Here is a 44,761-nt window from a genome sequence, read left to right on the forward strand (position 1 = left end):
GCCTTTTTCATTACAGCAAAATCCAGCGAATCATCGGCGCGGCAAAAACATTGACCAGCCCGACCAGCACCATCACCAATCCGGCAATAGTACCCTCTTCCTGACCGATCTGCTGGGCTTTGGCCACGCCTGCGCCATGGGCACCCATGCCAAACAAGGCACCACGTGCAAGACCGGACTTCAATGGCAGAAAGCGCCATAAAGTATCGCCGAGCGCTGCACCGATAACACCGGTGACCACCACAAACAGAGCTGTCAGGTTGGGAATACCGCCAATATCTTCCGACAAAGCCATCGCAAAAGGTGATGTCACCGAGCGCGGCAGCAGGCTGAGACGTAGGCTGCCATCAAGACTGAGCAGACTTGCCAAGCCCCATGCCGAGAAAATGGCAACGGAACTACCGACCAGAACACCAAACATCAGGACCGGCCAATATTGCCGGATTGTCGCTCTCTGTTCATAAATCGGCACCGCAAAAGCTACAGTTGCCGGTCCCAGCAGCATCACCAGCCAATGGGTCGCGCTGTTATATTCGGCATAAGATGTGCGGAACAGCAGAACAGCAGCGATCAGCAAAATCGGCGCAGCAATGAGTGGTGAGAACCAGAAACGCGGCCAGCGGCGATAGAGCTTCTTCGCCAGCAGATAGAACAGGATTGTGGCTGTAGACCAAAGCAACATCATCCAAAGTGCAGGTGTTAAATAATCCTCTAATCCGCTCATGATGAATGCCTCATTTTCTGCAAATGACGGCTCAGACGCAAACCTGCTTCAACGGCTAATGCGGTAGAAATCATCACGATTACAGTACCAAACAAAATAACGGCCAGAATTTTCAAACCCAACAGGCCGAAAAACTCATGATGATCAAGCACCGCAAGAACTGCGGGAATAAAGAACAGCAGCATTTCTGCCAGATACCACTGCGCACCGCGGCGTACAGTCAGCAGGTTCATGCCGCCGGTTATCAGCAATATAAATAACAAGAACAGACCAACTACACTGCCGGGCACCGGCATATGAGTTACTCTGACAATACCCTCACCCAAAGCCCAGAAACCGGCGATCAATGCGATCTGGCCGATCCGGCTGCTTTGCACCCAATGACGGACTCCTCCCGACAGTTGAGCTGGAGACATTTTATGGGACTCTTTTCATGCAAAATTAATTTCCTCTCTTATACGCCATGATCAATCATGATAAAAATGAATTGATTGAATAGAAATAAGTCCAAAAGGGAATGGCAATGGAGCTACGCACATTACGGATCTTCACTGAGGTTGTCCGGCAAGGCGGGTTCACGCAGGCCGCCAAAACGGTTTTTCTGACCCAGTCTGCCGTGAGTAAGGCCGTGCGTCAGCTTGAGGACGAACTCGGCCTGACATTGCTCGACCGCAACGGCCATAAATCTGTGATGACTGATGCGGGGCAAGTCGTTTATCAGCGTGCTTTACGCATACTGGCTGAGCAGGATGATCTCAAAACCGAACTTGCGGAACTGCAAGGTCTGACCAAAGGCGCATTGCGCCTCGGCCTGCCGCCAATCGGCAGTGATGCACTGTTTGCACCAATGTTTGCGATTTACCGTCGTCTTTATCCCGGCATTGATATTCATCTGGTCGAGCATGGCAGTAAAAAACTCGAAGATATGGTGCTGAGCGGCGAGGTTGATCTTGGCGCATCCCTGCTGCCAGCACCCGATGAATTCGACTGGCAGAATGTACGCAAAGAACCGATTGACGTGCTGATACCGGCATCCCATGAACTTGCCGGTCAACCGCAGATCGCGATCAAACAATTACAGGATATGCCGTTCATCTTGTTTGACAGTGCCTTTGCGCTCAATCCGATTATTATCAATGCCTGTCAAAGTCAGGGCTTTATGCCGTCAGTGACCGCGCGTTCCAGCCAGATCAATTTTATCATTGAACTGGTTCATGCGGGGCTGGGAATCGGTTTTCTCCCGCGCCTCATTGCCGAGCAGCGGGTACGCGACGGTGTCCGGCATATTACGCTGACAGAACCCGATCTGTCATGGGACATGGCATGGGTCTGGCGGCGGGGTGCTTATCTGTCTCATGCCGCGCGCGCATGGCTTGAACTCGCAGCCCGTTTTCAGCACTAAGGTTGCGAACCAAGGATTATTGTCAGGAAATTCAGGCTCATTCTCAGCATATATTGCTCAAAACAGTCCGCATATCAAAGAGCCTGAAACCAAGTTCATGCATAAAATTCATGACTAAAGTGCAAATAAGGGTTTGCAGTCTTTGGTCAATGGGCTGAGTATATGGCAACTTTATCGGGAGATACTAAATGAGTGATATGACAAAATTTTCATGGAGCGATCCGTTCCTGCTCGATGATCAGCTGTCTGACGATGAACGTATGATCCGCGACTCTGCCGCGGCTTTCGCCAAGAGCGAATTGCTGCCACGCATTGAAGAAGCCTATCTGGAAGAAGCCGTTCAGCCTGAATTGTTCCGCATGATGGGACAGGCCGGCCTTCTCGGCGTTACCCTGCCGGAAAAATACGGCGCAGCAGAAGCCAACTACGTTTCCTACGGTCTGGTCGCGCGCGAAGTCGAGCGCATCGACTCCGGCTATCGTTCGATGATGAGCGTGCAGTCCTCCCTCGTAATCTATCCGATTTTTGCCTATGGTTCGGAAGAGCAGAAAGACAAATATCTGCCGGGTCTGGTTTCCGGCGAGCTGATCGGTTGCTTTGGTCTGACCGAACCGGATGCCGGTTCTGATCCTGCGGGCATGAAAACCCGTGCGGAAAAAACCGCAACCGGTTACAAGCTGCACGGTTCGAAAATGTGGATTTCCAACTCCCCGATCGCCGATGTATTCGTGGTCTGGGCGAAATCCGTTGCTCATGACAATCAGATCCGTGGCTTCGTGCTGGAAAAAGGCATGAAAGGTCTGAGCGCACCGAAAATCGGTGGCAAGCTTTCCCTGCGTGCATCTGTCACCGGTGAAATCGTTATGGATGGTGTGGAAGTCGGCGAAGATGCACTGCTGCCAAATGTGTCCGGTCTTAAAGGTCCGTTCGGCTGCCTTAACCGCGCCCGCTATGGTATTTCATGGGGTGTGCTGGGTGCGGCAGAAGATTGCTGGCACCGTGCGCTGCAATATGGTCTGGATCGCAAGCAGTTCAATCGTCCGCTGGCACAGACACAGCTTTTCCAGAAGAAGCTGGCTGACATGCAGACAGAAATCACGCTCGGTCTTCAGGGCTCGCTGCGTGTTGGCCGTCTGATGGACGATCATAAATTTGCGCCGGAAATGATTTCGCTGATGAAGCGTAACAACTGCGGTAAAGCGCTCGACATCGCCCGTCAGGCGCGCGACATGCACGGCGGTAATGGTATTCAGATCGAATATCACGTGATGCGTCATTCGCAGAATCTGGAAACAGTGAATACCTATGAAGGTACGCATGATGTTCACGCGCTGATCCTCGGCCGTGCGCAGACCGGTCTTCAGGCATTCTTTTAATATTCCATAATTGCCCGTTTTCACAGCCTGTACCGGTACGGATTACTCGTCCGGTACAGGCGCGATGAAAGCGGGTTTTTCATATCCGGAGCAAATCTGATGCAGGCGCCGCTGGAAGGCATTAAAGTTGTTGAACTGGCACGTATTCTTGCAGGGCCGTGGATCGGCCAGACATTGGCGGATCTCGGTGCCGATGTCATTAAGGTAGAAAGCCCTGAGGGCGATGATACCCGCCAATGGGGACCGCCTTATATTGATGACGGCGCAGAACAATCTGCTGCCTATTATCATGCCTGCAATCGTGGCAAGCGCTCGATCACCTGCGATTTTCGTGAAGATGCAGGGCGTGAAACCGTTATCAAACTCATCAAAGACGCCGATATCGTTATTGAGAATTTCAAACTCGGCGGTTTGAAGAAATACGGCCTTGATTATGAAACTCTCAAAGCGATCAATCCGCGACTGATCTATTGTTCCGTCACCGGCTTCGGCCATGACGGGCCTTATGCAGCCCGCGCCGGTTATGATTTCATGATTCAGGGTATGAGCGGCATCATGGATATTACCGGTGACCCAAAGGGCGAGCCGCAGAAAATCGGTGTAGCACTGGTTGATATTATCACGGGCCTTTACGGTGTTATCGGTATCCAGTCCGCGCTGTTACATCGCCAAGCCACCGGCCTCGGTCAGCATATTGATATGTCGCTGTTCGATTGCATGACTGGCGTTCTCGCCAATCAGGCCATGAATTTCCTTGCCTCCGGCGTTGCACCAAAACGCCTCGGTAATGCCCATCCGAATATCGCACCCTATCAGACATTACCGGTGAAAGACGGCTATTTCATTATCGCTTGCGGGAATGACGGGCAGTTTGCCAAGCTCGCTGGCGTCCTTGGCCTGTCTGAACTGGCAGAGGATGAGAAATTCCGCACCAATGCCGCGCGTGTTCGCAACCGCGATGAACTGACAGCACTGCTGGAAGCAAAGACCAGTCTCTGGCTGCGGGATGATCTGTTAGCGACATTGGAAAAAATTGCGGTTCCAGCAGGGCCGATCAATACGATTGCTGATGTTTTCAGCGATCCGCAATTTATCGCTCGTCAGATGCGCGTGGATAATCAGGGGGTTCCGGGGTTACGCACACCGCTGAAATTCTCCAATGCAGAGCTTAAAACAGGTCTGCGCTCCCCGCGTTTAGGTGAGCATACAGAGGAAATTCTGGCGGAATTAAACGCAAAATAATCCCCTCGAATGCCGCATTCAGAAGGCCGCTTTCAGCGGCCTTTTTTATTGCCCCGTAAAACTGACTCGCAATCCGGCAATTTTCACTGTTTAATCCTGATATCAACCGTCAAAATAACGGAATTATCAGACACATTCTTGATATTTTTTTGCAGGACAATTCCATCATGATAAGCTTAAATACTCAAAGAGGAATAATCAATCTATCCCATTGAATAGTAATAATTTTCATAATTTGTTTTATTTTTGTTCTGCGCAACATTATTTTAAAAAAACTCATATATTGTTGCAATTTATAACAGTGTTTCTTTTTGGCATTCTTATTTTCAGACAGACCGCTCAAAGTGAAAAATAAGATGTTTGACTTTAACGTAAAAATTCATACTAGAATCCAGACTGTACTTTAACAGGGAGGGTTATATGTATCGTAAAATTTTGCTCGCAGGTGTCTGCGCATTGACACTAACCGGCGCACTTGCAAGCGTCGCTTCTGCCGAAGTGGTTCTGAACCGCGGCAATGACACAGATCCGGCAACATTGGATCACCACCGCACATCCACCATTTCTGAACGTAACGTACTGCAAGATCTCTATGAGGGTCTGGTCACACAGGACGCCGATGGTGAAGTTATTCCGGGTGCCGCCAAATCATGGGATATTTCCGAAGACGGTCTGGTCTATACATTCCATCTGCGCGATGACGGAAAATGGTCCAACGGCGATAAAGTGACCGCTGGCGATTTCCTGTTTACGTTCCGCCGCATTATGGATCCAAAGACTGCAGCCGGCTATGCCAGCATTTTGTTCCCGATCAAAAATTCCGAAGATGTTGTCGGTGGCAAGAAACCGCTTGAAGAACTCGGCGTAGAAGCCGTTGACGACGCAACACTGAAAATTACCCTCAACACGCCGACACCATATTTCCTTGAATTGCTGACCCATCAGACCGGTCTGCCAATGAATAAGAAGAGCGTTGAGGAAAACGGTGATAAATTCACAACACCGGGTAAAATGGTCACCAACGGCGCCTATGAACTGGTAAGCTTTACGCCGAACGACAAAATCGTCATGAAGAAAAACCCGCATTATTATGATGCTGGCAATGTCAAAATTGACGTCATTAACTGGATTCCGTTTGAAGACCGCGCCAGCTGTATGCGCCGCTTTGAAGCGAAAGAAGTGCAGATTTGCTCCGACGTACCGGCTGAGCAGCTCGGTTATGTTAAAAAGAACCTTGCCAGTGAATTCCGTCTCGCACCTTATCTCGGCTCCTACTATCTGCCGGTTAAAGGCAAGACCGCTGACAGCAAGCTGAAAGACCCGCGCGTTCGTGAAGCCATTTCCATGGCGATTGACCGTGAATTCATGGCTGAGCAGGTCTGGCAGGGCACTATGCTGCCTGGTTATTCCGTTGTTCCTCCGGGCATTGCCAATTATGTTGAAGGCGGTGTGAAAGCTGAATATGCCGGTGAAGATATGCTGGAGCGCGAAGACAAGGCTAAAGCCCTGTTGAAAGAAGCCGGTGTAGAGCCAAATACGCTGTCTATTGAGCTGCTTTATAACACCTCGGAAAACAACAAGAATACAATGGCAGCTATTGCTGACATGCTGAGCAATATCGGCATCAAAGCCACACTGAACGAAACCGAAGGTGCCACATATTTCAACTTCCTGCGTGAAGACGGGCCGTTTGATATCGCCCGCGCAGGCTGGATCGGTGATTATAACGATCCGCAGAACTTCCTGTTCCTGTCAGAAAGCAATGTCAGCTTTAACTATTCCAAGTGGAAGAACAAAGATTACGACGCTCTGATGGCTAAAGCGGCTGTCACCACCGACCTGAAGGAACGCGCAAATATTCTGGCCGATGCGGAACGTCTGTTGCTTAAAGAAACAGCCGTTATTCCGTTGCTTTACTACTCCTCACGCGCTCTGGTTTCAGAGAAGGTTGAGGGCTGGAATGACAACCTGCTGGATACTCATAAAACCCGCTGGCTGTCACTGAAACAGTAAGTATTTTTACTGGCAGGCTGCATATTCACCTATGCAGCCTGTTGCATATCAAGCGATTTTAACTTTGCCGCAGCCATTGTTTTTATGAAGGCTGCAGTCAGGAAAATTATATGTTGAGCTATACGCTACGGCGGCTGGCCAGCGCGATCCCGACGATATTTATTATCATCACGCTGACCTTCTTCATGATCCGGCTTGTTCCGGGCGGCCCGTTTGATCTTGAGCGCCCGATTGATCCGTTGATCCTCGAAAACCTGAAAAAAGCCTATAATATGGATGCGCCTTTATGGCAGCAATATCTGATCTATTTAGGCAATCTGCTCAAAGGCGATCTGGGGCCAAGCTTTGCCCGCCGTGACTTTACGGTCAATGATCTGTTTGCATCAGGTTTACCGGTTTCCATTCTGCTCGGCAGTCTTGCCCTCACACTCGCTGCGGTACTCGGCACTCTGCTCGGTGCGCTTGCAGCGCTGCGTCAGAATTCATGGCTCGATTATACGATTGTTGCTGTCGCAACATTCGGCATTACCACACCGAATTTTGTTGTAGCTCCGCTGCTCAGCCTGTTCTTCGGTGTTATTCTCGGCTGGGTGCCTGCTGGTGGCTGGTCATCTGCCAATATGCTGTATTGGATATTACCGATCACTACACTGGCGCTACCGCAGGTCGCGGTGATTGCCCGTCTCGTCCGTGGCTCAACTATTGAGGCTTTGCGTGCCAACCATGTGCGCACAGCACGCGCCTATGGTCTGCCTGCCCGCATTGTTGTTGGTGTTCACGCATTACGTGCCGCTTTGCTTCCCGCTGTTTCCTATCTCGGGCCGACAGCGGCAGCTTTGCTCACCGGTTCCGTCGTCGTGGAAACCATTTTCGGTATTCCGGGCATCGGACGCTATTTCGTGCAAGGCGCGTTGGGGCGTGACTATACGCTGGTTATGGGCACTGTTGTGGTCATCTCGGTCTTTGTCGTGCTGTTCAACTTAATTGTTGATCTGATCTATGCTTATCTTGATCCGCGGGTGCGCTATGACTGATATTTCAACCAATCTGCCGTCTCACGGCGCACCGGAAGGCAATGCAGCCGTTGCCGGACGATCACTCTGGCAGGATGCATGGATCCGTCTGCGCCGCAACCGTGCAGCAGTAGCCAGTGCAATTGTGCTGATTACTCTGTCTCTCGTCGGGATTTTCGGACCAATGGTCAGCCCGCATCCTTATGAGAAAATCTATCCGCAATTTGTCCGTGTGGCACCAAGCCTTGAAGCCTATCCGCGTGCGGATACAATCATTCCGGGTTTAGAGCGGGAAATGGCACGCGCCCGTATACAAGGCGGGGAGCCGGAACTTGCCGGTTCAAAACTGACTGTTGATGTCACATCAAGCGCAGGCCGTGAACTGGATGAGCGCCTGCTACGTTATTTTGAACGCTCAGACCTGTTCAGCAATCCGAAAATTGAACTGGCAGCCGATAAATTGAGCGGCAAACTTTCGCTGGATGTATCTCGTAATTACTTCTTCTTCGGCACCGATAATCTCGGTCGCGATATGATGACCCGTACCTTTATCGGGGTGCGTATTTCACTCGCGATCGGTCTGCTGGCTTCTGTGATGGCACTGGTGCTCGGCGTCGGCTATGGCGCGATTTCCGGTTATCTCGGCGGTCGTGCTGACAATATCATGATGCGTATTGTCGATATTCTCTATTCCCTGCCCTTCATCTTCTTCGTCATTTTGATGCTGGTGTTTTTCGGGCGGTCGATCATCATCATCTTCATTGCCATCGGGGCAACGGAATGGCTGGATATGGCACGTATTGTGCGCGGTCAGACCCTCTCTCTTAAACGGCAGGAATTTGTGCAGGCGGCAGAAGCGCTTGGAGCTACGCGGCGGGGCATCATCACCCGTCATATCATTCCGAATGCTCTGGGGCCGGTGATTGTTTTCGTTACCCTGCTGGTACCAAAAGCCATTCTGCTTGAAAGTCTTTTGTCTTTCCTCGGTCTTGGTGTTCAGGATCCGATGACATCGCTCGGCTTGCTGATCTCTGAAGGGGCGCAGAATATGCGCGGTGCTTCATGGCAGCTGATTTTCCCTGCGGTCACCCTGACACTCATTCTTTTTGCGCTGAACTTCCTGGGCGACGGCCTGCGTGACAGCCTTGATCCGAAGGACCGTTAAGATGGCAGAAACAGTACTCTCTGTACGCGATCTGCGCGTGACATTTGAAACCAATGACGGACCAGTTCATGCGGTGCGCGGTATTAATCTGGATGTTAAATCCGGTGAAACTGTTGCCATCGTCGGGGAATCCGGCTCCGGCAAAAGCCAGACCACCATGGCAATCATGGGTTTGCTATCCTCAAATGGTAAAGCCACCGGTCAGGCGCTCTATCGCGGTCAGGATCTGGTCGGCATGTCCGACAAAGAGCTGAATAAAATCCGTGGTGCGAAAATCACCATGATTTTTCAGGAGCCCATGACTTCGCTCGATCCGCTCTATAAAATCGGTGATCAGCTGGCAGAGCCTTTGCGTTTTCACCGTGGTATGAGCAAAGCACAGGCACGTCCGCGTATTCTGGAATTGCTGAAACTGGTCGGGATTCCCGAACCGGAACGCCGGATCGATAGCTATCCTTATGAACTATCCGGCGGTCAGCGCCAGCGCGTCATGATTGCCATGGCACTGGCGAATGATCCGGATATTCTGATTGCGGATGAGCCGACAACCGCTCTGGACGTGACCATTCAGGCGCAAATTCTGGAGCTGCTGGCCGATTTGCAGAAACGCCTCGGCATGGCCATCGTTTTCATCACCCATGATCTGGGGATTGTGAAACGTTTTGCTGATCAGGTCTGCGTCATGCGTTCCGGTGAAGTGGTTGAAAGCGGTACAACGGAGAAGATTTTCTCTGCACCCGAACATGCCTATACCAAAATGCTGCTTGATGCAGAGCCGGAAGGCACCAAAGCCGCACCGCCGGAAACAGCTCCCTTGCTGATTGAGGCAGATGATGTCTCCGTTACGTTTAATCTGGCAAAAGGCTGGCTGAAACCGCAAACCGTTCTGCGGGCAGTCGATGGCATATCGCTCAACCTTAAACAGGGGCAGACGATTGGTATTGTGGGTGAATCCGGCTCCGGTAAATCCACACTAGGTCGTGCTATTCTGCGCCTGCTGAAATCTGAGGGGCGTATTGCTTATCTCGGCAAGGAGCTTCCTACCGATCCGCAGGAAATGCGCCCTAAGCGCCGTGAGTTGCAATTGGTGTTTCAGGACCCGTTCGGCTCGCTCAGCCCGCGTATGACGGTGGGGCGGATCATCACAGAAGGGCTGCTGATCCATGAGCCGGAACTTTCAGCCAAAGAGCGTGATCAGCGTGCAGGTGAAGCACTCAAAGAGGTTGGCCTTGAGCCTTCGATGCGCAACCGCTATCCGCACGAATTCTCCGGCGGTCAGCGTCAGCGTATTGCCATTGCCCGCACTATGATCCTGAAACCGAAGGTCATTGTGCTGGACGAGCCGACCAGTGCGCTAGACCGCTCGGTGCAAAAACAAGTCGTCACTTTGCTGCGTGATCTGCAGGAAAAATACGGCCTGTCCTATTTGTTCATCAGCCATGATCTGGCGGTTGTGCGCGCCCTTTCCGACTATATTCTGGTGATGAAAACCGGAAAAGTGGTTGAAGAAGGCCAGACCGAGCAGATTTTTGATGCACCGCGTGAAGAATACACCAAAGCGCTGATGCAGGCCTCGATGAGTGAAAAACGCTTCGGAGCGTAAAACATTAAAGGCCGGAGTTGAAGCTCCGGCCTTTTCCATTTCAGTCCAGAACTTTGCCCGGATTGAGAATATTATGCGGATCAAGTGCCGCTTTCAGTGTCTTCAAAACCTGTAATTCGGCTTCGCTGCGGCTATAATGCAGCCAGGGCTTTTTATGCAGACCAATGCCATGTTCTGCGGAAACCGAACCTTTGAATGAACGGATAATGTCATAAACAATATCCTCAATGATCCGCTCTTTCGGTTCAAAATCCGTATATTTCGTGACATCAATATGGAAATTACAGTCACCGACATGCCCGAAAAACAGGCTCTGAATACCGGGGTAACGCTCTTCTAAAGCTGCCTGAATAGCATCAACGGCTGCGCCAATCTGCGTTTGCGGTACAGATACGTCAAAGCCGATGCACGGACCCTCATGGGTCATAATTTCTGCAATGGCATCGCGCATTGTCCAGAACTCTTCGGCCTCGCGGTGGGATTGCGCAATGGCAGCATCGGCAATCCAGCCCTCTTCCAGTGCATGTTCCAGAACAGACTGGAAGAGTTCGGCTTCGGTATCAGGCTCAGCACCCTGCATATCCATCAGCACATAAAGCGGGTAGCCCTGCTCCAGCGGTGCGCGGGCATATTTTGCAGCGGTTTTATAATAATCACCCCACATCGCCTCAAATGCCGTGACGCGACCGGAAAGACGCTTCTGGGCATAATTCAACAAGTTGAGCGCATTATCAAAATTCTCAAGCGCAACAACCGCCGCATTGGCTCCGCCAACACCCGAACGCAAACGCAAAACCGCACGGGTCACAACACCCATTGTCCCTTCCGCACCGATAAATAAATGCTTCATGTCCAGCGCAGCATTGTTCTTCGGCATTTCATTCATCATGCTGAGAATTGTGCCGTCTGCCAATACTGCTTCAAGGCCCAGCACCAGATCACGGGTCATGCCATAGCGGATCACACGATTGCCACCCGCATTGGTTGAGATATTGCCACCGATCTGGCAGGAACCGCGCGCACCTAAATCCAAGGCAAAATTCATACCGGCATTACGCGCGGCATCCTGAATGGTTTGCAGAATAACACCGGCCTCAACAATCATGGTTCCGGCCTGCGCGTTAATTGCCTCAATGCGGTTCATATTGCGCAGTGACAGCAACACGCAGCCTTCTACCGGAACCGCACCACCAGCCAGACCGGTCAGCCCGCCCTGCGGGACAACGGCAATATGATGCTCATTACACAGTTTCAGAATTTCAGAAACCATCTGCGTATTACGTGGTAATACCAGAGCCAGCGGGGTGCCGCCTTGCTCATCGCTCCAGTCGCGCAGCTGTGAACTATCAATATTTTCAGCGGTTTGAATGTCTTTACCAAGCAGTTCAGACAGTTTTTCCAGCACTGCAAGCCGGTCAGAAGCATGTTGCATTTTATTCCCCTTAGAGCGCGTCCGGTCTGACTGAAACAGACCGAAATTTTCTCTAACCTTTTGTTTGTCACCAAGCTTGTCCGGAAACCGTTTCGCTGGTTTTAGGATCGGCTTTCGCTACTGAGATTATCTTTATTGGAATTGTCGCTAATTTGTTATAGGGATTTATTAAAATTATTACGTATCAGGTCGTTCTGTTTTTGAATAAGTTCGACAGCAATCATTCTGCGGTCAAAATCAATATTGTCCGTTCTTTTTATTGAGGTTTCTCATGCCATTGAATATGTCTCGTCCGGCTCTGATTAAAACTTTCGCACTGACCGCTGTTCTTGCACCGTTATGGGCTGGTACAGCACTAGCATGGACCGGTGATGATGTTGCAAAGCGCCTGCAAGCCTTGCTCAAAGAACAAATGGTCGAGCTGACATTCTCCAAAGCTGAAACCAATGGCTCAAATGTGATTTTGCATGATGCAAAAGCACAGATTGCTTTGCCGAAACCTGCGTCTGATGAAACAGAAGAAGCGAAGCAGGACGATAAGGATAATGCTCCGGTTAATCTCGGAACGATTACTCTGAGCAATATTTCAGATGCCGCAGATGATGTTTACCTCATCGAAAAGGCGTCTTTTGACGATGTCAAAATTGTTGAAGATAACAGTGTTTTCACAACTTCGGATATCCGCTTTAATAATGTCAGACTGACCAAAGATCCGAAAACTGATCTGATCGGCCGCCTGCAATATGCCGAAAGTTTCCAGATCGGTGCCATCAGTGTCACAGTCCAAAGCAAGCCGGTTTTTGAACTGAAAGGTGTGCATTTCGCGCAGGAGCCTTTCAGCAAAGAAAAAGCCAGCAATTACAGTTGGGGCATTGAAGCGCTCAACATTGATCTGGAGGAAGTAGACCGGATTGATCAGGAGAAGAAGAAAAAAGAAGCCGCTGAGTTCCAGAAATCTGTAGAAGAAGCCGCGAAAGCGGCAGAAGAAGCAGCTGAGGAAGCCGCTGCGGGTGCGGAAGCGACAACTGAAACGACTGAACCTGCAACCGCTGATGCAGCACCTGCAGATAAGGCCGGTGCCACAGCTGACGCCGATAGCAACACAGATATCGCAACAGATGATACAGATGATACAGATGAGATGGCTGAAGACAGCGATCTCGGTGATGATCTGGCTGAGACCTCCGGCGACATGGATATGGCAGCAATCCGTGCTCTCGGATTGGAAAAAATCAATCTGACTATGGATGCCAAAGGCAGCTGGTCACCTTACAGCGGCCAATATACTGTCGACCAGATGACCGTGAGCGGTAAAAATATCGGGACTTATAGTTACAAGCTCGCTATGGGCGGTTATAACCTGAAATTTATCAAAGCAGTGCAGGATTTGCTGACCAGTGTGATGGAAGATGGTGGTGACAACACTGCCATGCAGGTCGCTGCTGTTGGTATGTTGCAGAACCTTTCCATCAGCAATATGGAAATGCGCTATGATGATGCGAATTTCTTCGGCAAAGTACTGGATTATCAGGCAAAAGAACGCGGTGTCACCCGTGAAGAACTCGTGCAGGAGATGAAAGATCAACTGCAGATCAGTGTTGATTATTTCGAAAAAGAGCCGGTTGTTGTCGATGCTGCGAAAGCTGCAGGCGAATATCTGGATGCGCCGAAGTCAATCAGTATCAAAATCCAGCCGGAAAATCCGGTGACTTTTGGTATCCTGACTGCAGTTGGTATGGCCGAGCCGAAAAAACTCTGGTCAGTGCTTGGCGTTAAAGTCGAAGCCAATAAATAAAACAAAAAAGCCTGCATCTCACGATGCAGGCTTTTTCTTTATCTTTTTGCCGATCAAAGCTTACCGGATCAAAGCCGGTGCAAGCGCACATGCGGATAAATTTCCTGCGCGATCTCACACAAATGCTGATGATGAGTCAGATAAATCACCTGTCCTTTGTCAGCCATTTGCGTGAAAATCCGGAAAGTTTCACGCGCACGATCATCGTCGAAAGTCTCCATAATATCATCCGCGATAAATGGCATCGGCCGCTGCGCCACAAATTCATAATAACCGGCAATACGTAAAGCCAGATAAAGCTGAAACCGCGTGCCCTTGGACAATTCATCCGCAGTTTTTGAGCTGCCGTCGGCTGCCACAGCAATCAGAATTTCGCTGTCCTTGTCCGTTTGTGTGGTCAGCTGGCGGTAACTGCCCTGACTGATAGTCTTAAACGCTTCGGATGCCTGTGCCATCATCGATGAACGATGCTGATCACGATACAGTCGCAAAGCCTGCTCAGCCGCGCTGATGCCAAAACGCAGGCGCAGATATTGCTTCGACTTATCCTCAATCTCCAGCAAGAGTGTGCGGCGTTGTTCGTCCAGTTTTGCAGCACTGTCATCACCGGCCTGCGCTTCACGCAACAATTGTTCGGCCTGCATTTTCAGGCGATATTGCTCCTGCTTATGCTGATCCTGCGCATCATCTTCATCACGCAAGGCCAGCAATTGTGCTTTCAATTCAGTGCTGACAGCCTGTGCAAGCAATGTTTCCGCCTCTGCTAGTTGCGCCACTTTCAGCAAATGCGTAATGGACTGCTCTTCACCTGCAAGGGTCTGTTCAAGCTGGGTTCGCTTGTTCCCTGCCTGAATTTTAAAACCGGCATCTTCCAGTGTGTCCGCCTGCAATTGCGTGAGCATCGTCTGTTTTCTGGCATTGAGCAAATCCGCTTGCTGGTTCAGATGCTGCATCTGCTGTTCAGCCTCCGCCAGCTTGCCTTGCAACTCATGCCGTTTTTGCTGCTCTACCTCTGCTTTGCGAATATATTGCTCACTGCGCTGCGCAAGTTCTGAGACAGGGATCACCTCACCCGCCGCGTTATGAACAGGCAAATTAAGGCGTTTTGCTAAGGCTTCCGCTTCTTTACGATAAGCAGCCTGATCGTCGCGCATGGCATCAATACGCTGTGCCAGATTATGGCTGCGTTCCAGTGCCGGTGCCAGTTCTGCCATCAGATTGAGGCTTTCGCGCACCTGATCCAAATCCGCAACAGCATCGCCCTGACCAAGCCATGTTTGCTGGCAGGCTGCACGCCATGCCTCACACCACTGCGTATCCTGCATCTGAATATCGTCCGCCTCTTTGCGGCGGCGATGCAGTTCCTGCTCCTGAGTGCTCAGTTCTGCCTGTAAAGCGGCAAAATGCTGAAAACGCTCATTCAAACGGACAGCCTGCGCTTGCAAAACATTCAGATCGGTTTCATCAACGTCAAGACCCGCCTGTTGTAAGGCTTTGCGCAGTTCTGCCACTGCCAGCCTGACCTGTGCCTGTTTTTCATCGCGCATACGACAAGCACGCAGCCAAAGCTGCCGCTTTTGCAGCACAGCACCGCGCTTTTCCATCCAGCGCAACAGGCTGGCAGACGATAGCCGCTCTGCTGCTACCGGCACCAATTGTTTCTGCCAGTCAGCCAAACGGGTTTGCACTGCCTGCAACTCTGCTTCTGTTGCAGTCGCAGCATTTTGTGCGTGTAAATTTTGTGCTTCAAGCACGGCAAGACGTTCGCGCAACTGCATGGCACGGGCAAATTCCGTGGCCTGCGTCAGCCTGCTATGCACGGCCTGATCATCCTGTGTCAGATAGGCTTCAAAGGCATCTGCCGTTGCATCATTCAGGCTCTTGCGATGGTGTTGCCATGCCGTATTGCGCTTATTGCGCAGTTCTGCGGCCTGTTCCTGCGTCATCACCAGACCATGCTGCTGCAAAGCCTGAAGTTGCGCCTGCAACTGCACCATTTCATCCGTGTTTTTAGCCTGACTGTCCTGCGTCTGCTGCAACCGGTTTTGCAGTGTTTGTAGCTGTTGTCCTGCGGCTTCAACCTCAGATACGTCCGGCACTGCTATGGCTACGAGCATATCCAGATCAGTGTCAAAATTACCTTGACGATAAGGCAATGACTGCCAGAGTTCACGCAACTGCGCTTCTTCTTCGTGTGCATTTTGCTCTGCGTGTCGCAGAGCATTGCTCGAGTCCTCACCGCGCAACCGGCTCAGCAGATCATTGAGGCTGCGCATCTGACCGAGGTCACCCGCTGACTGCCCCATGCCGCTTTGTGCCAGCTTTTCCTGCGCCAGTTTCAGCCTGTCCTCAGCCGCGGCAAGTTCTTTACGTGTCAATTGCAATGCCGCCGCGATCCCTGACCGGCGCTCAATCAAACTGCGCAATGCAGTCTCGGTCTGAATATTCATCAGCAATGTGCGCGGGTCGGTTTTGACATCCTTTCCGAGACGGATCAGCAGCGCTTCAATCTTATGCTGTTCCGTACGCAAAGCTGTTTCGCGCTCCGGCAAATCTTTTTCAGCTGTGAGATAGCGGGCGCGTGAAATTTGCAGCTGTCCGGCGACACCCACAAGCTGCAATGCATTTTCGTCCGGATGAATGGCGCCAGCGTCCTGTTCCAGAACGGCCAGTATTGTCATTTGGCTCTCAAGCCGGACACGTAGTTCTGCATTATCTATCATCAGGCGCGGCAGTTCTTCCGCAAAACCGGCTGGTACCGCAGGAATATCCGCAAAACCATCCAGTTCTTCGCGCAAGCGAAGCAAACGATGATAATGTGGCAGTGCATTGAGCAATGCATCAATCTCAGCAATACGGTTGCGCGTTTGCACGTGGGTACTGCGTGCCTGCAGATACTCTGCCTCTGCTGCACGAAAACTATCGCTCAATTTGCCATAGCTTTGTGCTGAACTTTTTGCGTCCAGCTCGGCTTTGAGAGCTTCTATTTCCTGTAGTTTCGCTTTAAGATCGGCCAGTTCGCCACTGCGGGCACCGGAACGATAAAACTGGTCCGCACGGCTGCGCAAAATCCCTAAATTCTGGCTCAAACCGGCAAGACCGGCACTGGCAGAAAACAGCAACTCCCCTAAATTGCCTTTGCTGGCGAGAATAGCCTCACCGCCCTGCTCGAGCGTGTCATCATCAAGCGAAAACATCATGCGATAGGCATCGCGGTCGATATCGCCGAGTTCCGCAGAGATCAGCGTATCCGGCAAAGCGCGGCCTGCATCATCCTGCAGGCTATTGACACGGGCTTTGGTGCGTACCAGTTCCTGCACGGCGCCCTGCATTCGCAAGGATGCACCTATTTTCATTGCCGGATAGGGGTGCAGGAAATTATAGCGGCTTTTATGCTCAATACCGAACAGCAAATCGAGCAGCGCCGAAAACGTGGTTGATTTTCCCGCCTCATTCGGCCCGTAAATAATATGCAAATCGGGTTTGCCCTGATCTGCCGCACCAAAATCCAGCACATGATCGGTAAAGCGGCCATAGCGTGTGAGATCCAGACGATTGATCCGCATTATGCCTGTTCCTCTGCCTGTGCAGCTGCACTCAACTCGGCCAGTACATCCTCGCTGCCCTTTTGCAACAAGTCGGTGATCAGTGCCTGCGCCTGTGTTTCATCCCCACCGAACATATTGCGGATTTCCGCAGGCAGTTTTTTCATTAAAGCATCCATTTGCTCCGCGAGGTTGCTCTGAAACTGAACATTGACAGCCAGTTCATCGCTGATCAGCCTGCCCAGTTCCTGTAACGGATCAGCTGCCAGAACCGTATTTTGCTGGTGAGCTTTACGCGGCGGCGTACATTCAATTTCCAGCTTTTCAATCCAGCAATCGCCGGTTTGTGCTGCTCTGTCTTCTGCTTCCGTCAGCAGCAGATCATGGTCACGGCGCATTTGCCACGCCAGCGCTGTCGAACCGGTCAGATGCAGACGGGCAACCAGATGTTCACTGGCTGTTGCTTCACGCTTAGCTTCCAGCGCCTCATGCACTGCCTGAACAAGTGCACGCCAGTCCTCACAGGCTGAGACATCGACATGCACACGCTCAAATTGTGCAATGGATGTCAGGCGCTCTTCCGTATGGACGGTGCCGCTATCATCAATGGTCACAAGTGTTACGGATTTCGCGCCGGCCTCGTTAATATCCCGCCCCTGCGGATTACCGGCCATCACCACGGTACTATTATACGCATTCGTCGGCGCATAAACCGCCCGCTTGTGGATGTGCCCCAAAGCCCAATAATGGAAACCATGAGATTGCAAGTCAGCAACGCTGACCGGCGCATATAGATCATGCCCTTCGGCACCATTCAGACTGGTATGCATCAGCCCGATATTCACCGCACCACTGACAGGCAGACTGTAACTTGGCAGCAGGCTTTCGGGTGCATGCGGCTTGGCAAAACTCAGACCATGAAACACTACAGGCTGCTCATGATCCGGTGTATTCACCGTGATAGCACGCGCTTTACGGTCAAAGATTTGCACCCGATCCGGCAGAATGAGCTCTTTGGTGATTTTTGACAGCGCATCATGATTGCCGCGGATGATAAAGACATCAATACCCGCCTGATCCAGACGACGCAGCTGCTCCGCCAGAAACCGCGCGGTTTTCATCGAGGTCTGATCGCCGTCATAAAGATCACCGGCAATCAGCAAAGCATGCACGCGCTCGTTTAAAGCCAGATCAATAATACGCTCAAAAGCACGCCGCGTTGCATTGCCGATCAGCGTGGCAAGCTCATTATTACGTAAAGCGAGTGAGCGCAGCGGTGAATCCAGATGAATATCTGCCGCATGAATAAAGCGATAGGTCAAAACGGCTCCTGAAAGTCCGGATCAAAATCTTTGAACAGACTATGCGACGGCACCGTTATAAAAATCAATGCAAGGCCGGTTTTATAGCGCTGATATCCGTTCACAACTCTGCATCACCGGTACAACTCCTGTTAAATTACCTGAAATACAGTATTTTTTAAACCAGGCACTTACAATTGAAATTTTGTCTTCCTATATGCGTCCAAAGCACTTTTTCAGGAGACACATATGTTGCGTGCCACCTCTCGTTTAGGCCAGTTCACAATCGCATTGGGACTGGCGCTCGTTGTATCGCTTTCGGCGATGGATATTGCCGATGCCAGACGGGCGGGCGGTGGCGGCTTTGGCAGCCGTGGCAGCAAGACCTATCAGGCACCTGCGCCAACCCGCACAGCTCCAAACACAGCTGCGCCGATTGAGCGTTCGATGACACCGAATACCGGTGCGCAGACACGTCCGGCACAGGGCGCTGCGGCAGCAAATGCGGCAAAGCCTGGCTTCTTCAATAATTTTGGTCGTTCCATGCTCGGCGGTCTGCTGGTCGGCGGTTTGATCGGTATGCTGCTCGGTAATGGTCTCGGCGGCATGGCCGGTTTCCTCGGCCTGATCCTGCAGGTTGCTCTCTTCGCCGGTCTGGCAATGCTGGCCATGCGCTTCTTTGCCAACCGCAATAAGCCAGCAACGGCTGCTGCCGGTGCCGGTTCTGCAAGAACAGCGCAGAACTTTGGTCAGAATTTCGGTGGCCAGTTTGACAAGCGTGATGCACAGGCACAGAACACCAATGCCCGCTCGTCCACTTCTGTCCCGTCAGCCGGCTTCGGTGCCGGTGCGGGCGCAAGTGCAAGTGCTGCTGCCGCAAACATGATGCAGCCTGCCGTGGAAGAAAAGCCACTGACTGTTTCGCAGGAAGATCTTGAACATTTCGAAAAAATGCTGACCGAAGTTCAGACAGCCTATGGTCAGGAAAATTACGGCACGCTGCGTCAGCTCGCAACACCAGAAGCCATGTCTTACCTCGCCGAAGAACTCGGTGAAAATGCTACCAACGGCCTGCGCAACCATGTCAGCGAAGTGAAATTGCTGCAGGGTGACGTATCAGAAGGCTGGAGCGAAGAAGGTAAAGATTACGCCACCGTTGCCATGCGCTATGAAAGCGTTGACTACATGGCTGACCGCGACTCTGGCGAATTGGCCGAAGGCGAAAGCACTGAGATTTCGGAAAGCGTTGAAGTCTGGACATTCGTACGCCCTGCCAATGGCCGTATCGAAGATTGGAAACTTTCGGCAATTCAGGCTGCATAAGCATCTGACATTACACCATATTATGCATAATCAAGCCGCTCTGATCTTCAGGGCGGCTTTTTTCATAGAGAACATCTTGTTCTGCAAAACGTTACGGGTTTAGAAAATAATACTATAAATAGATTTTTATGATTGCATTTTTTTGCAATCAATTATATTTAATTGAAAATATAGAAAGCAGGTATGAGATGCAAAAGCCAGACATTGCCGCATTTTACGATCAGCGCACCGGCTCCGTGCAGTATGTTGTCGCTGACCCTGAAACACTGGATTGTGTGATTATTGATCCGGTGTTGGAATATGATGAAAAATCCGGTCAGACGGCCACTCATCATGCCGATGAAATGCTGGATTATATCGCACGTCGCAACTACCGACTGGTGCGTATTCTTGACACCCATCCACATGCAGATCACTTATCAGCGGCGCATTATCTGCATACCCGCACCGGCGCGCCGACGGCAATTGGTGCGGAAGTGAAAAAAGTCCAGAAAATCTGGTCTGAGCTGTATAACTGGCCTGACCTTGCCTGTGACGGCTCGCAATGGGATCACTTGTTTGAAGATGGTGAGACATTCAAAGTCGGCAATCTCAACGCGCGGGTCATTCACTCACCGGGGCATACGCTGGCTTCGATCACCTATGTCATCGGCGATGCAGCCTTCATCCACGACACCCTATTCATGCCGGACGGCGGCACTGCACGCGCCGACTTCCCGGGTGGCGATGCAACCGCGCTGTGGAACAGTATTCAAACCATTCTGCAATTGCCGGAAGATACCCGCCTTTTCACCGGTCACGACTACCGTCCGAACGGCCGTGAAGTGCGCTGGGAATCCCGTATTGATGAGCAATTACAGGATAATATCCATCTCAACCGCTATCGTGATGAGGATAGTTTTGTCACGGCACGTCAGTCGCGGGATGCAACTTTGCCAATTCCGAAACTGATGCTCCATGCATTGCAGGTCAATATTCGCGGCGGGCGTTTGCCGGAGCCTGAAAGCAACGGACAGCGTTATATCAAAATTCCTCTCGGCCGTTTTGACGGCGCACCTTGGGAATAAGCCATGAGCACTCTTATCGAAGACACCGACCTGATAATGGCCACGGCGCCCGATGCCGCAGAACTGCGAGAGCGGGTCAACGAAGCCTCAGCTTTCCTGAAAAAACTGTCCAATCCGGACCGCTTGCAGGTGGCTTGTGCATTGGTTGAAGGTGAAAAATCCGTGCGCGAACTGGAGGATATGCTGGGTATTCGTCAACCCGGTCTTTCCCAACAACTCGCAGAGCTGAGAACAGCCGGTTTTGTCAGCGCCCGCAAGGAAGGCAAAGCCGTGTTTTATTCTCTCGCAGATGAACGGGTGAAAATCTTCATCCGTACAATGCACCAGCTGTTTTGCACTCCATCCGGTCATTCATAAGGTTTTAAATCATGGAAAATTTTACCCCGTGGTCAGCACTTTCGGGCGGGCTTCTGATCGGCCTGTCGGCAGTATTGCTGATGTTTTTCGAAGGACGCATTGCCGGTATCAGCGGCATTGTCAGCAGGCTTTTCCCGCCTTATAGCGACAATCGCTTTTTATCCCGCGCAGGCTTTGTGCTGGGGCTGCTGATTGCTCCGTTTCTATATATGCTCTTCAGCGGTCACACACCGGTTCTCAGTGTTTCTTCCGATCCGGTATTGATGATTATTGCCGGTTTGCTGGTTGGTTTTGGTGCGGTTTTAGGCAGCGGTTGCACATCCGGTCATGGTGTCTGCGGTATTTCGCGGCTGTCGCCGCGCTCCCTGCTCGCAACCACATTATTCATGGCAGCCGGTTTTATCACCGTCTACATCATGCGCCATCTGATCGGATAAAGGAGATAACCGATGTCATTTCTGATCAATCTTGTTATCGGCCTGATTTTCGGGATCGGACTGGTGATCTCAGGTCTTGCCAATCCTGAGAAAGTTCAAAATTTTCTGGATATTACCGGCAATTGGGATCCGTCACTTGCCTTAGTCATGGGTACAGCAGTCGTCACAACATTCATTGGTTTTCGTGTAGTTTTTGCCCGTAAAAAACCGGTCTGCGCCGTGAATTTTGATGTGCCTGCCAATCGCAAACCGGACAGATCACTGGTTATTGGTGCTATTCTGTTCGGTATCGGCTGGGGCCTTGGCGGCATTTGTCCGGGACCTGCGATCACCACTGTGGGCTTAGCTGCAACCGGCACATTGATCTTTGTTCCGGCTATGATAGCCGGCATGTTGATTGCCCGCAAAGTAAAGGCTTCCTGATTTTTCAGGAAGCCTTCGATACTCAGCACTTTTAAAGTGTCATAGCGCCGTGAGCCCAATATGGCTCACGGCGCTATGGTTTGATCAATCGCATGAAACACGGGGCCATGGCCGAGTGAGCGACCGCTCTCATCTTTCATGCCCACTTCAAGCCGGTGTGCAGCACTGATTGCCCGCAGCAAATAGGCTTTTGCCTCGCGCACGGCATCCGGCAAGGCATTGCCTTTCGCCAGTTCGGCAGCCAAAGCACTGGAAAGCGTGCAACCTGTCCCATGCGTATCAGGCGTTTCAACACGTGGCGCTTCAAACCACAGATTATATTCCGCGCTCAGGAGCAAATCAGGGCATTGCTCTCCTGCCATATGCCCGCCCTTCATCAGCACGGCTTTACAACCTTTAGCCAGCAAAGCCTGACCTTGACGTTCCATATCCTCACGGTTTTCAGCTACTGGCATGCCAAGAATAGCGGCTGCTTCCGGCAAGTTGGGTGTCAGTAAGGTTGCCAGCGGCAACAGTTTTTGCGTGAGGCTTTCCACCGCCAGCGGATCAAGCAAAGCCGCCCCGCCTTTGGCAATCATCACAGGATCGAGCACAATCTGCAAATCAGGCTGTTTAATCAGCTGCTCCTGCAAAATCTGCGCCACACGATCAGAAATCTGCGCATTCACAATCATGCCGATTTTAACCGCATCAACCCGCACATCGCTGAAAATCATTATGAGCTGCTGCGCCACAAAATCTGCAGGCACAGCAAAAACACCGGATACGCCTTGCGTGTTCTGTGCTGTCAGTGCGGTCAGCGCAGCCATGCCATAAGTGCCACGGGCAGCAAAAGTTTTCAGATCAGCCTGAATTCCGGCTCCGCCCGACGGATCGGAGCCGGCAAGGGAAAGAACGTTTTTCATTGCCTATCCCTTTGCAGCACGAAAACCGGCGATAGCCGCATGGAATGCACGGGCTTTCTGTTCAGGATGATCCTGACCACAAATCGCTGAAACCACGGCCAGACCATTAACACCGGTTGCCAGCACGTCATCCACATGCGGCAGTTTAATGCCACCGATGGCGACCGCAGGCAGACCATTATGGGAGTAAACCCGTTTCAACCCGTCAATACCGATAGAAGGCGCGCAATTCTTCTTGGTTGCTGTCGGGAAGACAGGGCCGATACCCAGATAATCCACCACAACACTATCGGCTTTCGCTGCCAGTTCAGCCGTCTGCACGGAAAGGCCGAGGATCATATCCGGTCCGATTTTAGCGCGCACCTGTTCCGGTGAACCGTCATGCTGGCCGATATGCAAACCATCCGCGCCAATAGCAATCGCAATGTCTACATTATCATTGATGATCAGCTTGGCATTGGTTCCTTCAAGCGCTGTTTTTAGCGCTTTGGCCGTTTCAAGCATCTCTTGCTGGCTGGCATCTTTGTCACGCAACTGCACCATTGTGGCGCCACCACGCACCGCTGCAATTGCGGTTTCCACCATGCCAAAACTGCCGCAAAGCTCACGGTCGAGAACGAGATAGAGCGACAGATCAAACTGTTTCATAGAATTGTACCTTTGCCTGAGACTGGAATTGTGCGGGTGTGAGCGCATAAAGCGCATCGATAAAGTGAATTTGGAAACTGGCAGGCCCCTGCGCCTGCAATGCCGCTTGTTCTCCGGCGACCGCATACATAGCCAGAGCGGCTGCCGTCGCTTCCAAAGCGGAAACTTTACGAGAGGCAACGAATGCACCGGTCAGGCAGGTCAGTGCACAGCCAAGTGCTGTCACTTGCGGCATCAGCGGTGAGCCGCCGTCAATACGCAAAGTTCTGTGACCATCTGTGACAAGATCATAAGCGCCGGTCACTGCAACAATGCATTGATGTTGCTGTGCCAGTTGTTGTGCCGCGTGATGGGCGCTACCGGCATCATCGCCGCTGTCTGCGCCTTTGCCCCGTGCGGAAAAGCCTGCAAGGGTCAGAATTTCGGACGCATTACCGCGAATAATTGTTGGTTTTAACGCCAATAGTGTCTGCGCCGCTTCTCTGCGGAAAGTGGAGGCAAAATGCGCAACAGGATCAAAAACCCACGGAATATTATGTGCATTGGCGGATGTAACCGCCGCAATCATCCCCTGCACCCAAAGCGGCGAGAGCGTGCCGATATTAATCGTGACCGCGCCGCAGAGTTTGGCAAATTCTCCGGCTTCTTCTTGCGCATGCAGCATGGCAGGAGAAGCACCCGCCGCCAGAACCACATTGGCGGCCGTATTCATCGCCACGAAATTTGTGATGCATTGTATGAGAGGTTTTTGGCGTCGCATGGTTTCCAGCACAATGCCGAAATCCGGTAGATCTTTCATATCAGCCCTCCGCCACGGTGAGGGTCCGATATAGGGTGCCACTATTTCGCCTTGCGATAAGCGCCCTTTAATCTGACTCCCTCCGCCGGCATTATCCGGTTCAGGTTCAAAGGGTACTTCTCAGCCGGTATTGTCCGGGCGCCCCTGTCTTTGATCGCTATTATGGCAGAGCAGGCAGTGCCTGTCCACCGTTTGTCAGATCACTTGATTAATATGGCCCGGAAATCATTGACATTTGTGCCGGTCGGCCCTGTCACGAACAGATCGCTACTTACGTTGAAAGCACTCCAGCTGTCATGCCCTGCAAGATATTGCTTCGCATCCAACCCGAGCTCTGTCATACGATGAATTGTGCTTCCATCTGCGAAAGCACCGGCATTGTTCTCCGAGCCGTCAATGCCATCCGTATCCGCAGCCAAAGCGTGAATATTCTCAGAGCCAGCAATATTCAGTGCCAATGCCAGCATGAATTCACTGTTGCGACCACCCTTACCGGCTTTAGAACCGGAGCCGAGCGTTACCGTTGTTTCTCCGCCGGACAACAACAGCAATGGCTGTTCTGCCTGACGATTACGCGCCTGATATTGTGCCATTGCCCCATGCATCAGCGCGATGTCTTTTGCTTCACCTTCAATCGCATCGGAGAGAATATACGCTTCAACACCCTGCTCTTCGGCCAATTTTGCCGCCGCCGCCAATGACTGTGCTGCACTGGCAATAATATGGTGGCTGTGACGGGAAAATATTACATCATCCGGTTGCGGCGCATCGGCCTTTTCACTCTGCAAATGTGCCATGACCACTTCCGGCAATTGCATTTTGTAATGTTCAATAAATTTCAGCGCATCATGACGGGTCGCACGATCGGCAATTGTCGGCCCTGAAGCGATCAGCGCCGGATCATCCCCCGGAATATCAGAGACAATCAGGCTGATCATACGGGCAGGTCCTGCGAGGGCAGCAAGCCTGCCACCTTTGATCGTAGAGACATGCTTACGGATAGCATTCATCACGCTGATCGGCGCACCACTGGCAAGCAAAGCGGCATTGACTGCCTGCTCATCCGCCAGTGTCAGCCCCTCTGGTGGCGCAGGCAACAGAGCCGAGCCGCCGCCACAGATCAACGCCACCACCAGATCGTCTTCATGCAAGTCTTTCAACGCAGCTTTCAACTGTTTTGCGGCTTCCAGTCCTGCTTTATCCGGCACCGGATGCGCCGCTTCCAGCACTTTAATGAAACGGCATTCCGCTCCATAGCCATAACGGGTGACAACCACACCTTGCGGCGCAGGATATCCGGCCTCAGCCCATAAGGTCTCAAAGGCTTGCGCCATTTGTGCAGCGCCCTTACCGGCGCCGATTACAATCGTTCTGCCCTTTGGCGCTTGTGGCAAATATGGTTTGAGACAATGCAGCGGATCAGCCGCCTTAACTGCTGTTTCAAACAGGGATTGCAGGAATTGTCTTTCCTGTCCCGGTTTCAGTTTAACCTGTACCCGTCCGATCCCCTGCGGCAACTGGCTAGCACCATCACTATAACCGGCAGGAATTGTCCCGACTACATTGATGACACGACGCTCGGTAATCGCCGCAAATATCTGATCAACTGCCTGCTTCGCCCCTGCAAGTCGTGACGGGTGGTCGGTATCTGCCGCCGCATGTGGCAACAACAACATGGCTTCCGGATATTTTTTTGCCAGTGGCAGATAAGGTTCCAGCGGTCCTGACAACACACCATCTTTTTCAAACAGGTCAGCATCCACTGCAACATTACGGATATGACCGCTCTGCATCAGACTGTCCAACGCCGCAATATCCACCAGCTCACCACGGTCATAATTGATGACCATAGCACCCTCATTCATTGCGGACAGTACGGTATGGTTGACCAGACCTTGATTGCTGTAACGCCCCATCTCCTTGTTCAGCGCACCAAGCCCCAGATGCACACTCAGCACATCGGCATCTTGCGCAGCAGTTTCGGGTGTCGATGCATAGGTATAGCCCTGACTTTCAATCCATTGACGATGATGTTCACGGGCATAAATAGTGACATGCATAGCAAAGGCTTTCGCCAGTTTTGCCACTTCCATACCGATATTGCCGCTGCCGAGAATGGCAATCTTTCGCCCTTCAAGTCCGGAGCTCGGGAAACGCGCCAGATCGCGACCGGTATCAAAGCTGCCTTCCAGCACCTGCGCATAAAGTGTGGCAGTGTCCAGATCAGGACGAAACTGCAAAAGCGCTTTTAGCACCATTTGCGCAGTGATACGGCTGTTGATGCCCGGTGTATTCATCAAAGGCGCTGTGCCGGAGACCCATGATTGCGACTGCATATTACCGGTGCCTGCACCAATGCGCACTCCACCCTCAGCAAACAGGCATTGCGGCGGAATGCGGGTGGCAGCAGCAATCACCGCATCATATTGCCCCTGTCCCGCAGCTGCGATCAATTCTTCTTCAGTACTCAGATCGGGGCAATAGAAAAAATGTAGTTTTCCGGCTGTGAGTTCTTGCCCTGCCTGCAAAGCATGATCGTGAAAGACCCCGCCTTTCCCTTCGATATAGCGGCGAATTTCATTCCATTGATGCTTGCCTTGTGCATCAAGACGCAACTCCAGATGATCCGTGATAAGGATTTTGGCAGTTTTGTCCGACATATTCAGTTCCCTTATATTTATTCAGTACGGGGCAATGCCCAGATTATAGTGATTGGCAATCCGCCAAAACCAGTCTTTGTCGAGATCTTCCTGTCTCTTTTGGATCGTGAGGTGCTCTGCGCAATGATCGAACAGGGCATAGCAAAGCTGCTCGTCATCATGACGGGCATAATAGGCAATACCATCGAGCTTTTCCGGATGATCATGCAGCGCCTTTGACCAGTATTGCGCTGTATCATAGGGTAAACCACTATGCAGAATCTCTGCCGTCGCTCCCAAAATTGCGAGGCCGCGTCCGGCAAGTTTCGCCAGTTTCAACGGTGCAGTATTCTCCAAAACCACATGCGCCTTTTTCTGTAGCAGCCCCATATCAATCAGGCTGCGACCCGGTTCACGTAAGAATGTTTCGGCAAACGCACCTTCCCGTGCAGCAGCCGTATAAAGCACGCCATAGGATGCATCCGGCGCGTTAAGCCTGCCCATTGTTGAACGGTCAAAATAAACTGGATCAAAAGCAGCAGTATAAAAACGATAAAACTTGCTCCCCGCAGCCAGAGTGATTATCTCAGGCTGTCGGGAAGTCAGATTTTGTGGTGGCTTCGGCCCGCTCACGCGCCTTGCAAACCATTGAGCCGTGCCGCTTCCAACACCAGCTCGGTTTCACCGCAACGCAACAGCTCAATCGGCTTTTTACCGTTGAGACGTTCATCCGGCCTGCTCAAGAAATTCAGTATAAACCATGGATTAGCACTGCCAAGCGCCTGACGCACAGCCTTCAATCCGGCAACAATACTGCCATCATTGAGAAACTGGATTGTCGGATAAGCACGACGGTTAGCCGGCCCCGGCACTGCGAGCAATGTACCTTCCTGAACCCGTTTATCAACGGCCTGACGGGAAATGCCCTGCAATAACAGGCGCACCTGCTCCAGTGTATAAGCACCGCCAGCTTCGCGCAGATCCTGCTGAGCAATTTCCACACCACGCAGTAAGGCCAGCGCACGGGCATCCGGCTGGTACGCCTCTTTAGCAAGCGCTTTACCCGCGGGTTTCTGAACAGGCAGGCGCTTCGCGCGACTTGACGTCACGCGTGACTTTGCATTTGCAGCAGGGCTCTGCCGTGTTTTCTTATGCTCAGTTGTGCTTTGCGTTGTCTGTGCCATGATCATCTCCTGCTTTAAAGATGATACCGCACAGGCTGGTTGTCAAGCTTGCTAATATTGTCAAGGTTGACAAGGTTGCATCTTACATAAAACGACTTGCAGAATACGGCTCTGCCGGAATGAAAGTTTTCTCTCCGGTCATCATTTCTGCCAGCAACCGGCCGGATGCAGGCCCCAGCGTCAGCCCGTGATGGGCATGGCCGAAATTCATCCACAGACCCGGTTTATTCGGCACGGCTCCGATGACAGGACACATATCCGGCATACACGGACGCAGACCCAGCCATGGCTGCGCTTCAACCGGCTTGCCCAAGGAAGGTAAAACTTTGCGCGCGCGTTTCTCGGCACGATCCAGCAGGATACGATTGGCCGGTGCATCCGGCGAACCAAATTCAATACCAGTAGTCAAACGCATCCCCTGACGCATCGGCGCCATCACATAACCGCCTTCAACCTCAACAACCGAGTGATTGAGAGCCGCATCCTCTTCCATGGAAAAATGCAAATGCGTGCCGCGTTTAACCGCCATAGGCAGTTTGATGCCAGCCTGCTGATAGATCAGATGCGACTGAGGCCCCAAAGCTACGACAACATTGCGTGCTGTGACCTGCTCAGATGCACGGACAGACCAGCCATCACTCTGCTGCTGCAAAGTTGTTGCATCGCCATGCTGGAAGATGCCACCGCGCTGTGTAAACAAAGCTGCATAGGCTTTGACCAGTCCCGCAGGGTCGCTTACTGTTTTAGGATCAAGCCAATGCACCGCACCGGCAATATTGCGCATTGCAGGTTCCGTTGCAGCAAACTCTGCCCGATCCAACACTTTATAGTTCAGAGCAAAACGATCCAGCGACGGCAGAGTTTTCACAAAAGCATTGAGTGCTTCTTCACTGCAAAATGCTTCCAGCCAGCCTTTACTCTGCACCAGATTTTCACAACCGGCCTGTTCAATCAGGAAATCATGCTCTGTGACGCAGGATTCCACCAGTGGCAGCATGGCTTCAGTCGCTTTAGCCAGTCGCTCCGGTGAGGAATTGCGCCAGAACTGAAACAGCCACGGTGCCATTTTCGGCATATAGGCCAGATCATATCGTACATCCGAACGGTTATTCAGAGCATATTTCAGCAGATTGGCAAAACCACGCGGAAACGAATAGGGAATAACGCTTGAGCGTTCGATCAGACCGGCATTGCCATAGCTGGTACCCTCGCCCGGATTTTTCTTGTCAATCAGACAAACCGCATGACCGCGTGCTTGCAAATGGAGTGCTGTGCTGACACCGATAATGCCTGCGCCCAGAATGATTGTATCGAATTTACGCATGATATGGCCGTATAAAACGGGGCATAAATTACCTGCCAACACAGTGTGTCCGGAATTTTGCCAGCAAATGACTAAGATCTGAATTCAAGAGAAATGAGCGCACAGAACTGCGCGCTCACTCAACATGTGAAGCAATACTACAATGATCAATAAATATCGAAGTCGAAATACTTCTGCATGATCTTGGCATAAGTTCCGTTTTTACGGATGCCATCAATAGCTATATTAAACTGTGCCTTCAGAGCGTCATTGCCTTTTTTGATAGCAACACCGGTTTCTGTTTGTGTATTCGGCACGTCTTCGAGCATCACGCAGCAATCTTTACCGGTGGTTTTTGCCCATTCAGCAATCGGGAACTTGTCGGAAATCACTGCATCCAGACGACCTGTTGCGAGATCAGCAACAGCTTCATCATTGGTCGGGTAGAGCTTGATATCTGCGCCTGCTTTGGCAAGTACGTCTTCAGCATAAATGGACTGAGTTGTACCACCCTGTGCACCGATAGTTTTGCCTTTAAAGTTTTCTGTCTTCGTATCTTTAATCGGGCTGTCTTTAGGGACAACAATCGCCAGCGGTGTGGAGTAATATTTATTGGTAAAGTCGATCTGTTTCAGACGATCTTCTGTAATGCTCATTGATGCGATAACTGCATCAAATTTATTGGATTGCAGACCCGGAATCATACCATCCCAGTCATTGGCTACGATCGTGCATTTTGCTTTCATTTCTTCGCAAAGTGCATTGGCAATATCAACGTCAAAGCCTTTCAGCGAACCATCGGCATCAACATAGTTGAATGGCGGATAGGCGCCTTCTGTTGCAATGCGGATTTCCTTGATTTCCTGCGCTCCGGCAGAAGCTGCAAATGACGCAATCAAAAGTCCTGCAAACAAAACAGATTTACGCATTATACCTCCCGTAAAATAAACCTGATATTTCAGCCTACAGCTAAACAGAAAAACGGGGCAAAGGAAAGCCCTTGCCCCGTTTCTCATTGCATCATGCTATTCCGGTTTCGCATTAACCGTGCAAAAATCGGAATAATTTACTAAATTAGGCGTAAACTTTACCGAAACGGTTTGCGAGGAATTTATCCAGCGCAATATCTTCCTGCTTCATGAAGCCCTGTGCAGGAATGCTGCCGTCAGCAAGCATATCAACAACAGCGCAGATTGCGGAAGCTGTAGTGACCTGAATACCGGTCATTTCCAGATCGCCCTGTGTCTGGTTGTAAACCTTGTTTGCATAGGTTTCCTGAGTCAGACGACCATCCTTGTAACCGGTTACGGTTACGAAGATTACGATAACGTCCTGCTGTGTGCCTGGAACTGCAGTTTCAAGGATGTCCTTGAATACATCGCGGCGGTGACGCAGGCCGAGGTCGTTGAGCAGAGTTTTGAAGATATCGCAATGGCCCGGGTAGCGAATGGTGCGGTAGTTCAGAGTGCGAACTTTACCTTCAAGAGTTTCAGCCAGAGTGCCGAGACCACCGGAAGTGTTGAAAGCTTCGTACTGAACGCCTTCGAGCGAGAATTCTTCGCGCTCTTCCATAGCTGGAACCAGTGTCAGCTTGCCGTTTACGATGGCTTCACATGGCTCGATATATTCGTTGATAACGCCGTCCGTGCTCCATGTCAGGTTGTAGGTGATGGAGTTGGTCGGGAACTGTGGCAGAGCGCCAACGCGCATGCCAATGGATTCCAGCTTGTCGAATTTCTTGGCCAGATCGTAAGCAACGATCGAGATGAAGCCAGGAGCCAGACCGCACTGTGGAATGAAAGCGGTTTTAGCTGTTTTCGCCAGTTCTTTAACGTGGCGTGTGCTTGCTACGTCTTCAGTCAGGTCGAGGTAGTGAACGCCGGCTTTTGCAGCGGCATCAGCAATACGGATTGTCATCTGGTAAGGAGCAGCGCTGAGAACAGCGAATTTGCCGGCCAGAACAGCTTCAAGAGCGGTCGCATCAGCAATGTCAACAACTTTCGTTGTGATGTTCTTTTTGCCTGCGAGGGCTTTCAGCTGATCTTCCGAACGGTCTGTTACCGTTACATTATAATCACCAGTGTTACCCAGAAGCTGTGCAATTGTTACACCGATCTTACCGGCACCAACGACGACGACGTCTTTCATGACTGAACCTTTACTTACTGCTCTTGCTGTTCCATTTATCGCCCTCCTGATAAGATCTACCAGCTTCGATAAATGTAACACATTAAAACTATTGCATTATTTTCCGGACATATTGATTCACGTCCAAAAGATGATGGCATAGAGTCGCAGAATTTTCGTCAAAAAGAAGTATCCAAAATGACGGAATGACGCTATATATTTGGTCGAAGTGACGTTTGTGAGGTTCAAAATGACGACAAAAGCCGATATGGCCCTGATTGCTCTTTTACGCGAGAATGCCCGGGCATCAACAGCAACGCTGGCCAGACGGCTTGGAGTCTCGCGCACGACTGTTCAAAGCCGCATCGACCGGCTGGAAAAGCGTGGTATTATTACCGGCTATACGGTTAAATTATCGTCAGAACATGAGAGCCATCTGGTGCGCGCTCATGTATTAGTCACCGCACTACCGAAATTCGCACCAAAGGTCGAAATTGGGCTCAAGCCTATGATGGCCGTGCGCTCTGTTCATTCAATCAGCGGTAATTTTGATATGATCGTAATTGTTGAGGCCCCGTCAATCGGCGAACTCGACAGCGTGCTGGATCAGATCGGTGCTCTGGAAGGTGTGGAACGCACAATGTCCTCCATCATTCTCTCTACACGGATTGAACGTTGAGTATTACAGATGCAGATCCCGTTACTACAATATCGCTGTTAGTTATAGTTGAATTGGTCTGATTGTGAGCCTTCAAATGGCAGGAACAGCCAGACCAACTGCATGATAGATGCCTGAGAAACAAAGACCAGAGCGCCGTGTGCCAGACTTGGCACACACAGATCGTTCTGACACTTTAAAAATGAAAGCATAATCTCATCTGACACTGATTCAAGTGCAGAGAACTATGCTCTAACTTTGAGGGCATTGATGACAACTTCACAAATCCGCCGCGCATCAGCAGGTTTTCTGATCGGCATATATTCGATTGTTTTTCTGGGGATGGCTGCCGCATTTATTGCCATCACCTATCTTATCGAAATTGAAAATGCTGCGATGGGGCTGATTATTGCAGCAGCTGCCGCCATGACCATGGCGCGCAATTGGGTTACACGCGAACAGGCGAAGCCAAGCCAGATACGCGCATGGACAATCTCTCTCGGCTGCGCCCTCGTGACTTTGGCATTCTTTGCGATCATTGCCATGACGGGCATTGCTGCAGATGAAGCCGCATTGCGGGATTTACAGCGTGAAGGTCCGATCCTGATCGTCGGCATTGCAGGTATTTTGTTGGTAATTATTCTGCTGGTGATCCGTTTGGGCCTGTGGGTCGGCACCATGCAAGCGATGAAGCTTATCCGATGAAAAACGAAATCACCTCCTCCAGAAAAGTGATAAAAAACATCGCGCCTGAATTAATCAGGCGCGATGTTTTTCTTAAAAATACCGTTTAAAGCTGCACTCAGCCTTTGGACATGGTCAAGGGCGGTTCAACACCTTCGCTCAACGGGCTGATATAAGGTGTACGCGCAGTTTGTGCCGCAAGCGCCGCCTTCGCATCAGCCATCAATACCGGATCACTCAGCACAGCAAGACCTGTCGCGGCCATTGCTTTTGCCACATGCACCATCGCCTTATGCGCTGCGGGAGATTTGCCCTGCGCCACCACCTGCCATGTGTGGAAAGGTGTGCCGATTGCAACTGTTGGTGCATGCACCTGCACTGTCGGTACTACCCAACTGACATCGCCAATATCGGTCGAGCCGATCTGCGTTTTATGCGGCTGATCCAGCGGCACCAGAAATTCTGCTAGTGGTGCATCCGTCTCTGGCATACCGATCACATTATAGACGGAAGAGATTTCTTCCGGCGACAATGTTGCACGGATCTTGCGGGCATAGTCGCGATCCTGATCATCAAATTCCGGTGCGCCAAGCTCCTCCATAGTGCGATACAGTGCCTGTTCCAGCGGCTTGTTGCCCAGCGTATTGGAAACCGCGCTGACGATCTTCATCTCCATACGAGTTTCAGTCATCATCGCCGCGCCCTGTGCAATCTTGTTCACGCGGTTGACCAGTGACAGCATAGTCTGCAAATCCATCGCACGAATGGAATAGCGCACCCGTGCATGCGCCTGCACCACATTCGGTGCAATGCCACCGGCATCCAGCAAGGCATAATGGATACGGGCATCTGACGGCATATGCTCGCGCATATAATTGACGCCGACATTCATCAGCTCAACCGCATCAAGTGCACTGCGTCCAAGATGCGGGGCGGCAGCGGCATGAGAAGCGCGACCGGTAAAGATGAAATCCGCACGGGTATTGGCCAGTGACAAAGCCGGAGCCACTTCCCAGAAGCTATAAGGGTGCCACGAGATTGCAACATCGGCATCGTCAAAGGCGCCGGCACGCACCATAAATGCCTTGGCCGCACCGCCCTCTTCCGCTGGGCAGCCATAATAGCGCACACGTCCCGGAATTTTATGCTCGGCGAGATAGTTCTTCAACGCCACTGCAGCCAGCAATGCACCGGCACCCAGCAGATTATGGCCGCAGCCATGGCCATGACCGCCTGCCTCTATCGGCTTATGCTTTGCTGCTCCGGCTTCCTGACTGAGACCCGGCAGCGCATCATATTCACCCATAAATGCGATAACCGGCCCGCCTTCACCTGCTTCACCGATCACGGAGGTCGGAATACCGGCAATGCCTTCGGTCACGCGGAACCCATGATGCAGCAGCTCGGCCTTATGTTCAGCCATAGAACGCTCTTCGGTATAGCAAACCTCCGGCATTCCCCAGACGCGGTCGCTCATTTCGATGAGGCGCTGCTTTTCGTCCTCAACCTTCTGCCACAAGTCCTGACGGTCATTCATGCTCATTCGATCATTCCCACATAAAATTTATAAATTCGTTGCTTCTTCAAAAACCAGCTCGGATGCGGGAGGGATACGCCCCTCAAACCAGTAGGCCGCAGCGGCACGCGACATAGCCGCACCGTCATGACCGACACCGGCTACATCAATCAGCTTCCAGTTGAACGGCAGCCCTAAGCTTTGCGCCTGTTTTTGCGCAAAATCATAAACGAAATATGCCCGTTTATAGCGGGAAGGTCCCTGCGCGAATGCCTCCGGCTGATCCGGCAAATTCGGGTCGGCCTCATCAATATCCTGATCACCGGCAAAAATATGCATCGGATAGGCAAACCAGCGGGCAAGCTGCGTCTCATCGAGACCAATGCCGCCCATACCTTCCGGAAATTTACGTGTCAGATCAGGCAGTGTGTACCAGCCCGGATTGGCAGCAACGACATCCGAAAAAATGCTGTGATCCTGCGTGGCCAGCAGGCGATGCGAAAACTGTCCGCCAGCCGAATGACCATATAAACGTGCCTGTTTCTGCGTCGTCACACCAGCCGCCTGAAGCGCTGCAAAAACTCGGGCAGGCACGCCATAGAGCCAATCCTGCTTTTCACGCACCAGCCCTGCACGTTCATCAAGGATCAGCCCGTTATTATAGCTTTCCGCCATCGGGAACTGCACATCAGGAAATGTCGGTGCGACAATCAGCAAGCGGTGTTTTTCTGCCGCCGGAATCCAGAAATCGCGATATTCATCACCGTTACGCAACATACCATGTTGCACGATGATGACAGGGTCTTCAGGACGGTAGCTTTCAGGGCGATAGAAATTTACTTCCAGCGGCCTGTCCGGATGATACTGATCAACAAATGGCAGCGTGCTGCGTCCGGTTTCTGGACGAAGAATGGTGGTAGTCATTATGTCTCCGGATTATGCAAATGACAAGCAGCGCTCTGGTCGGCTGTCACATCTTTTAGTTCGGGGCGGCGCTCGCGGCATACCGGCATGGCATGGGCGCAACGCGGATGAAACGGGCAGCCGGAAGGCGGATTAAGCGGTGACGGCAGGTCACCGGTCAGCGGCTGGAAGTCGCGTTTACGACGGCTGATCGACGGACTGGCATTAATCAGCGCCGCGCTATAGGGATGCGCAGGTTTGCTGAAAATCGCTGTTGCGGAGCCAATCTCGACAATGCGGCCGAGATACATAATGGCGATACGATCGCTGATATGCTGCACCACACCCAGATCATGGCTGACAAACAGATAGGTCAGCCCGTAACGGGCACGCAAATCCATAAACAGATTGATCACCTGCGCCTGAATAGACACATCAAGCGCCGATACAGGCTCGTCGCATACCAGAAAATCAGGCTTCACTGCCAAAGCGCGGGCAATGCCGATACGCTGACGCTGACCGCCGGAAAACTGATGCGGATAGCGGTCACGATAAGCGAGATCAAGCCCCACTTCCTCCAGCGCTTTGTTCACCGCACCAGCAATCTCGGCTCTGGGCATCAGGCGATGCACTTTCAGAGCCTCACCGACAATCTGATTGACCTTCATGCGCGGATCGAGCGAAGCATAAGGATCCTGAAAAACCATCTGTACTTTTAACAAGAAGTCGAGTTTCTCACGGCCTTTGAGTTTTTCAACCGCCTGCCCGTCATAAAGCACGTTGCCTTCTGTTGGCTGATAAATGCCTGTTGCCATGCGGGACAGCGTAGATTTTCCGCAGCCGGATTCCCCAACCAGTCCCAGCACTTCACCCCGTTTGATGCTCAGATCAACACCATCAACTGCCCGCAGAACACGCGCCGGTGCGGCCTGTCCCGTCATCCGCAAAATCCGGTCAGCAATTGTGGATTTTGAACGGAAATGCTTTTTAACCCCGCGCATTTCAAAAAATGCATCACTCATGGTCTTGCCTCCTGAGCAAATGCCACACGGACAGGCAAGGATACCGGATTGTGACAACGGAAAATGCGCCCGTCGATCACCTGTTGCTCGGGATTAACTTCTGCACAAACCGGTTTGACGCGCTCGCAGCGAGTGCGGAACGGGCAACCACTTGGCCGGTCATCAATACGTGGTGCGTTGCCGTCGATCTGGTGCAAGCGTTCCCCCGGTTTCACCATGCCTGATGACGAGTTCAGCAGGCCTTGCGTATAAGGATGCAGCGGTCTGTCCAGCACATCATCTACTGCGCCGGTCTCCACAATCTGCCCCGCATACATCACCGCCACACGATCGGCGAGTTCGGCCACAACGGCAAGATCATGGGTAATCCACAGCACGGCCGTACCGGTATCACGCACCAGCTTTTGCACTTCATAGAGGATCTGACTTTGAATGGTCACATCAAGTGCCGTGGTCGGTTCATCCGCGATAATCAGATCGGGATTGTTGAGCAATGCGGTGGCAATCGCCACGCGCTGGCGCATACCGCCGGAGAATTCATGCGGATATTGCTTCAGCCGCACTTCCGGCGAGGAAATACCCACGCGTCCTAAGGCGCTTGCAGCCTCCTTCATCGCTTGTGCTTTGCCGCATGCGCGATGTTCAAGGATTGCCTCGCACATTTGCTCACCAATGGTCAGCACCGGATTGAGTGTGGAAAGCGGATCCTGAAAAATCATCGCAATGCGGTCGCCGCGCAAATGACGCAGCCGTTCGTCTGATGCCTCACGCAGATTTTCACCATTGAACAGGATTTCGCCTTCAACAATTTCCCCCGGCGGATCAATCAATTGCACCAATGAGAAACCGGTGACAGATTTACCGGAACCGGACTCTCCGACAAGGCACAGCACTTCGCCGCGCGCAATGCTCAGGTCAATTCCGTCTACCGCAGACCATGCGCCGCCAAGCAGATGAAAAACCGTTCTCAGTCCTTTGACTTCAAGCAAAGCTGTCATCACGCGCTCCTCACATTAAAGCTGCGACGCAGACGATCACCGACAAAATTGAGCGAGATAATCAGCAGAACCAGTGCAATACCCGGAAAGACTGCAATCCAGTATTCACCCGACAGCAGATAATCAAAACCATTGGCAATCAGCAGACCGAGAGACGGCTGGGTAACCGGCACACCAACCCCAAGGAACGACAATGTCGCCTCCAGTGTAATCGCGCTGGCAATGCTGATGGTGGAGATCACCAGCACCGAGCCGATAGAATTCGGCAGCAAATGCCGGAGCATGATGTAATAGGTCGGCAGACCGAAATTGACCGCAGCCTCGATATATTCCTTGCGACGTTCAACCAAAGCAGAAGCACGCATCAGACGGGCATATTGCGCCCATTGCACCAGAATAATCGCGAGGATCACTTTATCAACACCGCGCCCGACAGAGGCCAGCAGCACCAGTGCCACCAGCATTGACGGAAAGCCGAGCATAAAATCCACCACCCGCATGATGATCGCATCGGCAATACCGCCGAGCTGTGCGGCCAGCAATCCTGCACTCACACCGATAGCCATAGCGCCGAGCGTCGACAGCAGACCAACCAGCAGACTGGTACGCAAACCATAAAGAATAGCGCTGACCATATCGCGGCCTTGCGCATCCGTGCCAAGCCAGTAGACAGAACCGGTCATACTGGCGGAACCCGGTGCAAGCCGGTTATCCATCACGCTCAAAGAGGCAAGATCATAAGGGTCTTGCGGGGCGATAAATGGTGCCAGCACTGCCAGCAGAACCAGCAACCCGAGCAGGATACCGGCGCCGCGTGTTGTCGGTTTATTACGGATGCTGCGCAGAATTTTCTGCCGTAACGGCGTGTTGGCATAGTCCGGAATAATCGGCTTAGTCATACCATATCTCCGGAAAGTTTGACCCTCGGGTCGAGAACCGCATAAAGCACATCCACCATGAAATTCACGGCAACGAAAAGCAGTGTCGCCAGCAGCACATAGGCAACCACCACAGGCCGGTCGAGCTGGTAGATACTGTCGATCAGCAGTTTGCCCATGCCGGGCCATGAGAACACGGTTTCGGTAATGGTGGAGAAAGCAACAAGACTACCGAATTCAATACCGACAACAGTGACAACCGGTATCAGAATATTGCGCAGCACATGACGATTGACGATGCGCTTACGGCGAACACCTTTGGCACGGGCGAATTTTACATAATCCTGTGCCATCGCTTCTGTAGTGCCGGCCGCCACGAGGCGGATCATCAGCGCCATATTCGGAATAGCAAGATTAAGCGCAGGCAGGATCAGATGGCGCAGACCATTGGCTGTAAACAGGCTGGTCTGGATGCCCAGCACAGAAACGGTTTCGCCCCGCCCTGCAGTTGGCAACCAACCGAGCAGCACGCTGAACAGCAAAACCAGCATCATACCTTTCCAGAAACTTGGCAGTGAAAAGCCGATCACTGTACCGGCCATAATGAAGCGCGACGGACGGCTATCCGGATTAAGACCCGCGAGCAGACCAAGCGGAATACCGACAACGGCCGCAACGGTCATCGACAACAGTACCAGCTCAAATGTGGCAGGCAGACGGGCAAGAATGAGTGAAACCACCGGCACCCCATGCACGAAAGATGTGCCGAGATCGCCTTTCAGCGCATTGCCAAGAAACGTGAAATATTGCTGCCATACCGGCAGATCGAGCCCCAGCCGTTTGATCAGCGCCAATCGTTCGGCGGCACTGACCTGTGGTGGGACAAGAAGTTCAATCGGATCACCAATGCCATATACGGCAAAGAAAACAGCGACCGACACGGCAAGCAAAACCAATGCGCTCTGAATAAGTCGCTGTAGAATATAAGCTGTCATGACATTTTTCTCAGGCTATCTGTCAGGAAGGCTGAAACATTGTGTCGCTCAACCATTCATCAAAATGGTTGGACAATGCTGCAAAGAACGGAGCCGGAGCGGTGTGGTCATCTGACCGGATATAACCGCTCTGGCTATTTGCAATTACGCGCATCCCAAAAACCGTTGCACACTTTTCGGGATGCGTCCTGACCGTTTTACTTCGCTGGTTTCGCAGACATAGCCAGCGTAAACTGATCGGAGCGACCTGTGTAAGCCACATTTGCCTTATGTGCCCAGATGCCGGCTTCAAAATGCAGCGGGATGAAAGCATAGTCTTTCATGACTTCAGTCTGTGCCTGCTGCAACAGTTCTGAACGCTTATTATCGTCCATTGTTGCTACAGCTTCATAGATCAGCTTATCAAAAGCAGGGTTGGAATAGCCGCCGTAATTGGAACCACCCAAAGTGCCTTCTTCATTCGGCTTTGCAGGCCACTGGCGCAGGAAGGATGAAGCTTCGCCGCTGGTTGAACCCCAGCCGCCAATCGCAACGCTCAGTTCTTTTTTGGAACGGCGCGGGAAATAGATCGCGCGTGTCATCGCATCCACATCAGACTTGATACCGATCTGTGTCAGATATTGCGCCACAGCCTGTGTAATCTGACTGTCATTGATATAGCGGTCATTGGTTGTGGAAAGTGTGAGCTGGAAACCGTCCGGATAACCGGCCTCGGCCAGAAGTTTCTTGGCTGCGGCAGGGTCGTAACGCAGTTCCTGCGGATTAGGCAGCGTACCGAACATGCCCGTAGGCAGGAACTGATAGGCTGGTTCCGCAGCGCCGTCCATCAGGCGGGAAACAATCGCATTACGGTCAATCGCCAGCGACATGGCTTCACGAACACGCACATCTTTCAGCGGGTTCTTGCCGTCAGTAGCTTTGACATAAGGGCTTTCATCACGGGCAACATCAAGCTGATAGTAGATGACGCGTGTTGAAGGTGTCACGGTGTAGCCGAAACGCTTGTCATCCTTGATGCGGGACAGATCGCGCGCAGCCGGATTTTCGATAATATCATAGTCACCGGCAAGAAGACCGGCCAGACGCGGGCCCGCATTCGGAACCGGCAGGAAGCGTACGCTTTCCCAAGGCTCGGCATCGCCCCAATATTTATCATTGCGCTCAAGATCAATCGCCGAACCGCGCACATAGCTTTTCAGCTTGTAAGGGCCGGTACCGATTGCGAGTTTACCATCATTAAAGTCACCAACGACAGGCCATGCGCCGGTTACGCCGCAATTCTGTTCCGGTGCAAAACTAATCTTGTCATGTTTGACAATAGAAGAACTCAGAATACCCACGGTGCCGATAAAGGTCGGAAGCAACGGCTCAGGCGCTTTGGTTTTGATAACCAGTGTCTGTGCATCCGGCGCTTCAACAGATTCAAAATTCGCAGTAATATCCGCGAATGAACCGGCAATCGCGGTTTCGTTTTTCAGTGTGCGGCAGAAGGTGAAAACCACGTCATCCGCAGTAAACGGTGAACCGTCGGAGAAAGTTACACCTTCGCGCAGTTTAAATGTCCAGGTATTGGCGCCGTCATTCTCCCATGAGGTGGCCAGAGCAGGATGCACATTCTGCTTTTCATCCTGATTGGTGAGGCCGTCAAATATGTGCTTTGTCAAAGCATTATTCGGCGTAAGATCATGATAATGCGGATCAATTGCAGTCGGCTCCGAGCCCAGCGCAATACGCAGTGTTTCTGCGGATGCGGCACTGCTCAACAGAGCAGAACTCAGCAGAGTTGTCCCAAGCAGACCCGCCACGAGCATTTTCTTATACATTAAAGTCTCCGTTCCCCAACGAATGTCGTATTTGTTATGCTTGTTTAATTTGACATAGTTATTTTCATAAATAACGTATATGAAAATTTTATGCCGTCAACACCGGAAACACAAATGTCTCAAACTTTGAATCCCAAGTCCGATTTTGCCAACCGTATGTCAGCGGCATATCCGTCCTTCAGTAAATCCTACCGCCGTATTGCCGATTTCGTGCTGGCAAGACCGCTTGATGTTGTTGCAATGTCTATTGAAGGATTGGCACAATGCAGCGGCAGCTCCACCGCCACAATCACTCGTTTTGTGCGCGCTGCCGGCTATAGCGGCTACGGGGAATTTCGTGAAAAAATCGTCTCGGATTTTCAATTCGAAACACCGGAAAACGATCAAAACAGTGACGAAAATTGTGATAACGGGCTGAAAAAATCGTTTTTACATACAGCCTTGTCAGACAGTTCTGACAATATCAAAGACACAATTAGCAATATTGATACGGCCTCATCGGAAGCCTTTATTGAAGCGCTGATCAGTGCCCGCCGCATCATCATTCTGGGTACCGGCGCGAGCCATTATGCAGCAACCCTGCTGGAAGAAGGGCTGGCACTCTATACTGAGAAAAATGTCACGAATGTCCTCTCCAGAGGCGCATCTCAATATGCCAATAATTTCGTGCGCTCTGTCGATGAAGGCGATGTCGTGATCGCCATTTCCATGCCGCGCTACTCCAATAACACCGTACAACTCTCTAAAGCGGCCAAGCAAAAAGGCGCTGTGATTCTGGCCATTACTGACAGCCCGACATCCCCGCTTGTTCCTGTTGCAGATGTCATTTTCTTCGCACCGGCACGTAATCGTTTGCTGCCAAATTCTCCGGCCGCAATCTTTGCACTGGCCGATGCCATCGTCACAGCAGTGGCTGAACGCCGCCCTGACATCGTGACTTCCACAATTGGCACAGCACCTGATGATTTATTTTTATAGAGAAAAAACGCGCGGTTGACCGATTATACAAGAATTGGTTCATCTTATAATCTTAAGAAAATGCTGGTGATCATTCACATAAACAGGCGCAATTGTTTGATATATAGACAATATCTTTTTTAAATAAAAACATCTTCAAACATTTTCTATAAGCCCCACATTCCAAAGTAATAAAAAATATTATATAAGGTCATATTTTAGCATAAGTGCCAATTATTAATTTATTTGACAATAAATTAACCATATATAAAAAATATTATCATCAATGATATTTATTGTTTATTTGGCATTGGACATCGCATGATCCGGTTTATTTTTGTAAATGGTATAATCGCAGCTGCCAGTCTTTTGGTGACTTCTGAAAATGCTTCCGCAGCAGACGTTACATGCACAACAACACTGTATTTTTGCAGTTACGGCCCTGATGATGTCGTTACCGTCACCACCACAGAAACTGCAGACTATGCTCCGCTGCAAGGGTTTGGTGTTTATTTAAATGGTTCAACTGCCAAATTAAATGATATTACCATTATCACTTCCGGCAACACATCGGATGCTATCCGCACCAACTCCGAAAACAGCATGTTTCGGGCCAACCGCCTGACAATCAAAACCACAGGTAAGACCGCCGATGGCATTAACCTCTCGTCAAATGGTAATATTGACGGTGACAACCTCGCCTATGTGAAAGATTTTGCTGATATCGAGGTCAACAGTGGCATCGGCGTACGTGCGAATAATTTTCAGAATGCGAATGCCAATACCGTGATAATTTTACCTGACGGTACACGTGTCCGGCAAACCGGTACTGGCACAGCAACCAATGCAGCCGAAGGAAACGGTTATGCTGTTTATGCCGGCAACCGTGACTGGGACACAAACGGCCTTGGCCTTCGGGATATCATTGCTGGCAAAAACAATAATACACTCGGCAATGCCTATGTTTTTATTGGTGCGAATGCTGTCATTGCCAGCTCAATGACCAACGGACACGCTGTTTACGCCAATAAAGGCGGCCTTGTTCAACTCGGCGACGGCGCAAAAGTCAGCACGACCGGCAACAATGCCTATGCCTTGTACGCATCGCGCGAACAGCAAGGCAATTATAAAGACAATGTACGGCAAGGTTATATTTATCTGGGCGGCGGCGCTACATTGCGCGCCGAAAACAGCCCGATTGTTATACGTGCAAGCGGTGAAGGCTCAATCATTGCCAATAAGGTGATTGAAACACCAGTTATCGCGGATACTCACGACGGTAATGATCGTGTTCAGGGGCTGGATAAAACCGCAACCCGCGACACATTCGGTATCTTTGACGTTATCGGCATCATGGACGCAATTGATGGCGGCACAATTGCACTGAACATGTCTGCAGGCAGCCAATTTTTTGGCTCAACCAATGCCCATCCGGAAAAAGCACAGACTTCCAATATTTTTCTGAATATTGACGGTGCAGGTAGCCAGTGGAAAATGGATGCGGACTCCAACCTCACCCGTCTCACATTATCCGGTGGCGCTACCCTTACCCCTTATGACAGCAGCGTCAATCTGACCAACCGTGTACTAACCGGAGAATTGCTGAACAAGGGCGGCAATATTGACCTTGCAGGTGCAGCAGATTTGGTTGGCGATGTTCTGACCATTAAAGGCAAATATACCGGTGCAGATGGCTTTCTGATCCTGAATACCACTCTGAACGATGACAGTTCAGCAACAGACAAGCTGATCATCGACGGTGATACGACCGGAAACACCTTTGTGCGAGTAAAAAATATCGGCGGCACTGGTGCCCAGACGGTCAACGGTATTCAAATTATTGAAGTCACAGGCGCGTCTGATGGCGCTTTCAAGCTGAAGGGCGACTATATTCACAAAGGCGATCAGGCTGTTGTCGGCGGTGCCTATGCGTACCGGCTATTTCACAATGGTTTAGGAGATGATAGCGCCGACGGTAACTGGTATCTGCGCTCTGAACTGAAAGAAAAGAAACCGCATTATCAGCCGGGCGCACCGGTCTATGAAATCTATCCGCAATTCCTGCTGGGGCTGAACACTTTGCCAACGCTTCAACAGCGCGTAGGCAATCGCTATTGGAGCCATGCCGGTAATCTTATGCTCTCGCAAGGCGCAGATGCAATCGAGCCTTATGCTCCAAACAGCGAGGCTGGCAGTTATATTGAAACTTCTGGCATTTGGGGGCGGGTTGAAGGCTCCTACACCAAAATGCAGCCGCGCACATCGACGTCCGATGCCACCTATGACTACAGCGCCTATAAAATGCAGGCAGGCATTGACGGCATGTTGCATGAAGGTGAAACAGGCAAGCTGATCGGCGGCATTACCGTGCATTACACCCACGGCGTTGCCAGCGTCTGGTCGCCTTATGATTCCGATCTTGGTCGCGGACGCATCAGCTCAGACGGCTACGGTTTTGGCGGTACGCTGACGTGGTATGGCGATGACGGTCTGTATCTGGACAA

Annotated in this window: 39 protein-coding genes, 1 pseudogene and 1 riboswitch; of the genes and pseudogenes, 17 read left to right on the top strand and 23 right to left on the bottom strand. The window is 51.4% G+C overall.

Features of this window, described 5'->3' with window-relative positions:
* Nucleotides 1-10 precede the first annotated feature (10 nt).
* Together DFR47_RS18690 and DFR47_RS18695 are read right to left on the bottom strand one after the other, a co-directional pair.
* Nucleotides 11-724: an LrgB family protein gene (locus DFR47_RS18690; protein WP_170137560.1), complete on the bottom strand. Its 714-nt coding sequence runs from the start codon at nucleotides 722-724 to the stop codon at nucleotides 11-13.
* Nucleotides 721-1,140 (bottom strand): CidA/LrgA family protein, encoded by a 420-nt coding sequence (locus DFR47_RS18695; protein WP_113946029.1) that lies wholly within the window; start codon nucleotides 1,138-1,140, stop codon nucleotides 721-723. Before DFR47_RS18695 ends, DFR47_RS18690 begins: the two co-directional genes overlap by 4 nt.
* A gap of 107 nt (nucleotides 1,141-1,247) precedes the next feature.
* On the opposite strand from DFR47_RS18695, the gene DFR47_RS18700 reads away from it, so the two are divergent.
* From DFR47_RS18700 to DFR47_RS18730, 7 genes are all read left to right on the top strand, one after another.
* Nucleotides 1,248-2,126, top strand: coding sequence for a LysR family transcriptional regulator (locus DFR47_RS18700; RefSeq protein ID WP_170137561.1), 879 nt, complete (start codon nucleotides 1,248-1,250; stop codon nucleotides 2,124-2,126).
* Nucleotides 2,127-2,323: 197 nt separating this feature from the next.
* Complete coding sequence (locus tag DFR47_RS18705; protein ID WP_374788425.1) at nucleotides 2,324-3,502, top strand: acyl-CoA dehydrogenase; 1,179 nt, start codon at nucleotides 2,324-2,326, stop codon at nucleotides 3,500-3,502.
* Between the two features lie 99 nt (nucleotides 3,503-3,601).
* The gene (locus tag DFR47_RS18710; protein WP_374788423.1) at nucleotides 3,602-4,744 is read left to right on the top strand and encodes a CaiB/BaiF CoA transferase family protein; all 1,143 of its coding nucleotides are present in this window, start codon (nucleotides 3,602-3,604) and stop codon (nucleotides 4,742-4,744) included.
* Nucleotides 4,745-5,164: 420 nt separating this feature from the next.
* Entirely contained in the window at nucleotides 5,165-6,757 is a 1,593-nt protein-coding gene (locus tag DFR47_RS18715) for a peptide ABC transporter substrate-binding protein (protein ID WP_113946033.1), read from the top strand.
* A 110-nt stretch (nucleotides 6,758-6,867) separates the two neighbouring features.
* Nucleotides 6,868-7,791: an ABC transporter permease subunit gene (locus DFR47_RS18720; protein ID WP_113946034.1), complete on the top strand. Its 924-nt coding sequence runs from the start codon at nucleotides 6,868-6,870 to the stop codon at nucleotides 7,789-7,791.
* Complete coding sequence (locus tag DFR47_RS18725; protein ID WP_113946035.1) at nucleotides 7,784-8,935, top strand: ABC transporter permease; 1,152 nt, start codon at nucleotides 7,784-7,786, stop codon at nucleotides 8,933-8,935. Before DFR47_RS18720 ends, DFR47_RS18725 begins: the two co-directional genes overlap by 8 nt.
* Before the next feature lies 1 nt (nucleotide 8,936).
* Nucleotides 8,937-10,538 carry an ABC transporter ATP-binding protein gene (locus DFR47_RS18730; protein WP_113946036.1) on the top strand — a complete coding sequence of 534 codons (1,602 nt, stop codon included), beginning with the start codon at nucleotides 8,937-8,939 and terminating at the stop codon, nucleotides 10,536-10,538.
* Between the two features lie 40 nt (nucleotides 10,539-10,578).
* Here DFR47_RS18730 and DFR47_RS18735 read toward each other — a convergent pair whose 3' ends face one another.
* Nucleotides 10,579-11,970 carry an FAD-binding oxidoreductase gene (locus tag DFR47_RS18735; RefSeq protein WP_113946037.1) on the bottom strand — a complete coding sequence of 464 codons (1,392 nt, stop codon included), beginning with the start codon at nucleotides 11,968-11,970 and terminating at the stop codon, nucleotides 10,579-10,581.
* A 271-nt stretch (nucleotides 11,971-12,241) separates the two neighbouring features.
* On the opposite strand from DFR47_RS18735, the gene DFR47_RS18740 reads away from it, so the two are divergent.
* Complete coding sequence (locus tag DFR47_RS18740) at nucleotides 12,242-13,765, top strand: hypothetical protein (protein WP_113946038.1); 1,524 nt, start codon at nucleotides 12,242-12,244, stop codon at nucleotides 13,763-13,765.
* A 68-nt stretch (nucleotides 13,766-13,833) separates the two neighbouring features.
* On the opposite strand, the gene DFR47_RS18745 is transcribed toward DFR47_RS18740, so the two are convergent.
* Nucleotides 13,834-17,331, bottom strand: coding sequence for an AAA family ATPase (locus tag DFR47_RS18745; protein WP_113946039.1), 3,498 nt, complete (start codon nucleotides 17,329-17,331; stop codon nucleotides 13,834-13,836).
* The gene (locus DFR47_RS18750; RefSeq protein WP_113946040.1) at nucleotides 17,331-18,632 is read right to left on the bottom strand and encodes a metallophosphoesterase family protein; all 1,302 of its coding nucleotides are present in this window, start codon (nucleotides 18,630-18,632) and stop codon (nucleotides 17,331-17,333) included. The genes DFR47_RS18745 and DFR47_RS18750 overlap by 1 nt, the downstream gene beginning before the upstream one ends.
* Nucleotides 18,633-18,860: 228 nt before the next feature.
* On the opposite strand from DFR47_RS18750, the gene DFR47_RS18755 reads away from it, so the two are divergent.
* From DFR47_RS18755 to DFR47_RS18775, 5 genes are all read left to right on the top strand, one after another.
* Nucleotides 18,861-19,934: a Tim44 domain-containing protein gene (locus DFR47_RS18755; protein ID WP_113946041.1), complete on the top strand. Its 1,074-nt coding sequence runs from the start codon at nucleotides 18,861-18,863 to the stop codon at nucleotides 19,932-19,934.
* Nucleotides 19,935-20,122: 188 nt separating this feature from the next.
* Complete coding sequence (locus DFR47_RS18760) at nucleotides 20,123-21,001, top strand: MBL fold metallo-hydrolase (protein ID WP_113946042.1); 879 nt, start codon at nucleotides 20,123-20,125, stop codon at nucleotides 20,999-21,001.
* A 36-nt stretch (nucleotides 21,002-21,037) separates the two neighbouring features.
* Nucleotides 21,038-21,358, top strand: coding sequence for an ArsR/SmtB family transcription factor (locus DFR47_RS18765; RefSeq protein ID WP_113946043.1), 321 nt, complete (start codon nucleotides 21,038-21,040; stop codon nucleotides 21,356-21,358).
* An 11-nt stretch (nucleotides 21,359-21,369) separates the two neighbouring features.
* Complete coding sequence (locus tag DFR47_RS18770) at nucleotides 21,370-21,795, top strand: YeeE/YedE family protein (RefSeq protein WP_113946044.1); 426 nt, start codon at nucleotides 21,370-21,372, stop codon at nucleotides 21,793-21,795.
* Nucleotides 21,796-21,807: 12 nt separating this feature from the next.
* Nucleotides 21,808-22,218: a DUF6691 family protein gene (locus DFR47_RS18775; RefSeq protein ID WP_113946045.1), complete on the top strand. Its 411-nt coding sequence runs from the start codon at nucleotides 21,808-21,810 to the stop codon at nucleotides 22,216-22,218.
* A gap of 65 nt (nucleotides 22,219-22,283) precedes the next feature.
* On the opposite strand, the gene thiD is transcribed toward DFR47_RS18775, so the two are convergent.
* The 10 genes and pseudogenes from thiD to DFR47_RS18820 form a co-directional block, all read right to left on the bottom strand.
* A complete protein-coding gene (thiD, locus tag DFR47_RS18780) occupies nucleotides 22,284-23,123 on the bottom strand; it encodes a bifunctional hydroxymethylpyrimidine kinase/phosphomethylpyrimidine kinase (RefSeq protein WP_113946046.1) in 840 nt (279 codons plus the stop codon).
* 3 nt (nucleotides 23,124-23,126) lie between these two features.
* Nucleotides 23,127-23,771, bottom strand: coding sequence for a thiamine phosphate synthase (gene thiE, locus DFR47_RS18785; protein ID WP_113946047.1), 645 nt, complete (start codon nucleotides 23,769-23,771; stop codon nucleotides 23,127-23,129).
* Nucleotides 23,758-24,570, bottom strand: a complete 813-nt coding sequence (thiM, locus tag DFR47_RS18790) for a hydroxyethylthiazole kinase (protein WP_113946048.1) — start codon at nucleotides 24,568-24,570, stop codon at nucleotides 23,758-23,760. The genes thiE and thiM overlap by 14 nt, the downstream gene beginning before the upstream one ends.
* Nucleotides 24,571-24,630: 60 nt before the next feature.
* Nucleotides 24,631-24,726: riboswitch (TPP riboswitch) on the bottom strand.
* Nucleotides 24,727-24,770: 44 nt separating this feature from the next.
* On the bottom strand, nucleotides 24,771-26,054 hold the full coding sequence (locus DFR47_RS22170) for a glycerate kinase type-2 family protein (protein ID WP_245416647.1): 1,284 nt from the start codon (nucleotides 26,052-26,054) through the stop codon (nucleotides 24,771-24,773).
* Nucleotides 26,055-26,234: 180 nt separating this feature from the next.
* Nucleotides 26,235-27,230: pseudogene (locus tag DFR47_RS22290) on the bottom strand (NAD(P)-dependent oxidoreductase); the annotation flags it as partial.
* A gap of 21 nt (nucleotides 27,231-27,251) precedes the next feature.
* Complete coding sequence (locus DFR47_RS18800; protein ID WP_113946049.1) at nucleotides 27,252-27,842, bottom strand: RES family NAD+ phosphorylase; 591 nt, start codon at nucleotides 27,840-27,842, stop codon at nucleotides 27,252-27,254.
* Nucleotides 27,839-28,393, bottom strand: a complete 555-nt coding sequence (locus tag DFR47_RS18805) for a hypothetical protein (RefSeq protein WP_113946050.1) — start codon at nucleotides 28,391-28,393, stop codon at nucleotides 27,839-27,841. The genes DFR47_RS18800 and DFR47_RS18805 overlap by 4 nt, the downstream gene beginning before the upstream one ends.
* A gap of 82 nt (nucleotides 28,394-28,475) precedes the next feature.
* Nucleotides 28,476-29,717: an NAD(P)/FAD-dependent oxidoreductase gene (locus DFR47_RS18810; protein ID WP_113946051.1), complete on the bottom strand. Its 1,242-nt coding sequence runs from the start codon at nucleotides 29,715-29,717 to the stop codon at nucleotides 28,476-28,478.
* Between the two features lie 146 nt (nucleotides 29,718-29,863).
* Nucleotides 29,864-30,625, bottom strand: coding sequence for a transporter substrate-binding domain-containing protein (locus tag DFR47_RS18815; protein WP_113946052.1), 762 nt, complete (start codon nucleotides 30,623-30,625; stop codon nucleotides 29,864-29,866).
* 145 nt (nucleotides 30,626-30,770) lie between these two features.
* A complete protein-coding gene (locus DFR47_RS18820) occupies nucleotides 30,771-31,844 on the bottom strand; it encodes a saccharopine dehydrogenase family protein (protein ID WP_113946053.1) in 1,074 nt (357 codons plus the stop codon).
* 229 nt (nucleotides 31,845-32,073) lie between these two features.
* On the opposite strand from DFR47_RS18820, the gene DFR47_RS18825 reads away from it, so the two are divergent.
* The gene (locus tag DFR47_RS18825; RefSeq protein WP_113946054.1) at nucleotides 32,074-32,502 is read left to right on the top strand and encodes an Lrp/AsnC family transcriptional regulator; all 429 of its coding nucleotides are present in this window, start codon (nucleotides 32,074-32,076) and stop codon (nucleotides 32,500-32,502) included.
* 249 nt (nucleotides 32,503-32,751) lie between these two features.
* The gene (locus DFR47_RS18830) at nucleotides 32,752-33,186 is read left to right on the top strand and encodes an ABZJ_00895 family protein (RefSeq protein ID WP_113946055.1); all 435 of its coding nucleotides are present in this window, start codon (nucleotides 32,752-32,754) and stop codon (nucleotides 33,184-33,186) included.
* 97 nt (nucleotides 33,187-33,283) lie between these two features.
* Here the strand turns inward: DFR47_RS18830 and DFR47_RS18835 are convergent, their stop codons facing one another.
* The 8 genes from DFR47_RS18835 to DFR47_RS18865 are packed head-to-tail and all read right to left on the bottom strand — an operon-like array spanning nucleotide 33,284 to nucleotide 41,300.
* Nucleotides 33,284-34,702, bottom strand: a complete 1,419-nt coding sequence (locus DFR47_RS18835; protein ID WP_113946069.1) for a M20 family metallopeptidase — start codon at nucleotides 34,700-34,702, stop codon at nucleotides 33,284-33,286.
* Between the two features lie 27 nt (nucleotides 34,703-34,729).
* Nucleotides 34,730-35,605 (bottom strand): alpha/beta hydrolase family protein, encoded by an 876-nt coding sequence (locus tag DFR47_RS18840; RefSeq protein WP_113946056.1) that lies wholly within the window; start codon nucleotides 35,603-35,605, stop codon nucleotides 34,730-34,732.
* Entirely contained in the window at nucleotides 35,605-36,606 is a 1,002-nt protein-coding gene (locus DFR47_RS18845) for an ABC transporter ATP-binding protein (RefSeq protein ID WP_113946057.1), read from the bottom strand. The genes DFR47_RS18840 and DFR47_RS18845 overlap by 1 nt, the downstream gene beginning before the upstream one ends.
* Nucleotides 36,603-37,604: an ABC transporter ATP-binding protein gene (locus DFR47_RS18850; protein ID WP_113946058.1), complete on the bottom strand. Its 1,002-nt coding sequence runs from the start codon at nucleotides 37,602-37,604 to the stop codon at nucleotides 36,603-36,605. Before DFR47_RS18850 ends, DFR47_RS18845 begins: the two co-directional genes overlap by 4 nt.
* Nucleotides 37,604-38,503 (bottom strand): ABC transporter permease, encoded by a 900-nt coding sequence (locus tag DFR47_RS18855; RefSeq protein ID WP_113946059.1) that lies wholly within the window; start codon nucleotides 38,501-38,503, stop codon nucleotides 37,604-37,606. The genes DFR47_RS18850 and DFR47_RS18855 overlap by 1 nt, the downstream gene beginning before the upstream one ends.
* Nucleotides 38,500-39,477: an ABC transporter permease gene (locus DFR47_RS18860; RefSeq protein WP_113946060.1), complete on the bottom strand. Its 978-nt coding sequence runs from the start codon at nucleotides 39,475-39,477 to the stop codon at nucleotides 38,500-38,502. Before DFR47_RS18860 ends, DFR47_RS18855 begins: the two co-directional genes overlap by 4 nt.
* A 22-nt stretch (nucleotides 39,478-39,499) precedes the next feature.
* On the bottom strand, nucleotides 39,500-39,631 hold the full coding sequence (locus tag DFR47_RS22245) for a hypothetical protein (protein WP_281011669.1): 132 nt from the start codon (nucleotides 39,629-39,631) through the stop codon (nucleotides 39,500-39,502).
* 43 nt (nucleotides 39,632-39,674) lie between these two features.
* A complete protein-coding gene (locus DFR47_RS18865) occupies nucleotides 39,675-41,300 on the bottom strand; it encodes an ABC transporter substrate-binding protein (RefSeq protein WP_113946061.1) in 1,626 nt (541 codons plus the stop codon).
* A 114-nt stretch (nucleotides 41,301-41,414) separates the two neighbouring features.
* Here DFR47_RS18865 and DFR47_RS18870 point away from each other — a divergent pair, with 114 nt between their 5' ends.
* Nucleotides 41,415-42,278 (top strand): MurR/RpiR family transcriptional regulator, encoded by an 864-nt coding sequence (locus tag DFR47_RS18870; RefSeq protein WP_113946062.1) that lies wholly within the window; start codon nucleotides 41,415-41,417, stop codon nucleotides 42,276-42,278.
* 300 nt (nucleotides 42,279-42,578) lie between these two features.
* Nucleotides 42,579-44,761, top strand: a 2,183-nt coding sequence (locus DFR47_RS18875; protein ID WP_113946063.1) for an autotransporter family protein, incomplete at its 3' end; no start/stop codon positions are given.

The sequence above is a fragment of the Pseudochrobactrum asaccharolyticum genome (assembly GCF_003314995.1).
Classification (GTDB): domain Bacteria; phylum Pseudomonadota; class Alphaproteobacteria; order Rhizobiales; family Rhizobiaceae; genus Pseudochrobactrum; species Pseudochrobactrum asaccharolyticum.

Coding starts and splice junctions, on each gene's coding strand:
- DFR47_RS18690 (WP_170137560.1), bottom strand. CDS start 724: ATGAGCGGATTAGAGGATTATTTAACACCTGCACTTTGGATGATGTTG.
- DFR47_RS18695 (WP_113946029.1), bottom strand. CDS start 1,140: ATGTCTCCAGCTCAACTGTCGGGAGGAGTCCGTCATTGGGTGCAAAGC.
- DFR47_RS18700 (WP_170137561.1), top strand. CDS start 1,248: ATGGAGCTACGCACATTACGGATCTTCACTGAGGTTGTCCGGCAAGGC.
- DFR47_RS18705 (WP_374788425.1), top strand. CDS start 2,324: ATGACAAAATTTTCATGGAGCGATCCGTTCCTGCTCGATGATCAGCTG.
- DFR47_RS18710 (WP_374788423.1), top strand. CDS start 3,602: ATGCAGGCGCCGCTGGAAGGCATTAAAGTTGTTGAACTGGCACGTATT.
- DFR47_RS18715 (WP_113946033.1), top strand. CDS start 5,165: ATGTATCGTAAAATTTTGCTCGCAGGTGTCTGCGCATTGACACTAACC.
- DFR47_RS18720 (WP_113946034.1), top strand. CDS start 6,868: ATGTTGAGCTATACGCTACGGCGGCTGGCCAGCGCGATCCCGACGATA.
- DFR47_RS18725 (WP_113946035.1), top strand. CDS start 7,784: ATGACTGATATTTCAACCAATCTGCCGTCTCACGGCGCACCGGAAGGC.
- DFR47_RS18730 (WP_113946036.1), top strand. CDS start 8,937: ATGGCAGAAACAGTACTCTCTGTACGCGATCTGCGCGTGACATTTGAA.
- DFR47_RS18735 (WP_113946037.1), bottom strand. CDS start 11,970: ATGCAACATGCTTCTGACCGGCTTGCAGTGCTGGAAAAACTGTCTGAA.
- DFR47_RS18740 (WP_113946038.1), top strand. CDS start 12,242: ATGCCATTGAATATGTCTCGTCCGGCTCTGATTAAAACTTTCGCACTG.
- DFR47_RS18745 (WP_113946039.1), bottom strand. CDS start 17,331: ATGCGGATCAATCGTCTGGATCTCACACGCTATGGCCGCTTTACCGAT.
- DFR47_RS18755 (WP_113946041.1), top strand. CDS start 18,861: ATGTTGCGTGCCACCTCTCGTTTAGGCCAGTTCACAATCGCATTGGGA.
- DFR47_RS18760 (WP_113946042.1), top strand. CDS start 20,123: ATGCAAAAGCCAGACATTGCCGCATTTTACGATCAGCGCACCGGCTCC.
- DFR47_RS18765 (WP_113946043.1), top strand. CDS start 21,038: ATGGCCACGGCGCCCGATGCCGCAGAACTGCGAGAGCGGGTCAACGAA.
- DFR47_RS18770 (WP_113946044.1), top strand. CDS start 21,370: ATGGAAAATTTTACCCCGTGGTCAGCACTTTCGGGCGGGCTTCTGATC.
- DFR47_RS18775 (WP_113946045.1), top strand. CDS start 21,808: ATGTCATTTCTGATCAATCTTGTTATCGGCCTGATTTTCGGGATCGGA.
- thiD (WP_113946046.1), bottom strand. CDS start 23,123: ATGAAAAACGTTCTTTCCCTTGCCGGCTCCGATCCGTCGGGCGGAGCC.
- thiE (WP_113946047.1), bottom strand. CDS start 23,771: ATGAAACAGTTTGATCTGTCGCTCTATCTCGTTCTCGACCGTGAGCTT.
- thiM (WP_113946048.1), bottom strand. CDS start 24,570: ATGAAAGATCTACCGGATTTCGGCATTGTGCTGGAAACCATGCGACGC.
- DFR47_RS18805 (WP_113946050.1), bottom strand. CDS start 28,393: ATGGCACAGACAACGCAAAGCACAACTGAGCATAAGAAAACACGGCAG.
- DFR47_RS18810 (WP_113946051.1), bottom strand. CDS start 29,717: ATGCGTAAATTCGATACAATCATTCTGGGCGCAGGCATTATCGGTGTC.
- DFR47_RS18815 (WP_113946052.1), bottom strand. CDS start 30,625: ATGCGTAAATCTGTTTTGTTTGCAGGACTTTTGATTGCGTCATTTGCA.
- DFR47_RS18820 (WP_113946053.1), bottom strand. CDS start 31,844: ATGAAAGACGTCGTCGTCGTTGGTGCCGGTAAGATCGGTGTAACAATT.
- DFR47_RS18825 (WP_113946054.1), top strand. CDS start 32,074: ATGACGACAAAAGCCGATATGGCCCTGATTGCTCTTTTACGCGAGAAT.
- DFR47_RS18830 (WP_113946055.1), top strand. CDS start 32,752: ATGACAACTTCACAAATCCGCCGCGCATCAGCAGGTTTTCTGATCGGC.
- DFR47_RS18835 (WP_113946069.1), bottom strand. CDS start 34,702: ATGAATGACCGTCAGGACTTGTGGCAGAAGGTTGAGGACGAAAAGCAG.
- DFR47_RS18840 (WP_113946056.1), bottom strand. CDS start 35,605: ATGACTACCACCATTCTTCGTCCAGAAACCGGACGCAGCACGCTGCCA.
- DFR47_RS18845 (WP_113946057.1), bottom strand. CDS start 36,606: ATGAGTGATGCATTTTTTGAAATGCGCGGGGTTAAAAAGCATTTCCGT.
- DFR47_RS18850 (WP_113946058.1), bottom strand. CDS start 37,604: ATGACAGCTTTGCTTGAAGTCAAAGGACTGAGAACGGTTTTTCATCTG.
- DFR47_RS18855 (WP_113946059.1), bottom strand. CDS start 38,503: ATGACTAAGCCGATTATTCCGGACTATGCCAACACGCCGTTACGGCAG.
- DFR47_RS18860 (WP_113946060.1), bottom strand. CDS start 39,477: ATGACAGCTTATATTCTACAGCGACTTATTCAGAGCGCATTGGTTTTG.
- DFR47_RS22245 (WP_281011669.1), bottom strand. CDS start 39,631: ATGCGCGTAATTGCAAATAGCCAGAGCGGTTATATCCGGTCAGATGAC.
- DFR47_RS18865 (WP_113946061.1), bottom strand. CDS start 41,300: ATGTATAAGAAAATGCTCGTGGCGGGTCTGCTTGGGACAACTCTGCTG.
- DFR47_RS18870 (WP_113946062.1), top strand. CDS start 41,415: ATGTCTCAAACTTTGAATCCCAAGTCCGATTTTGCCAACCGTATGTCA.